The organism is Saccharopolyspora elongata (genome assembly GCF_004348985.1).
Taxonomy (GTDB): domain Bacteria; phylum Actinomycetota; class Actinomycetes; order Mycobacteriales; family Pseudonocardiaceae; genus Saccharopolyspora; species Saccharopolyspora elongata.
Window position 1 is genome coordinate 57,411 of record NZ_SMKW01000012.1, and the last position, 56,689, is coordinate 114,099.

Consider the following 56,689-nt stretch of genomic DNA (forward strand, 5'->3'; position numbering starts at 1 on the left):
GTCGCCGGCATCCTCGCCGCGCTGCTGCAGCGGGCGCAAACCGGCCGGGGACAACGTGTTTCGGTGGCGATGCAGCACGCCGTGCTCAACCTGTGCCGAGTCAAGCTGCGCGACCAGCAGCGGCTCGCGCACGGCCCGCTGCGGGAGTACCCGAACGCCGCCTTCGGCGACGAGGTGCCGCGCTCGGGCAACGCCTCCGGCGGCGGTCAGCCCGGCTGGGCGGTGCGCTGCAAGCCCGGCGGCCCGAACGACTACATCTACGTCATCGTGCAGCCGCAGGGCTGGGCGCCGGTCGCGCGGCTGCTCGGGCGACCCGAGCTGGTCGAGGACCCGGACTGGGCCACGCCGGAGGCACGGCTGTCCAAACTGGACAAGATGTTCAGCATGATCGAGGAGTGGACGCTCGGCCTGGACAAGTGGTCCGTGCTGGCGGCCCTGAACGAGCACAACATCCCGTGCGGGCCGATCCTGTCCACCCAGGAGATCATCGAGGACGCGTCGCTGGCCGCCAACGACATGATCGTCACGGTCGACCACCCGGAGCGCGGCGCGTTCAAGACCGTCGGCTGCCCGATCAAGCTGTCCGACTCCCCGGTGCGGGTCGACCGCTCCCCGCTGCTCGGCGAGCACACCGCCGAGATCTTCCGGGACCGGCTGGGCATCGGCGAAACCGAACTGGCCGAGCTGAAGTCGAACGGGGTGATCTGAGCATGGCTTACGACGGTGCCCGCGTGCGGGAGGTGCTCGACGCGGTCCGGGCGGAAGGCCGGGCTGCGCTCACCGCGCCGGAGGCGAAGGTGCTCTGCGACGCCTACGGCATCCCGACCGCCGGGGAGGGCCTCGCGACCAGCGCCGACGAGGCGGTGTCGCTGGCGCGGGAGTTCGGCGGCCCGGTGGCGTTGAAGATCGTCTCGCCGGACATCCTGCACAAGACCGACGCGGGTTGCGTGCTCGTGGACGTCAGCGGCGACGAGGCGATCCGCACCGGCTACGCGCAGATCCTCGCCAATGCGCACGCCTTCACCGAGAACCCGGCGATCGCCGGGGTGCAGGTGCAGCAGATGGTCGGCGGCCACGAGGTGATCGTCGGCGCCACCACCGATCCGACGTTCGGCAAGGTCGTCGCCTTCGGCCTCGGCGGGGTGCTCGTCGAGGTCCTCAAGGACGTCACGTTCCGGCTCGCTCCCCTGTCCGCGGAGCAGGCGCGCTCGATGCTCGACGACATCGCCGCCGCCGACGTGCTGCGCGGCGCGCGCGGCAGCGAGCCGGTGGACGCCGACGCCCTGGCCGACGTGCTGCGCCGGGTCTCGGACCTGGTGTACGACTTCCCGGAGATCGCCGAGCTCGACCTCAACCCGGTGTTCGCCACCGCCGCCGGGGCCACCGCCGCCGACGTGCGGATCGTCCTGGCGACCGAGGAGAGCGCCCCGCCGGTCCGGCATTCGCCGGAGGAGATCGTGCATGCGATGCAACGGCTGATGAATCCCCGCAGCGTGGCCGTGATCGGCGCCTCCAACGAGGACGGCAAGATCGGCAACTCGGTGATGAAGAACCTGATCAACGGCGGCTACGCGGGCGAGATCCACCCGGTCAACCCGAAGGCCGACGAGATCCTGGGCCGCAAGGCCCACCGCAGCATCACCGACGTGCCCGGCGAGGTCGACGTCGCGGTGTTCACCGTGCCCGCCAAGTTCGTGGCCGCGGCGCTGGAGGAATGCGGCCGGAAGCAGGTCGCCGCCGCCGTGCTGATCCCGTCGGGGTTCGCCGAGACCGGCAACCACGAGCTGCAGGCGGAGGTCGTGGCGGTCGCGCGCAAGCACGGGATCCGGTTGCTGGGGCCGAACATCTACGGCTACTACTACACGCCGCAGAACCTCTGCGCGACGTTCTGCACGCCCTACGACGTGCGCGGCGGCGTGGCCCTTACGTCGCAGAGCGGCGGCATCGGCATGGCCATCCTGGGCTTCAGCCGCACCACCAAGATGGGCGTGTCGGCGATCGTCGGGCTCGGCAACAAGTCCGATGTGGACGAGGACGACCTGCTGACGTTCTTCGAGCAGGACGACAACACGCACTGCGTGGCGATGCACCTGGAGGACCTCAAGGACGGCCGGGCCTTCGTCGAGGCCGCCCAGCGGGTCACCAAGAGGAAGCCGGTCGTGGTCCTCAAGGCCGGGCGCACGGATCTCGGTGCCAGGGCCGCCAGCTCGCACACCGGCGCGCTGGCGGGCAACGACAAGGTCTACGACGACATCCTGCGGCAGTCCGGCGTGGTCCGGGCGCCCGGGCTCAACGAGATGCTGGAGTACGCGCGCGGCATCCCGGTGCTGCCCACGCCGAAGGGCGAGAACGTCGTCATCATCACCGGCGCGGGCGGCTCCGGCGTGCTGCTGTCGGACGCCTGCGTGGCGGCCGGGCTGCGGCTGATGGACATCCCCCCGGACCTCGACGAGGAGTTCCGGCGCTACATCCCGCCGTTCGGGGCGGCGGGCAACCCGATCGACATCACCGGCGGCGAGCCGCCCAGCACCTACGAGGCCACCATCCGGCTGGGGCTGCGGGACCCGCGCATCCACGCGCTGGTCCTCGGCTACTGGCACACCATCGTCACCCCGCCGATGGTGTTCGCGGAACTCGCCGCTCGGGTCGCCGAGGAGGCCCGCGCCGACGGCGTCGACAAGCCGATCGTGGTGTCGCTGGCCGGTGACACGGAAGTCGAGAAGGCCGCCGAATACCTCTTCGACCACGGCATCGTCGCCTACCCCTACACGACCGAGAAGCCCGTTGCGGTGCTGGGCGCCAAGTACCAGTGGGCCCGCGCCGCCGGCCTCCTCGGCTGAGTCCGGTGCAGGTCGGCGATTTCGCGCGAAATCGCCATCCGGCACGCGTGGCGAGCGGCGATTTCGCGCGAAATCGCCACTCCCCCGCGGGCATCGCACCGGCTTGAAGTAGTCCAACCAGGGCAAGGAGGTCCGATGTGGACGCTGAGAGAGCGCCCGGGAGAGATCCAGAACCTGTAATAGGACGAGACGAGGTCTGGCGGGCCGGCGGGCTGGAGCCGATGCCGATCCGCAAGCTGCCCGAGTCGCCGCCGTCGGTCCACCTGCTCGGCCCCACGGTGTTCCTGGTCGCGCTCGGGGTCGGCATGGGCGAGTCGTACATGTGGCCCAGGCTGGTGCTGGTCTTCGGCCCCGAGATCCGCTGGCTGTTCCTCATCGGGGTCACGCTGCAGGCCGTGGTGATGCTGGAGATGGCCCGCTACGCGATGGCCACCGGCGAGAGCATCTTCTCCGGCGCCGCGCGGGTGGCCAAGCCGGTGATGTGGTTCTTCTTCGTCACCGCGATCGCCGTCTACATCTGGCCGGGTCACCTGTCGGCGGGCGCGGCGGCGCTGGAGGAGATCACCGGCGTGCCGTGGGTCGTGTCGGCGTGCGTCGGCCTGCTGCTGGTCGGCGTGGTGTTCACGCTGGCCAAGGTGATCTACAACCTGCTGGAGAACGTGCTGTCGGTGCTGATCGGGCTGCTGGTGGTCGGCACCGCGGTGGTGGCCGCGATGGTCGGCGACCTCTCGGACCTGACCGCCACCATCACCGGGATGTTCCACTTCGGGTACTTCCCGGCGGAGGCGATGTCGCCGTCGTGGTTCCCGGTCGTGGTGGGCTCGATCGCCTTCGCCGGGCCGTCCGGCATGCAGCAGATGTGGTACACGCTGCACCTGCGCGACAAGGGCGCCGGGATGGGCGCGCACATCCCCCGCATCCGCGGCCTGCGGCACGCGGGCGAGGAGGAGGCGATGCCCTCCCGCGGGTTCATGTTCGACACCACCGATCCCGACGAGATGCGCAAGTGGAAGGGCTGGCGGCGCTGGGTCACCTTCGACGCGCTGCTGCTGTTCTGGGGCATCACCATGCTGGTGACGATCTCGTTCACCGTGCTGGCGCAGTCGGCGGCGCGGGAGAACCCCGGCGTGCGCGGGCTGATCGAGTCCGGGGAGCGGGAGGCCGCGCTGGGCGCGATGGCCGACGCGTTCTCGGCGGCGGGCGGCCCGGTGCTGGGCTCGGTGTTCCTCGGGTTCATCGCGCTGATCGGGCTGAACGCGACGCTGGGCCTGTTCGACTCGTTCTCCCGCGGCCAGGCCGACATGACCTACCACTTCGTGCCGGGTGCGCGGCGCTTCCGGATGTCGCACCTGTACGCGGCGTTCCTGTGGGGCGTCATCGCCTTCGGCATCCTGATCCTGCTGTTCGGGCCGGCGGACGGGCCCGGCGCGATCCTGGACGTCCTCGCGTTCCTGTCCACCTTCGCGATGGGCGCCTACTGCGTGGTGCTGCTGCTGGTGAACAACCGGATGCTGCCGCGCCCGATCCGGCCGCGGTGGTGGAGCAACGTGATCATCGGCTTCGGCGCGGTGTTCTACCTCGGAATGCTGTTCTACAGCCTCGTCGAGTACGGAGTGGTCGTGAGCTGACATGCCAATCAGCAGCCGGACGTCCGCGCCGGGCCTGGTGATCGGGGCGGTAGCGGGGTTGTTCGCCGGGACGCTCGTGCTGGCCGGCGGGGCGCCGCCGGGGTGGGCCGCGGTCACCGGCCTGATGCTGGCGTTGCCGCTGGCCGCGCTCGGGGCAGGCTGCAGCGCCCTGCGGGAGCACGGCGTGTTGCGCGGCGGCGCTTTCGCCCCGGTGGCGCTGTACTGGGTGATCGCCTTCCCGGTCGCCCGGCTCGTCCAGGACGTGGGCACCCGCCTGGTCCTGGACGAGCGGTTCGACTGGCCGCCGCAGCCGCTGGCCTTCCTGGCGTACCAGGCGTTGATCAGCGTCGGGTTCGCGATCGGGTTCGTGTGGGTGCACGAGCGGCTGCTGCCTCGCGGTGCCCCGAGATGACGGCGCTCGCGGCTCAGCGCTCCCGGGCGGCCGTTTCGGACCGAGCGCCGCCGGATCGCTGACGATCCGTGCGGCTGGATTCGATCGCGGCGGACGTGGCCAGCCCCAGCATGCGCCCGTCCGCCGCGTAACCGCGCGGCAGGTCGGCGAAATGCCGCAGCACGGAACGAAGTATCCGCATTCAGATGCACCTCCTTTCGTGCATACAGTATCCCGTCATTTGTCCGAATAGTGAAGCTCATGTGATCAGTAGCACCTGGATGGGTGATGCCCGGTGGGCCGCGTGACCAGCAGAAGACCTGTCATCAGCCTCCGCGACGGCGCGCGCCGGGCACGCCCGGACACGCTCGTCACCGAGGAACCGCTGGAGATCCGCCTCGGCGGACGACCCCTGACGATCACCATGCGCACGCCCGGCGACGACTTCGACCTGGCGGCCGGATTCCTGGTCTCCGAGGGCGCGGTGCGCCGGACCGGCGACCTGCTGGGCATCCGCTACTGCGCGGGCGCGACCAGCGACGGCGCGAACACCTACAACGTGCTCGACGTGGCGCTCGCGCCCGGCACGGCCCCGCCGGAGACCTCGTTGCAGCGCAACTTCTACACCACTTCTTCCTGCGGCGTCTGCGGAAAGGCGAGCCTCGACGCGGTCCGCACCGTCGCGACCTGGCCGGTCCGCGACGACCCCGCCCCGCTGGACCCGGCCGTGCTGATCGCACTCCCCGACCGATTGCGCGCCGCGCAACGGGTTTTCGACCGCACCGGCGGCCTGCACGCCGCCGGCCTGTTCGGCTTGGACGGCGAACTGCTGTGCCTGCGCGAGGATGTCGGGCGGCACAACGCGGTCGACAAGGTCGTCGGCTGGGCGCTGCGGGAAGACCGGTTGCCGCTGTCCGCGACGGTGCTCGTGGTCAGCGGCCGGGCGTCCTTCGAGCTGGTGCAGAAGGCCGTGATGGCCGGAATCCCCGTGCTGGCCGCAGTTTCCGCACCCTCGTCGCTGGCCGTGGACCTCGCCGCGGAGTCCGGCCTGACGCTGGTCGGATTCCTGCGCGGCACCAGCATGAACGTCTACGCCGGGGCGCACCGCTTGAGGCCGGTGCCGGCATGAGAGCCCTGTGTCAACCTCAGCCCTCCTCAACCGCACCCCAGGGGACCGTGACGCAAACCAGCCACGAGAAACCACGCAACGGGAGACTGGGCTGAACGTAACCACCACTGTGAATCGCGGAGAGGCGGACCAGTCATGAGAGGGCGGTGGGCGATGATCGGCCTGCACACGCCGAACCACGAGGTCCGCGACCACCACGGCCGCAGGTACCGGGTGGGCGAAGTGCCGCGTGAGCTCATCGGGCGTTCCCGCACGACGGTGCTGTGGCTGTGCTGGCTGCCGATGCTCCTCGTCGGCGCCATGCAGTACGCCTACGGCGCGGCGGTTCCCGCGCTGGCCGCCGGCGGCCACGACAACGGCAGCCTGTTCTGGGCGCTGGCCGGATGGGCGGTTTTCCAGGCGGGCGCCGGATTTCCGGTGGCGCACCTGCGGCAGCGCGACCGCGCCGGTCCGCGCTCGGCGATAATCGCCGGCGCCTTCCTCTGCGCGCTCGGCGTGCTCAGCCTGGCGCACGCGCACGCCTTCCCCGGCCTGCTCGCCGGGTACTCCGTGCTCGGCGGCACGGGCGCCGGCCTGGTCTACGCCGCGTGCACTTCGACGGCGGCCAAGTGGTTCCCCGAGCGCGCCGCCTCCCGGGTCGGGTTCGTCACCGGAGCATTCGCGTACGGCTCGGTGCCGTTCGTCCTCGCCCTGCTCACCGGACCGTGGAACGTGACCGCGGCGCTGGACGTCTTCGCGCTCGTGCTGTTCGCCGCGGTGCTCGGCTGCGGCTTGCTGCTGGCCGACCCGCCGCGGCACTGGTGGCCCGCGCACCTCGATCCCCGCGCATGGGCCCTGGCCCGCACCAGACCGCCGGCAGCGCGGCAGTACTCGGCGGCCGAGGCGCTGCGCACACCGGTGCTCCCGGCGATGGCGGCGTGCTTGTTCTGCGCTGCAACGGTTTCGCTGTTCAACGCGGCGTTCCTGGTGCTGTTCACCGCCGCTCTGGCACCCGCTCCGGCCGCCGCAGCGTTCGTCGCGACCAACGGCGCCGGGCGGGCACTAGCGATCCCGATCGCCGACCGGATCGGCTGCCGGCGCGCGCTGCGCTGGGTGGTGATGATCCAGGCCATCGGACAGATCCTGCTGCTGGCAGCGGTTTCGCAGGAATCCGTCGTGCTGGTGATCGCCGGTGCGACGGCGGCGGGGATCGGTGGCGGCGCGTTCTACCCGCTGTTCGCCGCGCTGGCCCGCGAGTACTTCGGCGAGCAGCGCAGCGCCGAGGTGCACGGGCTGGTCTACAGCGCGAAGGCGCTCAGCGGCGTGGTAGGCATCGGTCTGGCCGCCATCGTCGTCGCGCAGTGGGGACCCCCGGCCGCACTGCTGGCCGCAGCGGCGCTTTCGCTGGTCGCTTCAGCCTTGTGCGCAGCGCTGCGCCGCCCCGGCCTGCCGAAGACGCTGCCGTCACCCGACCTGGGCGCCGATCGCGTTCGCGGCGGCCTGTAGCCGCTCCGCCAGCTCGGCAGGCTCCCGGTCGCTCGACACGTAGACCACGGCCACGGCCGCGCAGGAACCGCGCGACGGGATCGGCACGGCCACCGAGGAAAGGCCCGGGATCACCTCGTCCCGGCTCGTCGCGTACCCCCGCCGACGGGCCTCGGCCACGCGCGCCGCGACGTCCTCCCCCAGCCCCTCCGCCCCCAGCAGCACGAGCAGCGCGACCCCCGGCGCGCCGTGCTCCAGCGGATGCCGGGTGCCGGGATGCTCGGCCACGGTCCCGGCCGCGCGCCGGGGCTCGACGCTGGCGAGCGTGACGCACTCGCCGTGGTCGTGCACCACCACGAAGCTGGTCATCGCCAAATCCGCTGCCACGGCGGCGAGTTCGGGCACCGCGACGCTCTGCAGATCGCGGGCGACGCCGTGCGCCAGCACCGCCAGTCCCGCGCCCGGCGCGCAACGCCCGGCGGAATCCCGCGCCACCAAGCGGTGATCCTCCAGGGTGCGCACGATCCGGTAGACGATCGAGCGGTGCACGCCGAGGTCAGCGGCGATTTCGTCGATGCTGCGCGGCCGTTCCGCCGCGGCGAGCAGCTCCAGCACCTGGATGCCGCGCGACAGCGTCTGGGACCGCGCCCCGTCGTTCTTCGCCCGTTCGACCATGTCGGCGAACATAGCCGCCCACCCCTTGTGCCGCCGCTCACACGCCACTAGCGTTCCAAAAGAGAACAGGGAATTCGATTATAGAACACCGAAGCTTTCGGAACGCGGTCGAACACGAGGTGGTGGTCGAGATGCCAATACCGGAAACGGCGCGTTCACCCGGCGATGTCCACCACCGCCGGTTCCGTTCCTGCCTCGGGAGGTTCGCCACCGGCGTCACGGTGGTCGCCTTCGACGGCGCGACCGGACGGCACGGCTTCACCGCCAACTCCTTCACCTCCGTGTCGATGGACCCGCCGTTGGTGCTGGTGAGCGTTGCGCGCGCCGCCAAGGCGCACGGCGAACTGGCCGGACGGCCGTTCACCATCAACGTGCTCGGCGCGGAGCAGCAGGCGCTGGCCATGCACTTCGCCGGGCGGCCGCAACTGGAACCTGCTTGGCTGGACACGGGCGCGGCCCCGCGGCTGGCGGGCGCGCTGGCGCACTTCGAGTGCCGCCCGTGGCAGACCTGCGAAGCGGGCGACCACACGTTGCACATCGGCGAGGTCGTCGACTTCGACTACCGCGGCGGCGACCTGCTCGGCTTCGCGGGCGGCCGCTTCGTCACCATCGCCGAACCCTCGCTCGGCCTGGAACACCTGCTCTGAACAGATTTCTCGTTGCGGCGCGAGCGGCGGTCCCCCTGCGGAAGTAGCAGACGCCGCCCGCACCGTGAGAACCGCGACTCACGCATGACCTGGAGGAACCGTGGGCGCTCGTTCGGGACGGCAGTACCTCGACGACCTCGCGCGGCGGCGCATCCACGTCCAGATCGACGGCGACACCACCATCGGCGGCACCCCGGACCACCCCGCGTTCGCCGGCGTCGCCCGCAGCTACGCCGAACTGTTCGACATGCAGGTCAGCCCCGAGTACCGGGACGTGCTCACCTACCCGTCGCCGACCTCCGGCGACCGGGTGGGCACCTCGTTCCTGGTGCCCGAGAACGCCGCGGACCTCGCCCGGCGGCGCGAGGCGTTCCGCACCTGGGCGAACCGCTCCTTCGGCATGCTCGGCCGCACCGGGGACTACCTGAACAGCTCGCTGATGGCGCTCGGCCGGGCGAAATCCTGGTTCGCGCAGGCCGATCCCGCCTTCGGCGAGAACATCGAGCGCTACTACCAGCAGGTCCGCGAGGAAGACCTGCTGCTCACCCACACGCTGATCCCGCCGCAGATCAACCGGAGCGTCAGCGGCGGCCAGCAGGGCGGCGGCGCGCTGATGGCGCACGTGGTGCGCGAGGACGACAACGGCATCGTCGTGCGCGGCGCGCGGATGCTGGCCACCATCGCCCCGATCTCCGACGAGCTGCTGGTGTTCCCGTCCACCGTGCTGCGCGGCACTCCCGAGGACGAGCCCTACTCGTTCGCCTTCGCCATCCCCACCGACACCCCGGGCCTGCGCTTCGTGGCGCGCCAACCGCTGCACGGCAACCGCAGCGCGTTCGACGAGCCGCTGGCGTCCCGGTTCGAGGAGAGCGACTGCGTCGTGGTCTTCGACGACGTGCACGTGCCCTACGAGCGGGTGTTCGTGCTGCGCGATCCCGAGCTGTGCAACGGTTTCTACTCGCGGACCGGTGCGACCACCCACATGACGCACCAGGTGGTGACGCGGACGGTGGCCAAGAGCGAGTTCTTCCTGGGATTGCTCTCGGAACTGGCCGACGCCATCGGCATCGACGGCTTCCAGCACATCCAGCAGGACATCGCCGAGGTGATCGGCGCGGTGGAGATCGGCAAGGCCCTGCTGCAGTCTGCGGAATCCCAGGCGACGACGAACGAGTTCGGCGTGCACACCCCGCTGTGGGCGCCGCTGAACACGGCCCGCAACTGGTACCCGAAGGCGTCGCAGCGCTTCCCGGAGATCGTCCGCAAGTTCGCCGCCAGCGGCCTGATGGCGCTGCCGGGCGAGCAGGACGTCTTCGGCGGCGCGGCGGCGGATGTGCAGAAGTACTTGCAGGGCAAGGCGATCGACGGCCCGGAGCGGGTCCGCCTGTTCAAGCTGGCCTTCGACGCCAGCGCCTCGTCGTTCGCCGGCCGACAGAACCTCTACGAGCACTTCTTCTTCGGCGACCCGGTCCGGATGGCGGGAGCCCTGGTGAACACCTACGACCGGACGGACCTCCGCAAGCGGATCCAGGACTTCCTGCACCGCGAGTGACGCGCGGGTTCACACCACGACGATCTCGGCGCCCGGCAACGCCCGGAACGGCGCCAGGTCGTCGTCGGTCGCGCCGTCGTCCGTCACCAGCGTCCACATCGCCGGAAGCGGGGCCCAGGCGTTGAACGGCGCCGCGCCCAGCTTGCTGCTGTCGGCGAGCACGAAGACCTCGCGGGCGCGGGCCATCATCTGCTCCTTCAGGCGGGTCTGCAGGAGGCTCGCTTCGCAGATGCCCAGCCGCGGATCGAGGCCGTCCGCGCCGAGGAAGACCTTGTCGGCCGTCAGCCGGGAGAGAGTGAGCTCCGCCAGCGGTCCGACGAAGCCCTGGCTGATGTGCCGCATCTCCCCCGCCAACGCGATCACCTGCACCGCGTCGGCGTCGGCCAGCTCGGTGAGCACCGGGATGCCGTTGGTGATCACCGTCAGCCCGGCGCGGTCGCGCAGGTGGTGGGCGAGGCGGCCGGTGGTCGTCCCGGCGTCCAGCAGCACCGTTTCCGGCGCACCGATCCGCGCCGCCGCCCACCGCGCGATGCGGTCCTTCTCCGCGGTGGCCAGCGCGGTGCGCTGACCGAGCGACGGTTCGGTCGCCGTCGCGGGCATCGCGCCGCCGTAGGTGCGGGCCAGCTTGCCCTGCTCGGTCAGCAGCGAGAGGTCGCGGCGGATGGTGGACTGGGTGACCGCCAGGGATGCCGCGAGCTCCTCCACCTGCACGGCGCCCTGCTCGGTCACCAGCCGCTCGATCAACGCGCGCCGCTGGCCCGCGGACATCCGCTGCCCGAAATCAGTGCTCACCGTGCCATCCTCCCAGCAAGGAAATTCTTGGTAGCAATTTGCGTAGCGGTGCGGGTAGCGGAACCTCAGATGCCTTCTCGACTCCGGGATCCCCGACTTATGCATGCCCAATACGCGGCGCTGGGGCTGTCCTCGCGAGATAGCCCGGGGTGCGGGGTGTCCCCGCAGGACACCGTTGAGAACCCGCGGCGGTGCAAACTGAGTCCCACACCGCAAGCGGCTACCGCCGCTTACAAAACAGACCGAGGTCAGGGGCGGCGGGCGAGTGCCGCGCCCTGGCGCAGGGCCTCGACCAGGCTGCCCGCCTCGGCCCGGCCGGTGCCCGCGATGTCGAAGGCGGTGCCGTGGTCCACCGAGGTGCGGATGACCGGCAGGCCCACCGTGATGTTCACCCCGGCCTCCAGCCCGAGGATCTTCACCGGCCCGTGCCCCTGATCGTGGTACATGGCCACCACCAGGTCGAAATCCCCCCGGCCCGCGCGGAAGAACACCGTGTCGGCGGGCAGCGGCCCCTGCGCGTCGATGCCGTCCGCGCGGCAGGACTCCAGCGCCGGGACGATCTTCTCCTCCTCCTCGCCGCGGCCGAACAGCCCGTTCTCCCCGGCGTGCGGGTTGATCCCGCACACCGCGATCTTCGGCTCCGCGATGCCGGAATCGACCATCGTGCGGTGCCCGCGCCGGACGGTGCGCTCCACCAGGCCCGGATCGATGCGCTCGATGGCGTCGACCAGCCCGATGTGGGTGGTCACGTGGATGACCCGCACCTTGCCGGTGGACAGCATCATCGACACCTCCGGCACGCCGCACAGCTCGGCGAGCAGTTCGGTGTGCCCGGGATAGCGGTGCCCCGCGGCGTGCAGCGCGGCCTTGTTCAGCGGCGCCGTGCAGATCGCCTGCACCTCTCCGGCCATCGCCAGCTCGGCGGCCTTGGCCACGTACTGGAAGGCGCCCTCACCGGCCACTTCGGACAGTTCGCCGAACGGCAGGTCCGCCGGGATGATCCCGAGGTCCAGCACGTCGATCACGCCCGCCTCGCCGGTCGCCTCGGCCGGCGAGCCGACGGTCTTGAACCGCACGTCGACGCCGCAGATCTCGGCGGCCCTCGCCAGGCGCGCGGCGTCGCCGACCACCACGCAGCGGGCCAGCCCGCGCACCTCGGGCTCCACGAGCGCGCGCACGACCACTTCGGGTCCCACGCCGGCCGCATCGCCCATCGTGACGGCAATGGTGGGCAGGTTCATCCGAGTCCCCTTCCGGAACGCACCGCCGCGATGGCCCGGTGCAGCGTCTCCGGCGTGCCGAAGCCGCCGGCCTTGGTGATGACGTAGCCGGGCTGCGGCTCGGTGCGCGCGAGCACCACGCCCGGTTCCAGTTCGTTGAGCAGCCGCAGGCCTGTGACGCCGCGCCTGCTGAGCACCGCGCGAGCGGTCTCGCCGCCGGTGAGCACGAGCAGCTCGGCGTGTTCCGACGCCGGTGCGCAGACCTCGGCCAGGGCGGTGTTGACGCGGCGGGCCGACCCGGCGTCGACCGGGCCGTCCACGGTGACGACGACGTCGCCGGTGGCCAGCGCGTCGCGCAGCTGCTCGGACATCCGCGCCAGTGCGGCGGCGTTCGCGTCGAGCAGGTTCCGGACCGGTAATCGGCGGGTGTGCGGGACTCGCTCGGCCAGGAAGTCCGCCTGTTCGCGGGAGACGTCGTTGGCGCTGCCGACCACCGCCAGCGCGCGGCCGCCGACCGGCGCCGGGGGCTCGACCTCGCGGCCCGGCCGCAGCTGCTCGGCCAGCGCATCCGCCAGCCCTGCCGAGCCCACCCAGTACGGCCGGCGACCGCCGGCCGCCCCGGCCATCACCACGGCCCGGAGGTCGTTCTCGGCCACGGCATCGCAGATCACGACGTCGGCCTCGGCGAGCAGTTCGGCGAGCTTCGCCCGCAGCGCCGCCGCGTTGCCGCGGATCGACGCGAGCGCCACGTGCCGCACCGCCAGCGGCTTGAGCGCCGAGGCGATGTCGACGGGCGGATCGGCGACCTCCGCGGCCCAGGAATTGGTGTGGTGCAACGCGATTCCGCCGATGTGGACGACACCGCCCAGCACCGTGCGCCCAGTCGCCGGGGACGCCGGGCACAGCAGCACCCCGGCGCCATCGGCGTGCTCGACGAGCGCGCCGATCTCGGCGGCGAGGTTCCCGCGCAGCGTCGAGTCGATCTTCTTGAACACCACCCGCCCGGCGGCGTGCCCGCGCAGCGCCGCCGCGACGCGCTCGGCCGCCTGCACCGGTTCGAGATGGCGGCTGTCGGTGTCGGCGACGAACACCTCGGCGTCACCGGTGTCGTCGAGGGCCAGCAGTGTGCGCATTTCACGCAACGCGAAGGGAACACCGGAATCACCGGCACCGCTGAGGTCATCGGCCACGACCAAGACTCGCGATCCCATGATCACCTGCTCTTCCGCTCGCCGGAACACATCCGGCCGCCCGTCGCACGGCCGGCGCTGCGAGCTACACGATAGTGATCGCTGCGCGAACCACGCAATAGTGCGCAGGGCGATGAGCACAACGCGCAGGACGTATCGAGCTGACGATCATCTGTCAGTGGCTGCCGATAGACTCTTGCGCGATGTCCACTGTGGCGCCCTCGTACCGGTTCGCACTTGAACCTGCCCCCGAGCAGGACGCCAGTTGCAGCCTCGAGCGGCAAGCGTGGTGAGACGATGCTGACCGGACGCAAGTACAGGCTCGCACTCACACCTGCGCAAGCAGACTTCGCCGAGCACATCGGCGGAATCTGCCGGGCTGTGTGGAACATCGCACTTGAGCAACGTCGCGCCTACCGACAGCGAGGCCGAAGCTCCCGGCCGATGCGCTCGGCACGGTGCTGCCCGTGCTCGCGCGACTACGCGCCGCGCCCGGGACGACGACGATGCGCGGTTCGTCGTGCTTGCTGGAGGGCGAGATCCCGGCGGCGCGGGTGTACGAGCTGCAGCAGCAGCTGCCGGGGCTGACGCGCGAGAGGGCGTGCCCGATTCCACTTTCGACCGCTACGAACCGGTCCGCGACGCGATCCCGACCCGGCCAGGACGGACCGAAATCCGTTGGACCGCAAGGAATATCTGCTGCGGCTGCGCGTGGCGGGACGCTGACGACCGGCCGTGTGCTCCGCCACACGGCCGGTCGCCTCCACTGTGGTCGCGCGCGGGTGCGGTATAGTTCTCGTTTCGGCGGCGGGCTTTTTCCGCGCGGCAGTTGCCCGGGTCGCCAGCATCGAGGTCCGACGGGACCTCCGGCCGCGATCTCCTACAGGAAGAGCCTCCGCAAAGCCTCCACCTCTGCGCCCGTCGTCGCACGCGCTTCGCGCGTCCGGGGTGCTTCCCCTCACTCTTCCCGCTCGGGTCGCTGCGCCGGATGCGCGCGCCCGGGCCGGGTCCGAACCTTTCCACTGGAGTCGACCTCATGGCACGAGCCAGCACGCCCCCGGCCAACCGGCTGGGCGCGGTCTTCTACACATCGGTGGTGCTCTGCGCCCTGTTCGTCTGTTGGGCCACCCTGTTCACCGACAGCCTCGACGCGGTCACCGGCGCCGCGCTGAACTGGATCACCGGCTCGTTCGGCTGGGTCTACCTGGTCGCCAGCCTGGCGATGCTGGGCTTCCTGGTGGTGCTGGCCACCACGCGCTACGGCCGCATCCGGCTGGGCGCCGACACCGACCGGCCGGAGTTCAGCACGCTGAGCTGGCTGGCCATGATCCTGGCCGCGGTGATGGGCATCGGCCTGGTCGCCTACGGGGTGTCCGAGCCGATCAGCCATTTCGTGACGCCGCCGCACGGGCTGGCGCAGCCGGGCACCAAGCACGCGGCCGTGGTCGCGATGCAGTACTCGTTCTTCGACTGGGGCCTGCACGCCTGGGCGATCTTCGCGGTGTTCGGCATCGCGCTCGGCTACTCCACCCACCGCAAGGGCCGCAAGGGCCTGGTCAGCCCGATGCTGCGGCCCCTGCTCGGCGACCGCGTCGAGGGCCCGCTCGGCAAGGCCATCGACGTGCTGGCGATCTTCGCGACGCTGTTCGGCACGACCACGTCGCTGGGGCTCGGTGCGCTGCAGATCAACGGCGGGCTGTCCAGGCTGTTCGGCATCCCGGGCGGCACCGGCACGCAGATCCTGATCATCGCGGTCGTCACGCTGCTGTTCACCATCTCCGCGATCACCGGGCTGCACAAGGGAATCCGGTTCCTCAGCGAGACCAGCATGGGCCTGGCGGTGCTGCTGTTCGGCTTCGTGCTGCTGCTCGGGCCGACCGGTTTCGTGCTCAACCTGCTGGTGGAGTCGCTCGGCCAGTACGCAGGCGACTTCATCCCGATGAGCCTGCGCACCGGGATCTTCGGCGAGCTGGAGTGGATGCAGAGCTGGACCTACTTCATGCTCGCCTGGTGGATCTCCTGGGGCGCGTTCGTCGGCGTGTTCCTGGCCCGCATCTCCAAGGGCCGCACCATCCGCGAATTCGTGATCGCCGTGCTCGGCGTGCCCAGCGCGGTGTTCTTCCTCTGGTTCACCGCCTTCGGCGGTACGGCGATCTTCGAGGACGCCTTCCGCGGCGGGCAGGTGGCGCAGGCCGCCGCGGCGGACTCCAACAACGCGATCTTCGCGATGCTGGAGACGCTGCCGTGGCCGACGATCACGTCGCTGATCGCGATGGCGCTGGTGCTGCTGTTCTTCGTCTCCGGCGCGGACGCCAACACCTTCGTGCTGAGCATGCTGTCCTCCGACGGGCACCCCCGGCCGCGGACGTCGGTGCTGGCGTTGTGGGGCGGGCTCACCGGCGTGACCGCGATCGTGCTGCTGGTCGCCGGCGGGCTCGACGCGCTGCAGAACACGGTGATCGTCACGGCCGCGCCGTTCGTGCTGGTGATGCTCGCGCTGGCGGTCTCGCTGTGGCGGGAGCTGCGCCAGGACCCGCTGATCGCAGCGGCGCCGGAGAAGAAGAGGGAACCGGTGGCGGTCGGGACAGTGCCGAAAGACCCGGAAGTGTGACGTTCGTCGGCCGCCGGGGGCCCTGGAACGCCCCTGGCGGCACACCGGCAACAGCCGCCCCGGCCGTTGCCCGATAGGGCGCCCCCGGGCCGTCGGCCGGTCTTCCACCTGCGGTTATGGTGGTCGGCAACAGCCTGCGAGCTATCAGAGTTGGGACACCGCCATGGCTGATCCACACGGCATCGACCACTTCGACGCGACGTTCGCGCGCGACCTCGCCTGGGCCCAGCGGCTCCGCGAGCAGCTCGCCGACATGCCGACGATCGAAGAACCGGAGCAGGTCGACTGACCCTCAGCCCCCGGTCTCGGGGGCGCGGCCGGCCGGCAGGTGCTCGGCCAGCAGCTCCAGGAGCCTACCGACGTCGACCGGCTTGCTCAGGCACTCGTTGGCGCCCGCCGTGATGCTCGCCTCCCGGTCGCCCTTCATCGCCTTCGCCGTGATCGCGACGATCGTCAGGTCCCGGTGGCGCGGCATCTCCCGGATGATCCGGATGGTGGCGTTGCCGTCCATCTCCGGCATCATCACGTCCATCAGCACGATCACGATGTCGCCGTGCTGCTGCAGGGCGTTCAGCCCGGCCAGCGCGTTGTCCGCGTGCACCACCTGCAGGCCGTGCTGCTCCAGCAGCAGCGTCATCGCCTGCACGCTCCGGTAGTCGTCGTCGACGACCAGCACCTTCTCCCCGTTGAACTGCAGTGACGCGTGTTCCTCCGGCTCGTCGGTGTGCAGCATGTGCTGGTGGCCCTCCTGCCGGATCAGCTCGGTGGACCGCATCGGCGGGTCGATGCCCTCGGCCGACACGTCCAGGCTGGTCTCCGCCGCGCTCGGCACGTGGGGGCGCGGCAGTCGTCCCGGCTCGGCCACCGGTTCGACGAGCTCCGCGGCCCTGCCCGGCGGCGGCTCGACCGGCAGGTACAGCGTGAAGGTGCTGCCCTCGCCGGGCTCGCTCTGCACTTGGAGTTCGCCGCCGAGCAGCGTGGTCAGCTCGCGGCTGATGGACAGGCCCAGGCCGGTGCCGCCGTACTTGCGCACGGTCGTGCCGTCCACCTGCTGGAACGCCTCGAAGATCAGGTTCAGTTTGTCGGCCGGGATGCCGATCCCGGTGTCGCGCACCGAGAACGCCAGCCGCTGCCGGGCGTGGCGCAGCGCCTGGGTGTGCACCTCGGAGGGCTGCGCCGGGCGGATCCGCAGCTCGACGCCGCCCCGGTCGGTGAACTTGACCGCGTTGGACAGCAGGTTCCGCACGATCTGCTCCAGCCGGTTGCGGTCGGTGCGCAGGGTCTGCTGCACCGACGGCGCCACGGAAACCCGGAAGTCCAGGCCCTTGTCCGCCGCCAGCGGCCGGTACAGCGACTCCACGTGCGCGGCCAGATCGGCCAGCTCGACGTCCTCGGGCAGCAGGTGCATCTGCCCCGCTTCCACTTTGGACAGGTCCAGCACGTCGTTGATCAGCTGCAGCAGATCGGTGCCCGCCTGGTGCACGGTCTTGGCCAGGTCCACCTGCTGCGAGGTGAGGTTGCCCTCCATGTTGTCGGCCAGCAGCTTGGCCAGGATCAGCACGCTGTTCAGCGGGGTGCGCAGCTCGTGCGACATGTTGGCCAGGAACTCCGACTTGTAGGCCGAGGCCTGCGACAGCTGCCGGGCCCGCTCCTCCAGCTCTTGGCGGGCCTGCTCGATCTCGATGTTCTTCAGCTCGATGTCCCGGTTGCGGCTGGCCAGCAGCGCCGCCTTCTCCTCCAGCTCGGTGTTGGAGCGCTGCAGCTCGGTCTGCTGCTGCTGCAACTGCTCGGACCGCGCCTGCAGCTCCTTGGCCAGGTGCTGGGACTCGGCCAGCAGCGCCTCGGTGCGCGAGTTCACCACGATCGTGTTGACGTCGACGCCGATGGTCTCCTTCAGCCGTTCCAGCAGGTCCAGGTGCACCGGGGTGAACGCATTGACCGACCCCAGCTCGATCACCGCCAGCACCTCGCCCTCGAACAGCACCGGCACGATCGCCACGTTGGTGGGCGCGCTGCCGCCGAGCCCGGAGCTGATCCGGATGTAGCCCGGCGGCGCGTCGCTGACCAGGATCGACTTGCGGTCGGCCGCGACCTGCCCGACCAGTGACTCGCCCAGCTCGAACCGCAGCGGCGGGCGGCCGTTGCGGTCGCTGGGGCGGCCGTAGGCGGCGGTGCGCTCCAGGATGCTGCGGCCGTCCTCCCCCGCCCGCCGCAGGAAGAACGCGCCGTACTGGGCCGACACCAGCGGCGCCAGCTCGGTCATGATCAGCTGGGCGAGCGCGTCCAGGTCGTGCTGGCCCTGCATCAGCGCCGAGATCCGGGCCAGGTTCGTCTTCAGCCAGTCCTGCTCCTGGTTGTCCTTGGTGGTCTCCTTGAGGTTGCTGATCATCGCGTTGATGTTGTCCTTGAGCTCCGCGACCTCGCCGGAGGCGTCCACGGTGATCTGCCGGGTCAGGTCGCCCTCGGTGACCGCGGTGGCCACCTGCGCGATGGCGCGCACCTGGGTGGTGAGGTTGAGGGCCAGCCGGTTGACGCTCTCGGTCAGCCGCCGCCAGGTGCCGGAGACGTCGGCGACCTCGGCCTGGCCGCCGAGCTTGCCCTCGGTGCCCACCTCGCGGGCCACCCGGGTGACCTCGGCGGCGAACGCCGACAGCTGGTCGACCATCGTGTTGATGGTGGTCTTGAGCTCCAGGATCTCGCCGCGGGCGTCCACGTCGATCTTCTTCGACAGGTCGCCGCGCGCCACCGCGGTGGTCACCTGGGCGATGTTGCGCACCTGGTTGGTCAGGTTGCGGGCCATGATGTTGACGTTGTCGGTGAGGTCCTTCCAGGTGCCCGCCACGTTGGGCACCCTGGCCTGGCCGCCGAGGATGCCCTCGGTGCCGACCTCGCGGGCGACGAGCGTGACCTGCTCGGCGAACGCGCGCAGCGTCTCGACCATCCCGTTGATCGTCTCGGCCAGCGCGGCGACCTCGCCTTTGGCCTCCACCATGATCTTCTTCGACAGGTCGCCGCGCGCCACCGCGGTGGTCACCTGCGCGATGTTGCGCACCTGGATGGTCAGGTTGTCGGCCATGATGTTGACGTTGTCGGTGAGGTCCTTCCAGGTGCCCGCCACGCCGTGCACCCGCGCCTGACCGCCGAGCTTGCCCTCGGTGCCGACCTCGCGGGCCACCCGGGTGACCTCATCGGCGAACGCCGACAGCTGGTCGACCATCGTGTTGAGGGTGTTCTTCAGCTGCAGGATCTCGCCGCGGGCGTCCACGTCGATCTTCTGCGTCAGGTCACCCTGGGCGACCGCGGTGGCGACCTGCGCGATGTTGCGGACCTGCACGGTGAGGTTGTTGGCCATGAAGTTCACCGAGTCGACCAGCCCGCGCCAGGTGCCGGCCGCGCCGGGCACCTCGGCCTGACCGCCCAGCCTGCCCTCGCTGGCCACTTCCCGGGCCACCCGGGTGACCTCCTCGCCGAACGCCGACAGCTGGTCGACCATCGTGTTGATGGTCTCCTTGAGCTCGCGCGTCTCGCCGGAGACCTCGACGGTGATCTTGCGGGTCAGGTCGCCGGCGGCGACCGCCTTCGCGACGTGCGAGATGTCGCGGAGCTGGCCGGTGAGGTCGGCGGCCATCCCGTTGACCGTGTCGGCCAGGTCCCGCCAGGTGCCCACCAGGCCCGGCACCTGCGCCTGGCCGCCGAGCTTGCCCTCGGTGCCGATCTCCCGCGCGACCCTGGTGATCTCCTGGGCGAACAGCGACAGCTGGTCCAGCATGTCGTTGACGGCCCCGCTGAGGCCGGCGAGCTCGCCGGGCAGGGCGGCGTCCGCGGCGCGGCGCGGCATCCGCTGCGACAGGTCGCCGCGGGTCAGCGCCCCCAGCACCCGGTTCAGCTCGGCCATCGGCGCCAGCAGGGTGCTGATCATCCCGTTCACCGAGTTCGCGGCGACCGTCCAGCCGCCGTACGCGGAGCCGTCGAAGTCGATCTGCGGGATCGGCCAGTCGCCCCGCTCCGCGGCGGCGCCGACCCGCTGCAGCTCACCGGCCAGGAACTGGTTGCGCTCGGCGAGCTCGTTGAACACCGTGGCGATCTCGGTCGCCAGGCCGCCGCCGGAGAACACCAGGCGGCGACGGAAGTTGCCGTCCCGCAGCTCGCGCAGCCCGATCAGCAGGCGCGTCAGCAGCACTTCATCGCTCACCGGCCCGGCGAGGCCGAGCTCCGCGGACGGGACGTCCGACGGCTGTGACGACATGACTGCCTCCGCCCCCCGCTCAGCGCTTGCCGCGCGAATCGCGGTCCAGCCGCAGCTCGGTGGCCAGGACCGCGGCCTCGCTGCGGTGCCGCATGGCCAGCTTCGCCAGCATCTGGGACACGTAGTTCTTGATGGTCTTCTCGGCGAGGAACATGCGGCTGGCGATCTCCCGGTTGGTGAGCCCCTCGCCGATCAGTTCCAGCACCTGCCGCTCGCGGGCGGTCAGGTCGCGCAGCGGGTCGGTCTGCTCCTGCTCGCGGCGCAGCCAGGCCAGCATCGCCTCGGTCTTCTTGGGGCTCAGCAGCGACTCCCCGGCCCCGGCGGTGCGGATGGCGGTGACCAGCTCCTCGCTGACCACGCCCTTGAGCACGAACCCGGCGGCGCCGGCCATGATCGCGTCCATCAGGGCGTCGTGGTCGTCGAAGGAGGTCAGCATCAGGCAGCGCAGCTCGGGCAGCTGCGACTGCAGTTCGCGGCACAGCTCGACGCCGTTGCCGTCGGGCAGCCGCACGTCCAGGACGGCGACCTGCGGCTGCGCCCTCGGTACCCAGGCCAGCGCCTCGGCGACCGTCGCGGCCTCGCCGACCAGTTCCAGGTCGTCCTCCGCGGCCACCAGCGCGGCGATTCCCCGCCGGATCACGTCGTGGTCGTCGACCACGAAGACGCGTGTGGTCATCTGGTATCCCCGCCCCCTTCGCGCCGAACTCCTAGGGAGGGCACTGACCAGGATAAATAGCTCGTCTGCGGGGCGCTGGCCGGCGCCGGAAACCGGCACCCGGCCGCGACCGGGCGCCGGGCGAGGGAACTCACTTCATCGCGTAGACGCTCTCCACGAAGTGCGCCAGCTGCTCGTCGGTCAGGTGCCGGGCGAGGTCGGCCTCGCTGATCATGCCGACCAGCCGGTGGTCGGCGATCACCGGCAACCGCCGGATCTGGTGCTCCTCCATCATCGAGAGCACCTTGCCGACGTCGGAGGCGGCGTCGACCCAGTACGGCTTGCCCTGGGCCAGCTCGCCGGCCTTCATCCCGGCGGGGTCGCGTCCTTCGGCGCAGCAGCGCAGGACGATGTCGCGGTCGGTGATGATGCCGTGCAGCCGGTCGTCCCGGCCGCAGATCGGCAGCGACCCGACCTTCAGGTCGCGCATCATCTGCGCGGCCTTGTACAGGCTGTCGTCCTCACCGATGCATTGAGCCCCCGCATGCATGATGTCGCGCGCAGTGGTCATGGCTGATCCTTTCGACTGCGGTGCTGGGCTGCCCTCGCACTACCCGCCCCGGTCCCCGGCGAAACCGCCGCCCGCTCGGTCCCGCTGCCATAGGTCGGGCGGAATGCCCGGAGCACGCGGGGCGTCTGCGGTGCCCCGCCCCGACCGGCACCCGCGGTACCTCGGAGGTGGCCGCCAGGCCCGCGCGGCCCGGGCTCCGAACGTCGCGGAGCACGAACCGGCGCCCGGCCGATGCGCCCGGAGCCGGGAGGAGGCGACCGCTGTCGACTGCCCGTTGCATGCGGGGCGCGGCCTCAGAACCGTTCCGGCGCAAGGAATTCCGGCGGGCCCGCCTTGCCGGTCAGCGCGTCGGCCACCATCGCGGCGATGCCGGGCGCGTACTTGAAGCCGCGCCCGGAGTGCCCGGTGGCCAGCACGACCCGTCCACCGCCGATGCGGCCGACCAGCGGCTTGCCGTCGGTGGTGAACAGGTCCGTGAACGCGTCCGTCCGCACCGGCTCCGGGTGCAGGCCCGGCAGCATCTGCCGGACCGCGCCCGCGATGGTGCGGATCTCGGGGAGGCTGTGCCGCCGGTCGACCGCCGCCGGTTCCGGCACCAGGTGTGAGGTGACCGCCCCGGCGACCTTCACCATGACACCGTCCACTGTGGGCGTTCCGTAGACGTGCACGCCGCCGTCGTGGTGGATGAAGATCGGGAAGCGCTCCGGCCGATAGTCGTCGATGGCCTCGGTCCCGAACCAGGAGAGCAGGACCCGCCGGGGCTCCACGGCCGCGGCCAGCGCCCCGGGCAGGAACCGCGATGCCCACGAGCCCGCGCACACCACGACTTCACCGACCCGATGCGTGCCACCCGTGGTGTGCACCAGAACGCTGTCGCCGTCCTCGGCGATGTTGGTGACCTCCGTGTAGCGCAGCACCTCCGCCCCGGCCCCTTCCGCTACCCGGGTGGCGCTCAGAACGGCCTGCTCGCAGCGCAGGAAACCGGCCTGCTCGTCGAGCACCGCGACCTCGCCGTCGCGCAGCCGATGCTGCGGATACCGTTGGGCGACTTCGTCCCTCGACAGCACCTCGACCGCGACCCCGGTCTCGCGGGCGCTCTCGACCAGCCCGGAGATGTAATCCGCCGCGGGGTCGCCGATCGCCAGACCACCGCACTGCGTGAGGATGCCGTCGCCCGACTCCGCTTCGAGTTCCCGCCACAGCCGCAGCGAATCGCGCAGCAGCGGCACGTACTGCGCGCCTTCGGCGTAGGCGAGCCGGAACAGGCGCGTCTCGCCACCCACCGCGCCGCGGTCGTGGCCGGGCGAGAACTGCTCGAAGGCCAGCACGTCGACGCCGCGGCGCGCCAGCTGCCAGGCGAGCATGCTGCCGATCGTGCCGGTCCCGATGATGCCGACCTGGGCGTCCAGGTTGCTTGCGGTCATTCTCTCGGCCCCTGTCCGTGAATTTGCACCGGATGGTCGAACCCCCGCGATTCCAATGGAGATCAGAGGTCCGGGTTCAATGAGCGTTTTTCATTCTGGTCGGCCCGCAGCCGCGGGTCGCAAGGCTGCACGTCGATGGGGTGTCGCATGCGCCGCAGGCGCATAGCCCACCTACGACACCGGCACCGCCGCGGGTTCACGGTGCCCACCCCTGCCGGGGTTCCCTCGGCGAGGACGGCCCCTCCGCCGTGTATTGGACATACATCAGGAGGGGCACCCACAGACCAGGGAGCCTCTGAGGTTCCGCCACCCGCACCGCCAGGCAAATCGAGGTTGGAAAAACCTCAATGGAGATCGCAGGGTCAAAGCACCTTCGACAGGAACGACCTGGTGCGTTCGTGGCTCGGGGCGGCGATGATCTCGCGCGGGTCGCCGTGTTCGACGATGGTGCCCTCGTCCATGAAGACCAGCGTGCTGCCGACCTCGCGGGCGAAGCCGATCTCGTGGGTGACCAGCAGCATCGTCATCCCGTCGGCGGCCAGGTCGCGCATGGTCGCCAGCACCTCCCCGACCAGCTCGGGGTCCAGCGCCGAGGTCGGCTCGTCGAACAGCATCACCTTGGGGCGCATGGCCAGCGCCCGGGCGATCGCCACCCGCTGCTGCTGCCCGCCGGAGAGCTGGCCCGGGTAGGCGTCCTCCCGGGCCGCCAACCCGACCCGTTCCAGCAGCTCACGGGCGCGCTCGCGCACTTCCTCGCGCGGTTCCCGCTTGACCCGGCACGGCGCCTCCAGCAGGTTCTCCAGCACCGTCATGTGCGGGAAGAGGTTGAAGCGCTGGAAGACCATGCCGATGTCGGCGCGCTGCCGGGCGATATCGCGCTCCGGCAGCTCGATCAGCCGGTTGCCCGACCGCCGGTAGCCGATCCGGGCGCCGTCGACCTGCACCTCGCCACCGTCCACCCGCTCCAGGTGGTTGATGCAGCGCAGCAGCGTCGACTTGCCGCAACCGCTGGGGCCGATGATGCAGCACACCTCGCCGGAGTCGACCTCCAGGTCGATGCCGCGCAGCACCTCCACCGAACCGAACGACTTGCGCACGTCCCTGAGCTTCACCAGCGGGGTGCTCACGCGACGGCCCCCTTCCCGTAGTGCCGTTCGACGTAGTGCTGCGCCACGGTGAGCACCGATGTCATCGCGAGGTACCACAGCGCGGCGACGATGAGCAGCGGCATCGTCTGGTAGGTGCGGGAGTAGATGACCTGCGCGCTGTGCATCAGGTCCATCGCGCCGAGCACGCTGACCAGCGAGGTGTTCTTCAGCGTGGCCACCGTCTGGTTCGCCGTCGGCGGGATGATGATCCGCATCGCCTGCGGCAGCACGATCCGGCGCAGGATGTGCAGCTTGCCCATGCCCAGCGCCTGCGCGGCCTCGGTCTGCCCGCGGTCCACGCCGAGCAGGCCGCCGCGCACGATCTCGGCCATGTAGGCGGCCTCGTTGAGCGCCAGCCCGAGCACCGCGGCGACGAACGGGGTGATGAACACGTTGGCGTTGCCGGAGATCAGCACCGGGCCGAACGGGATCTTCAGCTCCAGCACCGGGTACAGGGCCGAGAGGTTGAACCAGAAGATGAGCTGGATCAGCAGCGGAGTGCCGCGGAAGAACCAGATGTAACCGGCCGCGGCGCCGCTGATCAGCTTGCTCTGCGACTGCCGCATCACGGCCAGCACGATGCCCAGCAGCAGCCCGGCGACCATGGTGATCGCGGTCAGCTCCACGGTCAGCAGCGCACCTTCGGCGATGGACCGCGCCGTGAGGTACTCCGCGACGACGTCCCACTCGTACTGCTCGTTGGTCACCAGGCTGGTCAGCAGCGCCGCGCCCAGCAGCACCAGGACCACTGTCCCGACGATTCGCCACGGCCTCGGCCGCTTGACGATCACCAGCCGGCCGGTCTCGCCGACCGCTGCGTCCACTGTGGTCATGAGCGGGGTTCTCCTCGCTGGTCAGGAAGCCGGGGTTTCCACGACGGGGTCGACGATCGCGTTGGCGTCCATCCCCCAGCGGTGGAAGATGCGCCGGTAGCCGCCGTTCTCCATCAGCGTGCGCAGCGCGGCCTGCACCGCCGGGGTGAGGTCGGAGTCCTTGGGCAGCCCGATGGTGATCGCGCTGACGTTCAGCTCGCCGATCAGCTCGAACGAGTCCGGCGCCTGCGTCTGGGCGTAGGCCAGCACCGGCGTGTCAGCGAACACCGCGTCGACCCGGCCGCTGTCCAACTGCAGCAGCGCATCGTTCTGGCTGGGCAGGATGACCGGCTCGATCGGGTCGGTGCCCTTGCAAGTCCGCTCGCTGAGCTCGGGCAGCCGCTGGGACTCCTGGATCGAGCCCTGCTGCACGGCGACCTTGAAGCCGCACAGCCGCTCGGTGGACAGGCCCAGCGGATTGCGGGTCTTGACCGCCAGTCCACTGCCCCAGGAGCCGTAGCGGACCATGTCGAGCGTCTCCAGGCGCTTGGCCGTGGGCGACATGCTGGAGATCGTGAAGTCGTAGCGCTTCGCCTGCAGCCCCGGGATGATCCCGTCCAGCGGCACGTTGTGCAGCGTCACGGGGAGGCCGAACAGGCGTCCCATCGCCCGCGCCAGGTCGGGGTTCAGCCCGACGATCGTCGTGTTGTCCTCGGCGTAGAACTTGGTCGGCGCGCTGGAGACGTTCATGACCACGTTGAGCGTCCCGGCCTCGCGGATCCGCGCCGGCAGCAACGCGGCGACAGCCGGATCGGCGGCGAGACCGTCGAACGTCTCGTACTTGGGCCCGTCCGCGGTGCCCGTGACGTTCTCGTGGGGGTTCGTGCAGCCGACGGCGGTCAGCGACACCACCAGCGCGCCGACGACGAGCAGCCGCAGTCGGCGGGCGGCGGGCAGTGAGGGCATGCGCACTCCAGATGGCTGCATCGGCGAAGATCCCGGCCGGCGGGTGCGGCTCGGCCCGGCGGGAGTGGAACGTATATTGAATCCAACTCCGGTTTGGCCGCAAGACCTCCAGCGCGAGTCATCGCGCCTGCGGGCGACAGGAAGACTTGCGCTCGAACCTAGATTTCCTTTGTGGACGGTTGCGTCAGTACTCGTGCATGTACCGGTCGAACGCGGCGTTGGCCGCCGCCCACTCGTGGGTGATCAGCTCGGTCGGCACGTCCGGCCGCGGCTCGGCGTCCACGGTGACGACGAACCCCGGCTCGGAGACCCGGCGGCGCAGCTGCACCAGGCACCCGCCCGCCGAGCGGCCGAACCGCTCCCCGTTGTCCTTGGACTCGACCTGGCCCGGCTGCAGGGCGGACAGGTCGTCGTTCGAGTTTTCCGCCATGCGCACGTTTGTAGCCCAATCCGGCAATCCTGGCACGCCGTTGCCTGCCCGTTCGAACAGGCGTGCCCGCGCCGCGCGCGGGAACCCGAGATCGGCACCACGGCCCGCTACCACAACTAAACTGCGTCGCGAAACGCGCGAGGTCAGGGGGGCAGATGAGCGCGAGTTCCAGCACCGCCGCCGCGGAGACCACCGACCGCATCCCCCGCGCCCTCCCGCCGTTCGCCCGCTCCGCGGTGCCGGTCGTCGCCGCGGCGACCCTCGCGCTCCTGCTCGCCCTGACGACCCGCTACGACTACGTCACCGACGAGCTCTACTTCCTGGCTGCCGGGAAGTTCTACCCCGACTGGGGGTACATGGACCAGCAGCCGCTGGTCCCGCTCCTCGCCGCGTTCCTGGACCGGACGTTCCCCGGCTCCCTGTTCGCCTTCCGGCTGCTCCCGGCCGTCGCCACGGCGCTCGGCGCGATCGTCGCGGCGTTCATGGCACGGGAGCTGGGCGGGAGCAGGCGAGCCCAGGTTCTCGCCGCGGCGGCGTATCCGCTCTCTCCGTGGATCCTGCTCAACGGCCACTGGCTCACGCGTCCACAATGGATCTGCTCCAGTGGACGACCATCCTCTGGTCGCTGACCCGCTGGGCGAGGCTCCTGCACGGCGGCGTCGACCGCGATCGGCTGCTGCTCGGCGTCGGCCTGATCACCGCCCTGGCGGTGCAGACGAAGTTCCAGGTGCTCGTGCTGATCGTGGCACTGCTGGTGAGCATCGCGATCACCGGCCCGAGATCCCTCTTCGCCCGGCCGGCGCTGTGGCTCGCCGCCGCGATCCCGCTGGTCACGGCGATCCCGACGCTGTGGTGGCAGGCCCGCCACGGCTGGCCCGCCCTGGCTATGGGCACCGCGGTGAACAGCGAGAACGACCGGCTGCTCATGGTGCCGACTGCGCTGTTCTACGCGGGCCTGCTGGTGGGCGCCGCGTGCTGCTGCTACGGCGCCCTCCGGCTCCTGCGGGCCCCGGAGCTGCTGCCGTTCCGGTTCCTCGGCTGGGCCGCGATCGCGGTGTTCCTGTTCTTCCTTGCCGCCGGCGGCCGGCCGAACTACGTCGCGGGCCTGTTCGGGCTGCTGTTCGCCGCGGCGGCCACCGGCTTGCAGCGCCGCACGGGAAAGCTGCTGTGGCCCGCCTACCTGCTCTCGGCGGTCCTGCCGCTGTCGCTGCTGCCGGTCTACCCGCTGGGCTTCCTGGCCCGCCATCCCGAGCTACCGAGCTACGTCCGCCTCTACGAGACTGGCTGGCCCGAACTCACCGAAGCGGTGGCCCGCGCTTACCGAGCGCTCCCGGCCGAGCAGCAGCGCCGCACGGCGATCGTCGCCGAGAACTACTACCTGGCGGGGGCGCTCGACGTCTTCGGCCGGAAAGCGGGCCTGCCCCGCGCCTACAGCCCGCACCGCGGCTACTGGTTCTTCGGCGCACCGCCGGAAACCACCGACTCCGTGCTCTACGTCGGGAGCAGGAATCCGCTTTCCGTCCACTTCGGACGATCGCGGGAACTCGGCGAGGTCGAGACGGGCCTGGTGAACGTGGCGCAGGGCAACACGATCACGCTCTACCAGGACCCGTTGCAGCCGTGGCCCGCGCTGTGGCCGCGAATCCGCACGATCTGACGCTCACCTCGGGCCCCAGGGACCGCCGGGCCGCGGGCCGTTCGGCCCCGGCGGCTGCGGCGGACGCCCCGGCGGCCGGTGCCCGCCGGGCGGCTGCGGGCCACGGGCGGCCGGTGGGCGCGGCTGGTAGGCCGGCAGCCGGCCCGCCGCGAGCTGCGCGGGCGGGGCGAAGAAGCCCGACCGCTCCTGGCGGGCCCACGGCGGCGGAGGCGCCTGCGGCAGCCGCCGGAAGAAAGCGTCCCGCGCAGCCCGCATCAATCCCAAGATCGCCTCCCGCCTGGCGAAGAACTTCTCCGGCGGGATCGTCTCCTTCTCGGCGTGCGCGTGCAAGAGTGCGAGTTCGGTGGCCGCCAGCTGGTAGTCGCCCATCGCCCGCGCCCCGGTCGCGCCCGCCTGCGCGCGCGCCCAGTGCCGCGCCTGCCGGCGACCGGCGAGGCTGCCGAGCATCTGCACGTCGCGCGGCTGCACCAGGCCGCTCGGGATGTAGGCGGGCAGGTACTTGCGGATCAGGTGCACCAGTCGCTTGCGGTCCAGCACCACGATCACGACGAGCGCGATCAGCACCAGGAACTGCACCAGGTACGCCACCACCATGCCCGGGAAGCCGGCGATCGTCAGGCTGCCGTTCCACAGCGCGTGCAGGAAGACCGCCCCGCACCAACCGCCGACCACGGCGAAGAACCGGCCCACGCCCCGGTGCGTCGCGGCGTAGGCGACGCCTAGTCCGGTCATCGCGGTGTACATCGGGTGCCCCAGCGGCGCGATCACGCCGCGGATCAGCACCGTCACCCAGATCTCGCCGGTCTCGGCGCCCAAGCCCTGCATGTAGTAGAGGACGTTCTCGACCAGCGCGAAGCCCAGCCCGCACATCCCGGCGTAGACGATCCCGTCGGTCGGCCCGTCGATCTCGTGCCGCCGCACCCACAGCAGGTACAGCAGCAGCGCACCCTTGAAGCTCTCCTCGACCACCGGCGCGACGATCGACACCGTGACCACCGAGGCGGCCTCCGCACCCAGCGCCGGAGCCATCAGGATCTCGCTGCCGGTGTTCACGACCAGCGCGCCGATGATGGCCACTCCGGCGCCCCAGCCGAACGCCAGCCACAGGTTGAGCTGCGGCTCCGGCTCCAGCCGGTCGATGAGCAGGATCAGGCCGATGAGCACGACGGCGGTCGGCAGCGCCAGCGCGGTGCCGATCACCACGTTCACCGGCCCGCCCTGCAGCAGGTAGAAGGCCAGCGCCAGCAGCAGGCAGAACCCGGACACGACCAGGCCGATGATCAGCGGTATCGGCGCGCGGTTGGTGCTGCGGCCTTCCAGGACGGACCGAGGACTGAGTGCGGGCATGCCCGCGAGCGTAGGAGATGCCCCGAGCCCCCGTCCCGGGTACCGCGATCTCGCCGGAGATCACCGGTCTCCGATCGTCCCGGACGGGGCGCCCTCGACTCGTTCCGACCGCTCCGCCCGGCACATCCTCCCAGCGATCGGCGTCGCGCTAGAGCGCCGGACGGTGGCTTTCCGTGTACGCCCACGGCCGGACCCGCTCCAGTTCCTTGCCCAGCCGGAACACCGTGGCGTCGTCGTAGGTGTGGCCGACGATCTGCACACCGGTGGGCACGCCGTTGTCGCCGTGGCCACTGGGCACCGCGAGCACGGGGCACCGGTTGTTGATGTTGAACGGGGTCGTCAGCGTCGCGTCGGAGAACCGGGCGAAGCGGTGACCGTCCACTTCGAACTCGCCGATCAGGTCGTCCCCGGCCGGCAGCGCCGGAATCGCCGCGGTCGGGCACAGCAGGGCGTCGAAACCGGACATCGCCTCGGCCAGCTCGCGCTGCATGCGGGTCTCGATCCGCAGCCCCTCGAGGAAGCCGCCCCGGTCCGCGGCCTTCGCCGCCCAGCCCAGGAACGCCGCGGTGTAGGGCGCGACGAGGTCGCGCCGGTCGCCGACGACGTCCTGGACCAGCGCCCCGAAGATGGTGCCGAAGTGCTTGCCGGTGGCCCGGCCGATCTCCGCGCGGGTCCAGGGCAGTTCGATCTCCTCCACGACCACACCGGCCTGCGCCAGCGCGTCGGCGGCCGCGCGGGTGTTGCGCTCGACGTCCGGCTTGACGTCGTAGTCACCGAGGCGCACGCACAGCGCCACCCGCATCCCGGCGGCCGGTTCGTACTCGGTGGGCAGCGCGATGCGGGGCCGCAACGACGTGTGGTCGCGCGGGTCGGGGCCGATCAGCGTGTTGGCGAACAGGATCGTGTCGTCGACGGTGCGGGCCAGCGGGCCGTCGCCGCGGTAGAAGTCCATCGACAGCGGCGGAGTGCCGGGAATCCGGCCGTAGGGGGCCTTGAACCCGACGATTCCGGTGAAGGCGGCGGGAATCCGGGTGGAGCCGCCGATGTCGGACGCCGTGGCCAGCAGCGCCGTGCCGGCGGCTAGCGCGGCGGCGGACCCGCCGGAGGAGCCGCCGGGCGTGTAGTCCGGGTTCCACGGGTTGCGGGTGATACCCCACATCGGCGTGTGGGTGAACGGGGAGATGCTGAACTCCGGCGTGGTGGTGCGGGCGTGGATGATGCCGCCCGCATCCAGGACGCGGTCGATGACCGGGGCGTTCTCGGCGGCCACTCCGCCCTCGCTGATCAAGGATCCCTCGGTCAGCGACCGTCCCGCGATGGCGTGCTTCTCCTTGGCGGCGACCGGGATTCCCTCCAGCGGCCGGGGCGCGGGCCCCTTGCCCAGGTACCGGGCCTCGGCCTGCGCGGCGGCCGCCAGGGCCTCGTCGAAGAGCCGCTCGGTGAAGGCGTTCACCTTGGGCTCGACCTGCTCGGTGCGCTCGATCAGCGCCTCCAGCAGCTCCACCGGTGATAACGCGCGCTTGGCGAACAGCGCGCGCGCTTCGGTCGCACTGAGATAGATCAGCTCCGACATGCCACTCCTTTATTCAGCTGTTGCACCGTTGTCGCGCAGGTGTCGTGAGTGGCCGTGGCCGCCGGGGCGACCATTGCCACGCACGACACCTGCGGGGAGGGCGCGCGGCCCGACCTCAGCTGTTCTGCGGAAACCCGAGGTTGACGCCGCCGTGGGACGGGTCCGGCCACCGCGTGGTGACCACCTTCGTGCGGGTGTAGAACTGGATGCCGTCCGGGCCGTAGGCGTGCGCGTCGCCGAACAGCGAGTCCTTCCAGCCGCCGAACGAGTAGTACGACACCGGCACCGGGATCGGCACGTTCACGCCGATCATGCCGACCTCGACCTCCTCGCAGAACTGCCGCGCGGCGCCGCCGTTCTCGGTGAACACCGCCGTGCCGTTGCCGTACGGGTTGTTGTTGAGCACCTCGATCGCCGAGTCGTAGCCGGGCACCCGCAGCACCGACAGGACGGGGCCGAAGATCTCGTCGGTGTAGATCGACATGTCGGTGCCCACGCGGTCGAACAGCGTCGGCCCCAGCCAGAACCCGTCGTCCCCGCCGTCGACCCGCACGCCGCGCCCGTCCACCACCAGGTCCGCGCCCGCTTCGATGCCGGCGTCCACATAGGACGTCACACGGTCCCGGTGGGCGGCGGTGACCAGCGGGCCCATGTCGCAGCCGCGGCGCCCGTCGCCGACGCTGAGCTTGGCCATCCGTTCCGCGATCTTGGCGACGAGCTCGTCGCCGACCGGGTCGACGGCGACGACCGCGGAGATCGCCATGCACCGCTCCCCCGCCGAGCCGAACCCGGCCGACACCGCGGCGTCCGCGGCCAGGTCGAGGTCGGCGTCGGGCAGCACCACCATGTGGTTCTTCGCCCCGCCGAGGGCCTGCACCCGCTTGCCGTTGCCGGTGCCGGTCTCGTAGACGTAGCGCGCCACCGGCGTGGAGCCGACGAACGACACCGCCTTCACCACCGGGTGCGCCAGCAGCGCGTCGACCGCGACCTTGTCGCCGTGCACCACGTTGAACACGCCGTCGGGCAGCCCGGCCTCCTGCCACAGCCCTGCGATGAAGTTCGCCGCCGACGGGTCCTTCTCGCTGGGCTTGAGCACCACGGCGTTGCCGCAGGCGATGGCGCCCGGCACGAACCACAGCGGCACCATGGCCGGGAAGTTGAACGGCGAGATCACCCCGACGACGCCCACCGGCTGCCGCACCGAGTGCACGTCCACGCTCGTCGAGGCGTTCTCCGAGAAGCCGCCCTTGAGCAGGTTGGGGATGCCGCAGGCGTACTCGACGTTCTCCAGGCCGCGCTGCACCTCGCCGGCGGCATCGGAGACGACCTTGCCGTGCTCGGCGGTGATGATCTCGGCCAGCTCGCCCTTGCGCTGGTTGAGCAGCTCGCGGAAGGCGAACAGCACGTTGGACCGCTTCGCCAGCGACGCGCGCCGCCAGCTCTTGAGCGCCTCGGCGGCCGCCGTGACCGCGGCGTCCACATCGGACTCCGCTGCGAACGCGACCCGCTTGGTCACCTGCCCGGTGGCGGGGTCGAAGACCTCCCCGCTGCGCTGCGGGGCCGCGTCGGCGGGCTTGCCCGCGATCCAGTGCCTGATCAGTTCTGTCATGCGTGGAGCTCCTGCTCGGCCAGCGAGATTGTTTCGGTGAGGATCTGCAGCGCCTGCGCCGCTTCCTCCTCGGTCAGCGTCATCGGCGGCGCCAGGCGCAGGACGTTCCCGTGCAGCCCGCCCTTGCCTACCAACATTCCGCGCCGCTTCGCCAGTTCCATCACCCGCGTGGCCGACGCGGCGGCGGGCGTGCGGGTGCCGGGTTCGACGAGCTCGACGCCGATCATCAGGCCCTTGCCTCGCACGTCGCCGATCAGCGGGCACCGCTGGGCGTGCGCCCGCAGGCCGTCGAGGAGCCGGGTGCCGAGTTTCGCGGCGTTGCCCTGCAGGTCGTGGTCGAGCAGGTAGGCCAGGGCGGCCCCGGCGCCGGCGGTGGAGATCGGGTTGCCGCCGAAGGTGGAGATCGAGTTGGCGGTCAGGCAGTCCATCAGCTCCGCCTCGGCGACCACCCCGCCGATGGCCAGCCCGTTGCCCAGGCCCTTGGCGAAGGTCATCGCCGCGGGCACCACGCCGTGCGCCTGGATGCCCCAGAAGTGCTCGCCAGTGCGGCCCCAGCCGGTCTGCACCTCGTCGGAGATCAGCAGGATCCCGTACTCCTCCAGGACCTCGGCGAAGGCGCCGAACAGCCCGTCCGGTGGAGTGGCGAAGCCGCCGACGCCCTGGATCGGCTCGGCGATCATGCAGGCCACGTCGCCTGCGGTGGTGGTCTCGATGACCTCGCGCAGGTCGTCGACGCAGGCGGCGATGTAGTCGGCGTCGGAGAGGTCCCGGAACGGGCTGCGGTAGCGGTAGCCGCCGTGCACGTAGCTGACCTTCACCGGCGACAGCGAGCTGGCCGACCAGCCGCGGTTGCCGGTCACGCCGAGGGTGCCGAAGGCCCGCCCGTGGTAGGAGTTGCGCAGCGCGAGGACCTGGTTGCTGCGCCGGTACTCGGTTGCCAGCATGAGCGCGGTCTCGTTCGCCTCGGTGCCGGAGCCGGTGAAGAACACCTTGGGGTTGGTCATCCCGGACAGCTCGCCGATCCGCTCGGCCAGCTCCACCTGCTGCCGGATCAGGTAGAGCGTCGAGGTATGCAGGATGCCGGTGTCGACCTGGCGGCGGATCGCGTCGCTGATCTCGGCGACGTCGTAGCCGATGGCGTTGGTCAGGATCCCGGCGAAGAAGTCCAGGTAGGTGTTGCCGTCGGCGTCGGTGACGTGCCGTCCCTCGCCCGCGACGATCTCGATGGGCTCGTCGTAGTAGAGCGCCAGCCAGCCGGGCATGGCGGCGCGGTGCCTGGCCAGCAAGGATTCCGTCATCAGCGTCCTCTTCCCTCCAGGGATGGCCGGTTCCTCCGCGGCGGTCGTGCGTGCCGCTGCGGCCAGTCTGGTCGGCCGCGGCGGCCGCTTCCACGGACAACCTGTACTAATATGGCGCCGCAGGCATTACGGTTTGTACACCATGGATGCCGCGATGAAACCGACCTCGCCGGATGTGCTGGCGCTGCCGACCGTGTCCGAGGTGCTGGAGCTGCCGGTCCTGCGGCGCGGCAAGCCTCGGGTGGTGGCCGGCGCCTCCGGCCTGGACGGGCGGGTGCGCTGGGTGCACGTCGCGGAGATCGCCGACATCGCCCCGCTGCTCAGCGGCGGCGAGCTGGTACTGACCACCGGCATCGCGCTCCCCGAGGAGCCCGCGCAGCTGGTGCGCTACGTCGACGAGCTCGCCGCGGTCGGGGCGTGCGGGCTGGTGGTGGAGCTGGTGCGCCGGTGGCGCGACCGGGTGCCGACGGCGCTGGTGGACGCGGCGCACCGGCACGACCTGCCGCTGGTGACGCTGTCGGAGGAAACGAAGTTCGTGGCCGTCACCGAGGCGGTGATCGCCCGGATCCGCGACGCCCAGCTGGCCGAGCTGCGCGCGACGCACGCCATCCACGAGACGTTCACCGCGCTGACCATCTCGGGCGCCGAACCCGCGTCGGTGCTGCGGGAAGCGGCGCGGATCGCCGGCCGCCCGGTGGTGCTCGAGACGCTCGCCCACCAGGTGCTGGCCTACGACTCGGCCGGTCAGGACCCGGTGGCGCTGCTGGCGGAGTGGGCGGAGCGGTCCCGCTCGGTGGTGCAGTCCGGCCGCACCTCCTACGACCCGGACCAGCGGTGGCTGACCACCGTGGTCGGGGCTCGCGGTGACGACTGGGGGCGGCTGGTGATGCTGGGGCCGGAGCCGCCGCACCGGCACGTCGTGGTCGCCGAGCGGGCGGCGTCGGCGCTGGCGGTGAACCGGCTGGCGACCCGCGACCGGGAGAGCCTGGAGCGCCAGACGCACCGCACGCTGATCACCGAACTGCTCGCGGGCAACGCCGATACCGCCGATCTGGCGGCCCGGTCCGCGGGCGTCGGCGTGCCGCTGGACGGTCCGCTGGTGGGCATCGCGGTCCGCCCGCACACCACGACGACGGTCGCCCCGGCGCTGGAAACCCAGCAGGCGCTGCGGGATCTCGCCGAGGCGACGGCACTCGCCGCGCGCAAGGCGAAGCTGCCGGTGCTGGTGGGCGTCGTCGACGACGTCACCGTCCAAGCCCTGGTATCGCTGCGAACGCCCGAAGCCGACGCCGTGCTGACCCGCTTGGCGGCGGAGGTCCGCCGGTCCGCGGGCACGCATTCGCTGCAGGTGGTGGTGGCGGTCGGGAGCGTCGTCGGCTCGATCGCCGGGGCGCGCCGGACGCTGACCGAGGCCGCGCAGGTCGCGGAGGCGGCGCTGCACATCGACGACGGCGGCCGCGAGTTCCACCGCCTGGACGACGTGCGGCTGCGCGGGCTTTTGCACCTGCTGCGCGGCGACGAACGGCTGATCGCGTTCGCGGAACGGGAGCTCGGGCCGATCATGTCCAGCGAACGGCTGCTGGACGCATTGCGATCGCTGTGCCGCCACGGCGGGAACAAGTCCGCGGCAGCGGCGGCGGCGCACCTCTCCCGAACCGCCTACTACGCGCAGCTGGCGCGCATCGAGCAGCTGCTGGGCGTATCGCTGAGCGCGCCGGAATCCCTGGTGTCACTGCACGTCGCACTCCTGGCGCGGGATCTGCACAGCGGATCGTGAACCCCTCAGGGCCGGGGGCTCAGGGTTCGACGGGTCAGGTCCTGGGTCTGCTTCGTCAGGTCCGCGACGTCGATCTCGGCCCCGGTGGCGATCAGTTCGTCGAGGAGGCCGTCCACGCCGTGGTAGACGATCCGGAACGCCGTGGGCGCGTCCGGCGCGAAGGTGCCGTCGGGCACGCCGTCGGCGACGAAGTCGCCGATGCGGTCGATCACCCGGCGGTTGATGTCCTTGCACAGCTCCAGGGCCTTGGCGTTGGCCGAACCGTAGACCGTGCGGTGCAGTTCGGCGTTGCGCACCGCGTGGTCCAGCAGTGCCGCCCACAGCTCGTCCAATGTGGACCACCTCGACCCGTCGCCGGCGAGCACCCGGTCGGCGATCTCCAGGATGCCTTCGACGTAGCGCTCCCAGACGGCGGCGAGCAGGTGTTCCTTCGACTCGAAGTAGAGGTAGATGGTGCCCTGGGCGATCCCGCCCGCCCGGGCGACCTCCGCCATCGTCGCCCGCGCGAAACCCGTGGTCGAGAAGACCTCGGTCCCGGCTTGCAGGATCGCTTCGCGCCGGTCCTCCGGACTCATCGTCACCCGGCGGCGTGCCGGTGTTCGTGCGGACATCTCGGCGACCTTCCTGCTGTGCGGCGGGCGCCAGCATAGCACTCGACTGAACGGCGCTCACTGAGCCGCGCTCATTGACTGACTGAGCGTCATTCAGTTAGCGTTCGCGGCGGCGCGCTCGCGCCCTCCGATCACTCCGCGAGGTTCTCCCGAATGCCGAATTCCCCTGTCCCCGAACGTCATCCACGACTGCTGCTGGCGCTGATCAGCAGCGGCGTCTTCCTGGTCCAGCTCGACGCGACGATCGTCGCCATCGCCCTGCCGGACGTGCAGGCGCACCTCGGCGTCGGCGTCGGCGATCTGCAGTGGATCGTCGCCGGCTACACGCTCATGCTCGCCGGACTGCTGCTCACCGCGGGCACCCTCGGCGACCGCTTCGGCCACCGGCGGCTGTTCCTCGGCGGACTCGTCGCGTTCACCGCCGCCTCCGCGCTCTGCGCGCTCGCGCCGACCTTCGAGGCCTTGCTGGCGGCACGCATCCTGCAGGGCGGCGCGGGCTCCGTGCTCATCCCGGTGTCGTTGGCGCTGATCAGCACGGTGTTCCCGGATCCACGAGCACGCGCGAAGGCCATCGGCACCTGGGCCGGCATCGGCGGGCTGGCGCTCGCCGCCGGGCCGCTGCTCGGCGGCGTGCTGGTCGGAGCCTTCGGCTGGCCGAGCATCTTCTGGGTGAACATCCCGGTCGGCGTCGCCGCCGCGCTCGCCCTCCGACGCCTGCTCCCGAACCACCGTCCACAAGGGACCCGTTCGCTGGATCCGCTGGGACAGCTGCTCTTCGCCGCGTCGATCGCCGCGCTCACCTACGCACTGATCGAAGGCGGACGCGACTGGACGGCCACGCCAGTCGTGGCCGCGCTAGTGGTCGCCACGGCCGGGCTGGTCGTCTTCGTGCGCTGGGAGCTGCGGCACCCCGACCCGATGGTGCCGATCCGGCTGTTCCGCAGCCCGGTGGTGCTGGTCGCCGGGGCCGTCAACCTGTTCGGCCTGCTCGGCCTCTACGGCGGCATCTTCCTGCTGACGCTCTACCTGCAGCAGGTGAACCGGCTCAGCGCGGCGGCGGCCGGACTGCGGTTCCTGGCGCTGAACCTGGCGATCATGATCTTCTCCTACCTGGCCAGCGTGCTGGCCGCGAAGCTCGGGCCGCGACCGCCGATCGTCGCCGGTTCGACGCTGACCGCCATCGGCCTGCTGGCCCTCACCGGGCTCGGCGTCGGCACCGGCTACGAGCAGTACTGGTGGGCGCTCGCGCTGCTCGGCGCCGGGGTCTCGCTGGTCGGCGCGCCCGCCACCGTTGCGTTGCTGAGCGCGGTTCCGCCCGAGCAAGCCGGTGCCGCGTCGGGAATTTCCAATACCTTCCGGCAGCTGGGCAGCGTTTTCGGCGTCGCGGTCTGCGGCACGCTGCTCGTCTCGCACCTGCGGGCGGAACTGCCAACGCGGCTGCCGGCGCTCCCGGCGGCCGCGATCGACCCGCTGTCCAGCGGAGATCTGTCGATCATCGACCGGCTCCCGATCGACCTCCGGCAACCGGCCTTCGACGTCAGCGCACGGCTGCTCGTCGAAGGGCTGCACCTGGGCGCCCTGGTCGCCGCCGCCTGCGCGCTGCTCGCCGGAGTGACCGCCCTGCTGTTCCTGCCCCGAAGCGGCGCGATCCGGCCGCTTTCCCAGTCCCAGCCACAAGTTCGTGCCCGCCGGGGAAGGACGCCGCGGCGCCGGGTGTAGCCTTGGGCCGCTGGCCGCGCACTGACGGCACCTCCCCCCAGTGGCTGTCGGTGCGCGGCCGGCCCAGAGCCCGATTCACCGCCTCTGCAGCGAAAAACGGCCTTCGCCGTTCCCCGCACCGCGATCGCACCCCGCGAAACGAAGTACCCGCGGTGCCAGCGGCTCCCTAACCCATCATGGCGGTCCATCGAAGGCCCGATGTCCACTGAAATTGCGGAAGGCCGGGGCCGGACGCCTGCACCTGACGGGAGCCCCGCCGTCGGGCTCACCCGATTTGACCACCGTGCGTGCACGGTGACCCCGGTTCGCCCGCCGTTCGGGTGATGGGTCGATCATTGCCGCAGGAGGACGTTGAGCCGAACGGGTCAATGCCCGCCACCGGACGTCACGCGTCCCCCGCGCGCCAGTCCCGTCCGCGGAGGTGGGGAAGATGTTTCGACCGAACCACTGGCAACCTGCCGAGCAGCAGCGGCACGCGACCCGCACCGTGGTGGTGCGCTTCGCCTTCGGGATCGTCAGCGAAGGCCAGCCGCCAAGCACACCTCGCCGTCGCCCCCGAGGCCGGCGCCCCGGAGCGCTGGCTCACGCACTGCGGCGTGGAGATCCCCGCGAACGTCGCCGAGGTGTCCGCGCAACCGGCCGGCATGCCGTGCATGGGCTGCCTCAGCGCCCCCGGCGGCCCGGCGAGACCACGACTCGGCTCCGGATAGCAGAACCGCACCCGCCCGGAGGCCGGGCGGGTGCGGTCGAATGCGACGATCAGCGCGAGAAGGTCACGGAACGCACCGCGACGTCGCGCGGGGCCTGCTGCCCCGGCTGCAGGACGTAGTAGTACACGTCGCTGGAGCAGTTCGAGTCCAGGAAGACGATCGCCGTTGCGTCGGTGTTGTTGCGCACCCCGTAGGCCGGGGCTTCCGGGTTCGGCAGTTCGAGCCGGTGGCAGAGCCGCCCGGCCGGGTCGAGGAGCGCGCGCTGGTGGTACGCGTTGGTCCCCTCGACCCAGTAGCTGAATTCGCCGTCCGCCGCGAGCGCAGAACCGGGCAGCGACAGCAGCAGACCGGCCGCACCGAGTGCGGCGGCAACAGTTGCGCGTAGACGCATCGAAACCGTCCCTTTCTGGGAAATTCGGACGCTGACACCGCAATACTCGTGATCCCGCCCGCGCGCGCCACCGCGATCACCCGCCGGTGGGGTGGTCACCGCCCAATTCACCGATCGGCTCTACCTCGCCACGGCCAGCGACAGCGCGAAGTCCTCGGCGTCGTCCAGCCACCAGTGGCGCAGCTCGAATCCGGCCACCCCCAGCTCGTCGCGGACCCGGCCGTGCCGGAACTTCGCCGAGATCTCGGTGCGGATCTCCTCTCCCTCGGCGAAGTCCACGCCCAGGCCGAGCTCCGGCAGCCGGACGTGCATCGGCCGGCCGGCCCGCAGCCGCATCTCGATCCACTCCTGCTCGGCGTTCCACAGGGCCACGTGCCGGAACCGCTCGGGCGCGAAGTCGGCGCCGAGCTCCCGGTTGAGCACCCGAAGCACGTTGCGGTTGAACTCCGCGGTCACGCCCTGCGCGTCGCCGTAGGCGCGCACCAGCCGCCCGGGATCCTTCACCAGGTCGGTGCCCAGCAGCAGCCACTCGCCCGGCCGCAGCGCCGCGCGCACCGCGGCGAAGAAACCCGCGCGCTCGGCCGGCAGCAGGTTCCCGATCGTGCCGCCGAGGAACGCGACCAGTCGGCCCGCCCCCGCGTCCAGCGCGGACAGACCGCTGGTGAAGTCGTCGACGACGCCGCGCACCCGGAGTTCCGGGTAGTCCAGCGCGATGGACTCCACGGCGGCGCGCAGCGCCGATCCGGACACGTCCAGCGGCACGAACCGCTCCAGGGTCTCGGTCTTGCGCAGCGCTTCCAGCAGCAGCCTGGTCTTCTCCGACGACCCGGACCCGAGCTCGACCAGGGTGGCCGCGCCGGTGATCTCGGCGATCTCCAGCGCGCGCCGCTGCAGGATCTGCTGCTCGGCGCGGGTCTGGTAGTACTCCGGCAGGGTCGTGATCCGCTCGAAGAGCTCGCTGCCCGCAGCGTCGTAGAACCACTTGGGAGACAACCACTTCGGGCTGTCCGTCAGCCCCTCGCGGGCGTCGGTGCGCAGCGCCCGGGCCGCGTCTTCCTCGGTGAATCGGACGAGAAGTTCCGGCTCGCTCATCGCTCCCCCATCGACAACTCCGACAACGACGTCACCCGCGCATCCGTGGTGTCCGCGACGAGCAGGCACCGGTCCGGGACCTCCACCCACCCGGCTTCCGGGCCGAACGGCTCCGACGCCACCGCCACCGACGCCTCCGCCCGGCGCACCCACAGCGCGTGCGTCCAGGTGGTGGCGATCAGCCGGGCGCCGTCGGAGAGCAGCAGGTTCAGCCGCGAATCCGGTGCGGCGGCGACGACCTCGCACACCAGCTCCCGCACCGCCCGGTCCGGCTCCTCTCCGTTGGCCAGCCGCTGCCGCAGCAGCGCCCACAGCAGCGCCGAGTCGGTGGCCGCCTCCAGCGTCAGCAGGTCCACGACCTCTAGCCGGGCGGCGAGCTTCGCCAGCGAATCCGGCCAGCCGGTGACCCGGCCGTTGTGGCTGAACAGCCAGGTGTCATCGGTGAACGGCGCGCACGCGCCCGGCGTCACCGGCATGCCGGCGGTCGCCGAGCGGACCGCCGCGACCACCGCGCCACTGCGCACGTCCGCGGCCGTCTGCCGGAACGATTCGTCCGTCCACATCGGAACGGCGGCCCGGTAGCGGGCCACCCCGCCATCCGGCCGGTACCAGCCGACGCCGAAGCCGTCGGCGTTGATCGTGCCGCCGCCGCGCATGTCGTTGGGCGCCCACGTCTGCTCCAGCAGCGAATGGACCGGTTCGAGCAGCAATTCCGCCAGCGTCATGGCTGGCCCCAGGTATCCCACGTGCCGGCACATCGGTCAGTCGCGCTCCCCTCTTCGGGGCGTCCGGGCGCACCGGAAGCCGGCGAAGATCTGCCGCCGGATCGGGTAGTCCCAGTTCCGGAAGGTGCCGCGGCACGCGGCGGCGTCGGTGCCGAACGAGCCGCCGCGCAGCACCTTGTAGTCGGGCCCGAAGAACACCTCGGAGTACTCGCGGTACGGGAACGCCGAGAACCCCGGGTACGGCGAGAAATCGGTCGCCGTCCACTCCCAGACGTCGCCGATGAGCTGCCGCGCGCCGCACGGCGCCGCCCCGTCCGGATACGCTCCGGCGGGCGCCGGTTGCAGGTGCCGCTGCCCCAGGTTGGCTTGCTCGGGACGCGGGTCGGCATCGCCCCACGGGTACCGCCGGGACCGGCCGCTCGCGGGGTCGAACCGCGCGGCCTTCTCCCATTCGGCCTCGGTGGGCAACCGCTTGCCCGCCCACGCCGCGTACGCCTCGGCCTCGTGGAAGCTGACGTGCACCACCGGCTCCTCCGGCGGCACCGGCTCGACGTGACCGAACCGGCGGCGCAGCCACCGGTCGCCCTCCAGCCACCAGAACCGCGGCGCCCGCAGGCCGGCCCGCTGCCGGTGCGCCCAGCCCGCGTCGCTCCACCAGCGCGGGTCGTCGTAGCCGCCGGCGTCGATGAACGCCAGGTAGGCGCCGTTGGTGACCGGCGTGCTGTCCAGGTAGAAGTCGTCGACGTGGACCTGGTGCGCCGGTCGCTCGTTGTCCAGCGCCCAGGGTTCCGCGGAGGTGCCCATGGTGAACGGCCCGCCGGGCACGAACACCTCGGGCGACAGAACGTCCACATCGGACGGTGGTGGCTCGGCCGCGAGGACCGGTGGCCCGTCCCGCAGCTGGTGGGTGGCCAGCATCGTCTCGTCGTGCTGCTGCTCGTGCTGCACGATCATGCCGAAGGCGAACGCCTGCTGGACCAGCCGCCGCCCCTCCAGCGGGACGCGGTCGACCAGGTCGAAGACCTTCGAGCGCACCGTTGCGACGTACTCACGTGCCTCGGCCGGCCCCAGCAGCGGCAGTTGCGGGCGGTCGACCCTGGCGTGCTGGAACGCGTCGTAGAGGTCGTCGATCTCCGGGCGGATCGCCGGCGCGCCGCCGACGTCGCGCACCAGCCACAACTCCTCCTGGCTGCCGACGTGCGCCAGGTCCCAGACCAGCGGCGACATCAGCGGCGAATGCTGCTTCACGAGGTCCTCGTCGTCGACCGAATCGGTCAGCTCGGCGCTGCGCTGCCGGGTGCGCGCGAGTTCCGCGGCCACGTGCGCGCGCAGGTCGCCGATCCCCAGATCCACCAGGTCTTGCGTGCTTTCCACCGGTCACCTCCGGTTTCGTCAGCGGTCGGCGGGCGCGGCGAGCCGCCGCGCCACGAAGTCGGCCAGCCGCCCGGCCAGTCCGGCCGGGCTGTCCGGCTCCTCCTCCAGGTGCCGGCACGCCAGCTCGAACACGTCGCGGGCGCTGCGCGCCAACGCCGGGTCCAGCAGCCCGTGCCGCGCGGCGTGCACCCACCGGCCCACCGCCGGGGACGTCATCGCCAGCACCTTGTCCACAGTGGATTCGTCGCGGAACAGCGCGATCAGCGCGCCCGCGGGCAGCATCCAGTCCTGGCCGGGCTGCGCGTCGAGGTAGCGGACCTCGAAGTAGCCGCGCGGCCGGACCGGCGGGAACACCGTGGACAGGTGGTAGTCGAGGTCGTCGCGGGTGGGCGGGTGCGGCAGCGCGCCGTGGATCCACTCCGCGAAGCTGATGCCGCTGGGCGCCGTCCAGTCCCCGTCGTCGCGGCGCAGGCACACGATCGCGGTGTCGAGCACCCGCTTGGCCCAGCTGGCCGCCGGGTCGACGGTGATCGGGCCGGGCCGGGTGCGCGGCGGATCGGTGCGCAGCAGCGCGCGGGTGCGGGTGGACACCCAGCCGGTGCGTTCGCCGAAGAGCATCGGCGAATTCGCGAACGTCGCCATCATCACCGGCCCCAGCGCGTGCAGCGCCGCCCAGCGGGCGGCCACCCGGTCCGGTTCGCCGGCGTCGAGGCAGACCTGCACGCCGGCGGTGCTGCACATCATCAACCGGCCGTCCAGGCCGATGCGGTCGAAGGCGGTTTCCATCGCGGCGTAGCGCGGCACCTGCAGGATCCGGCTCGGGTACCGCCACGGGTCGGTGCCCTGCTCGCCGAGCACCAGGCCGGCGGCGCGCAGCCGGCGCTCGACGTACTCGGCGTCGGTGGCGACGACGCTGAACAGCGATCGCATGGACGTGGTGGGAAGACTGGAGATCTCGACCTGGCCGCCGGGCTCGACGGTGAGCACCGAGCCGTTGGGCAATTCGCGGTGCGGGCTGTCCGGGACCAGGGAGCGCGGGGCGTGCGGGCCGAGCGCGGCGATCAGCGTCGCGGCGTCGAGCGTCCGGCCCGGGTCGTCGGAGTGGTGCACGGTCCATTCGAGTTCGATGCCCAGCAGTCGCGGTGGACCGTGCTTGAAGCACACCGACGCGACGTAGGCCTCGGCCTCGGCCCTGGTGCGGACCCGGGAGGCCGGGAAGTCGGCGGCGGCGGGGTCGGTCGTAGTGGGCAAATTGATCACCCCCTGTAATTGGCCGGTTACCGACGCTACCGCTCCCCCCTGACGCCCGCGACCCTTGTTCTTGATCCGGAGAACTGGTACTAGCGAAACGGGAAACCCGTTCCCCAACCCGCTTTCCCGGATCTCGACCGCCACGCGGGTAACGGTTGCGCCGGTCCCGGCGACCATATGGTCGGAGGTCGCCCATCGGTTGGGACATGCGCAGCAAAACGTACGTACGGATTGCAATGTGGCGGCCGCACCTGGGACGATCAGAACATGCCTCGGGTCAGCCAAGACCACCTCGACGCCCGGCGCCGTCAGATCCTCGACGGCTCCCGGTCGTGCTTCGCGCGCTTCGGCTACGAAGGCGCCACCGTGCGGCGGCTGGAAGAAGCGACCGGCCTTTCCCGGGGCGCGATCTTCCACCACTTCAAGGACAAGGAGTCACTGTTCCTCGCGCTGGCCGAGGACGACGCGACCCGGATGGCCGACGTGGTGGCCGAGCAGGGCCTGGTGCAGGTGATGCGCGACCTGCTCGCCGAGCCCGCCGGCGGCACCGGCAGCGCGCCCGGCGCGGACTGGCTGGGCACCCGGCTGGAGGTGTCGCGCCGGCTGCGCACGGACGAGGAGTTCCGGGCGCGCTGGGCGCAGCGCTCCGAGCAGCTGACCGCCGCCACCCGCGCCCGGCTGAAGTGGCAGCGCGACGCCGGCAACCTCCGCGACGACGTCGACGTCGACGTGCTGACCGCCTACCTGGAGCTGGTGCTGGAGGGACTCGTGTCCCACCTCGCGATGGGTCTGCCCGCGGAACACCTCCCCGCGGTGCTGGACCTCGTCGAGGAGAGCGTCCGCCGCCACCGCGGTAGCTGACCCGCGCGGCCCGTCCGGGTAATCTCGCTACCGCGAACGGCCGAGCCCGAGCAGGACCATCCGGGTTCGGCGCACACCCCGAAGGAGCGCGCGGCGCATGTGGAGCGAGTGGTGGAACCGCTTCCTCGCCTCGGACCCGGCGCTGCGCCGCCTGCGCACCGCGGCCCGGGTGACGCTGTCGGTCGCACTCTCGCTCGTGGTGGTGCTGCCGCTGCTGGTGTGGTGGGGACAGCCGCTGCCGCTGGCCATGCTGGCCGCGGTGGTGGCGATCAACTCCTCGCTCGGCATCAACGACCCGGACCGGCGGCAGCAGAAGATCACCAACCTGCTGATGCCGCTGCCCGCGGTGCTCGCGCTGCTGCTGTCGATCCTCACCTCGCCGTGGCCGCTGCCGCACAGCCTGCTGTTCCTGGTGGTGATCTTCACCGCCACCTACATCCGCCGGTTCGGGCCGCGCTTCTTCCCGCTGGGGATGGTCGCGTTCATGGGCTACTTCTTCGCGATGTTCCTGCGTCCCCAGCTGCCGCAGCTGCCCGCACTGATCGCGGCGGCGGTGGTCGGGGCGCTGGCCGCGTTCGCGATGCGGTTCCTCGTGCTGCGGGACGATCCCGAAGGCGTGCTCGAACGCGGCCGCCACACGCTGCGCGCCCAGGTGCACGGGCTCCTGCACGCGGTGCGCGACGTCGCCGAGCACCCGGATTCGACGCAGCGGCGACGCGAACTGCACAACCGCTCGGTGCGGCTCAACGAGACCTCGCTGATGCTGGAGAACACCGTCGGCCAGCTAGACGACCTCGACGAGACCGGCCGCGAGCTGCTCCGGCAGCGCATCCTCGACGTCGAACTCGCGGCCGAGAACCTGCTCACCCCACTGATGCGGCTCGTCGACCACCCCAGCGGCGGCGCCACCGTGCCGCACGCGATCACCGCGCTGCTCGCGGTGCTCAACACCGAGCCGCGGGAGGTCCGGGAGGCCACGCGGCTGGTCGCCGAGGGGATCGAGCAGCAGGGCTCGGTGGAGATCGCGATGGCGGTGCGGCGGCTCGGCGCCGGGCTCGCGGAGCTGGCCGACGCGACCGGCGAGCTCGGCGGCGAACGCCGGGAAGAGGTGCCGCCGGAACCGGTCGGCGAGCCGGAGCCGGCCGAGGACGACGAGACCGGGTTGCGGCGGCCAGAGCTGCGGATGGCGATCCAGGTGACCTGCGCGACCGCGCTGGCGATCATGCTGGGCCAGCTGGTCTCGCCGAACCGGTGGTACTGGGCGGTGATCACCGCGTTCGTCGTGTTCATCAGCACCAACAGCCGCGGCGAGCTGCTGGTGCGGGCGTGGCAGCGCACCGCGGGCACCATGCTCGGCGTGGTCGCGGGCATCCTGGTCGCCGCGCAGATCTCCGGCAACACCCCAGCCGAGATCGCCATGATCCTGACCTGCGTGTTCCTGGGCTTCTACTTCGCCGGCTACTCGTACGCGGTGATGACGTTCTTCATCACCGCCTTGCTCGGCGCGCTCTACGGAATGCTCGGCACCTTCGACGAGGCCGTCCTGGAGACGCGGCTGTGGGAGACCGCGGTCGGCGCGGCGGCGGGCGTGCTGGCGGCGGTGTTCGTGCTGCCCACCCGCACGCGCTTCCTGGTGCGCACCAACATCCAGGACTTCCTGCTGACGCTGCGGGACTTCCTGCGCGGCACCGGCACCGAGATCAGCGAGCACGGCACGGTCGCCGGCCTGCAGGAGTCGATGCGCGACCTCGACGACGGGCTGCAGCGGGTGATCACCAGCGCGAAGCCGCTGACCAGCTACCGGCTGCGCTCCCGGCGCAGCCAGGCCCAGCGGCCGGTGGCGATGCTCAGCGGCTGCGCGTACTACGTGCGCAACCTGGCGGTCGCCCTGTCCTCCACTGTGGACATGGTCGACGAGGACACCCGCAACCGGCTGGCCGAGCTGCTGTGGGCGCTGGCCGACGCGGTGGAGTCGCTGACCGACGAGGCCCAGGTCAGCTTCGAGGCGGCGATCGCCTCGGCGCACAGCACGGCCGACGCGCTGCACGACATCGCCGAATCGCTGACCGACGGCCCGACCTCCCTGCACCGCACCATCCGCTGGCTGGACCGCACGACCCAGGTCGTCGAAGACCTGGCCCGCGAACTCCCCGCGGCCACGCCCGAAAAGCAACTCGCCGCCTGAGCCACCGAGCAGTCCAGTCGATCCGGATTGGACCGCGCCGCCGCGCGCCTGCTTCGTTACGGTCGTGAGCGAGTTTTCCGGTTCTTACCGGATCAAACGCTCACGAAGGATGTCGCATTGCACCCGAAGCTCTCCGAAGACCTCGCCCGGTTGCCAGAACTGCTCGACATCGCCCGGCGATGCGCCGTCGAGGCGCTGTCCGGGGTCGCGGAGCGGCCTGCCGCCGTACCGCCCGCACCACCGAACCCTGCTTCGCTGCCCGATTCCGGCGTCGGCGCCGAAGCCGCCCTAGAACGGTTCCAGAGCCACTGGGCGCCGGGCTTCTCCGGCAGCGCGGGGCCCCGCTACCTCGGGTTCGTGACCGGTGGCGCAACCCCGGCTGCCGTGGCAGGCGACTGGCTGACCAGCACGTTCGACCAGAACGCGGCTGCCGGCGGCGACTCGTCGGCGCTGGACCTGGAGCGCGAAGCGACCGGCTGGCTGCGCGAGCTGTTCGGCCTCGGCACTGCGCACGAAGGCGCGTTCGTCAGCGGCGCGACGATGTCGAACTTCGTCGGGCTGGCGATCGGCCGCGAATGGGTCGGTGAGCAGCTCGGCGTGTCCGTGGCGCAAGACGGCGTGGCCGCTCTCGGGAACGTCCCGGTGCTTTCCGGCAGTCCGCATTCCAGCGTCTACAAGGCACTCTCGATGCTCGGCCTGGGCCGCGGTTGCGTTCGCGAGGTGGCCACGCTGCCCGGGCGGGAGGCGGTCGACGTCGATCTGCTGGCCGCCGAACTCGCCGCGCTCGACGGGCGGCCCGCGATCGTGGTGGCCAATGCGGGGACGGTCAACACCGTGGACTTCGACGACCTGCGGGCGATCGCCGGGCTGCGTCGGCACTTCCCGTTCTGGCTGCACGCCGACGCCGCCTTCGGGGGCTTCGCCGCGCTGTCCCCGCCGCACGCCGAACTGGTCGCCGGCATCGACGAGGCCGACTCGGTGTGCGTGGACCTGCACAAGTGGCTCAACGTGCCCTACGACAGCGCGGTCCAGTTCACCCGGCGTCGGGACCTGCAGGTCCGCGTGTTCCAGAACGCGGCCGCGTATCTGGGCCCGGTCACCGAGGAACCGGACTTCGTCCACCTCACGCCGGAGAACTCGCGCCGCCTGCGCGCCCTGCCGGCCTGGTTCACGCTCGCCGCCTACGGGCGGCAGGGGCACCGCGAGATCGTCGAGCGGGACATCGCGCTGGCCCGCGACCTCGGCGACCGGATCGCCGGGATGCCGCACCTGCGGCTGCTCGCACCGGTGCGCCTCAACGTCGTCTGCTTCACCCTCGCCGACGATCCCACCGCCGAGCGAGTCGGCGCACTGGCCCGCTCCGTCGCCGGATCCGGGGAAGCGTTCCTCACCCCGACCGTCTACAAGGGAACGCCCGGTCTGCGCGCGGCTTTCAGCAATTGGCGCACCACCGGGGCGGATGTCGGTCGCGTCGCCGCCGCCCTGCGGGCCGGCTGAACCGGAATCGGCCGGGGGACGCGGACTTTCGCTGCCGGGTGTGGAACCGGGCCACCGATTACGCTCCGCCCTGACCCAGGTTCCACTCCACGAGGAGACGCCCGTGAAGCGTTCGATCGCGCTCGGCCTCGCCGGGGCCGCGGTGCTGGCCGGCACCGTGGCGCCGGGAGCGGCCGCCCAGGCCGCGCCCGGCCTGCAGTTCGGCGCGTGCCCGCAGGACATCAGCCAGCCCCACCCGCAGCTGCAGTGCGCCAACCTCGACGTGCCGCTGGATTACGCCGCGCCGAACGGCGAGAAGCTGCAGCTGCTGATCGCGAAGTCCCCGGCGCGCAAGCCCGAGGCCCGGCGCGGCTCGCTGCTGATCAACCCCGGCGGCCCGGGCGGGCCGGGGGTGGCCTTCGCCGGCACGCTGGGCGGTCGGCTGCCCGCCGAGGTGCTCGACGCCTACGACCTGATCGGGTTCGACACCCGCAACTCCGCGCACAGCACCCCGATCAGCTGCGTGGACCCGGCCACCTACTGGCGGCAGCCGCTGCCCGACCCGGACTCGCCGCAGACCCGCGAGCAGAACTGGCAGCGCGCCCAGGAGTACGCCGACGGGTGCGCGCAGCGGGCCGGCAAGTACCTGCCGCACCTGAACACGCCGACCAACGCCCGGGACATGGACCGCATCCGGGACGCGCTCGGCGAGCAGAAGATCAGCTACCTCGGGTACTCCTACGGCACCTACCTCGGCGCGGTGTACGGCCAGCTGTTCCCGGAGCGCGTGGACCGGATGGTCCTGGACAGCGTGGTCAACCCGGACACCTCCGAGGTCTGGTACCGAAACAACCTCAACCAGGACATCGCCGCGCAGCGGCGGCTGGGCGGCTACTTCGACTGGATCGCCCAGCACGACCAGGTGTTCCACCTCGGCACCGACCGCGGCCAGGTGCAGGCCGCGTGGGACGGCATCCGGGCCGAGCTCCGCAAGGGGGCGCGCGGCGCGCTCGGACCGTCGGAGCTCACCGACATCACCTTCGGCGCCCTCTACGGCGAGAGCAACTGGAAAGGCCTCGCCGAGGCGGTCGCCGACTTCCGCCTCCGCGGCGATGACCGCAAGCTCGTCGCGCAGGTGTCGGCGAAGGACGCGGCGGCGGAGAACGGCAACGCCATCTACAACGCCGTCGAATGCGCGGACGCCCCGTGGCCGACCCGCCGCAGCGAGTGGGAGCGCGACTCCGAAGAGCTGGCCGCCGACTACCCGCTGGCCGCCTGGTACAACAGCTGGACCGTCGCGCCCTGCCGGGTGTGGCACGCTCCTCGGCAGCAGCCGCTCAAGATCACCGGTGCGGGGCTGCCACCGATGCTGGTGATCAACTCGGAGCACGACGTCGCGACCCCGTACGCGGGTGCGGTGGAAATGCACCGGTCGCTGCCGTCGTCGGTGCTGGTCACCGAGAAGGACGCGGGCAAGCACGGCGTGTGGGCGATGGCCGGCAACGCCGAGGTGGACCGGATCGGCACCGACTACCTCCTCCGGGGCGCGCTGCCGAGCGGGAACGTCACGGTCGCGGGCCACGCGAACCCGGACCCGGCGGCCCCGGAGAAACCCCGCACCCTCGACCTGCGCTGAAAAGAGGCCGGCCCCGGGATCACCGGGGCCGGCCTCTTTTTCGTTCACATCAGTTCACGCCGTGCATGTAGCGCTTGATGCTCTTGGAGCCGAGCAGGAGTAGCACCGCGCAGCCGATCGTGGCCGCGCCGACGATGCCGAAGTAGACCGGCTGGTTGTCCACCGAGTACAGCTTCACCACCTGGGCGCCGAGGCCCTGCCCCATCGCCGGGGCCAGGAAGTACAGGCCCATGGTCTGGGAGGCGAAGACCTTCGGCGCCAGCTTGGTGCTCGCCGACAGGCCGACCGGCGAGAGCATCAGCTCACCGAGGGTCATGATCACGAACACCAGCGCGAGCATGATCGGCAGGTGCTTGCCGTCGCCGGCGACGAACTTCGACACCACGACCCACAGGAACGAGACGCCGACGAAGAACAGGCCGCCGACAAACTTCTGCGGGGTCGACGGCTGCCGCTCCCCCAGTTTCGTCCACAGCAACGCCATCAGCGGCGCCAGCACGATGATCGCCAGCGAGTTGATGGACTGGAACCACGACGCCGGGATCACGAACCCGAGGATGTTCAGGTCGGTGTCCGCCTCGGCGATGTTGGCCAGCGAGTTCGGCTGCTGCTCGAAGAGCAGGAAGAACAGCGCGGTCGCCAGGAACAGCGGGATGTAGGCGATCAGCCGGTCCCGCTCGATCTTGGTGATCTGCTTGCTGGAGAGCATCACCGCGAAGTAGATGACCGGCAGCACCGCGGAGATCAGGCTGATCACGTTGACCAGGCCGTCCAGGCCCATCACGCCGCTCACCGACAGGCCGACCAGGACCACGATGAACGCCAGGCCGATGCCGATCGCGCGTCCCAGCACCCGGCCCTTGTGCCCGGCGGGCAGCGGGTTGACCGGTGCCAGCCCGGCCGAGCCCAGGTTCTTGCGCCCGAGCTGGTACTGGATCAGCCCGAACGCCATGCCGACGGCCGCCGCGCCGAACCCGACGTGCCAGCTGACCTTCTCGCCGAGGGTGCCGACGACGAAGGGGGCCAGGAACCCGCCGAGGTTGATGCCCATGTAGTAGATCGAGAACCCGGCGTCGCGGCGCGTGTCGTGTTCGCTGTAGAGCCCGCCGACGAGGCCGGAGATGTTCGGCTTCAGCAGCCCGGTGCCGATCACCAGCAGCACGAGCCCGAGCACCACCGTGGCGATGCCGCCGGGCAGGGCCAGGCTGATGTGGCCGAGCATGATCACGCAGCCGCCGTAGAACACCGCACGTTGCGCGCCGACTACTCGGTCGGCCAGCCAGCCGCCGAGGATGCCGGTCATGTAGACAGAGGCGCCGTAGACGCCGACCACCGACAGCGCCGTCGACTCGGGGATCCCCAGGCCGCCCTCGGCGACCGCGAAGTACAGGTAGTACCCGAGGATCGCCCGCATGCCGTAGTAGGAGAACCGCTCCCACATCTCGGTGAAGAACAGCGTCGACAAGCCGCGGGGGTGACCGAAGAAGCCCCTCTGCGGTGCGTCCGCAACCGTGGGTGTGCTCACGATCACGTCCTCTCGTTTGTGACCTGGCGGCGGTAGCCGCTCGAAGAAACCTGCGGCAGGTTACGTCTCGCCCCAGTGGCCCAGACCACCGGGGCGTAAACCCGCCTCGCCGCGGATGCCACGAGCGCCCCCGACCAGCCACACTGGACGCGTGGCCAGGGATTCCGCCGCCACCTCCGGGCGCCCCGTGACCGATTTCACAACGCTCATCGGGAGAAATCATGCAGCTGCAGGACGCCCACCGCAGGGCCATGGCCGAGTTCGACACCAGGGTGGGGCACATCGGCGACGACCAGTGGGACGCGCCGACGCCGTGTACGCGGTGGAGCGTCCGGGACCTGCTCGGCCACCTGGTGTCCGAGCAGCTGTGGGTGCCGTGGCTGCTCGACGGCGCCACTTTGGACGAGGTCGGCGACCGCTTCGACGGTGACGTCCTGGGCGCCGACCCGGTCGGCGCGTGGCGGGAGGCCGCCGCGGCGGCCCGGCGGGCGTGGGACGAACCGGGCGCGACCGATGGCGAGGTCAACGTGACCGGCGGCGTGATCCCGGCGCAGGACTACGGCTGGCAGATGACGCTGGACCTGGCGGTGCACGCCTGGGACCTGGCCCGCGGCATCGGCGCCGACGACCGGCTGGACCCGGCGCTGGTGACCGCGGTGCACACCGTGTTCGCGCCGCAAATCCCGGCCTGGGCGGACATGGGGATCTTCGCCCCGCCGCGCCCGGTGGCCGCCGACGCCGATGAGCAGGCCAAGCTCCTGGCCCTGCTCGGTCGATCGAGATGATGTTGGCGCGGCCGGACCGGTCCAGACCCCGTATACTGGCGTCGTATTTTTCCGAATTTCTGTCTAGGAGTGACGTCTTCAGTGCCTGCGGCACAATCCCCCGAGGGCAGTACCGAGCCGGGACATAGTCCCGGCTTTCCGAATCTGATGGCCGGTTTCCCCGCCCGGGGTGATCGGTGATGGAAATCCTGCTGGCCGTTCTCGGCCTCGTCTTCGTCGGCATCCTCACGCTGGGCACCGGATTGGCGGTCGCCGCGGAGTTCTCGCTGACCTCCCTGGAACGCAGCACGGTGGACGCGCACGTCCGCCAGGTCGGCGACCGGCGCGCGCGGGCCGTGCAGAAGGCGCACCGGACACTGTCGTTCCAGCTCTCCGGCGCTCAGGTCGCGATCACGCTGACGACCCTGATCACGGGTTACGTCGCCGAGCCCTTGATCGGTGAGCTGATCCGGCCGGCGCTGATCGCGCTGGGGCTGCCCGGCGAGGCCGCCGGGGCGGTGTCGCTGACGCTGGCGATCCTGCTGGCCACCACGCTGTCGATGGTCTTCGGCGAAATGGTGCCCAAGAACCTCGCGATCGCCCGGCCGTTGCCGACCGCACGCGCGGTTTCCGGTTACCACGCCGGGTTCTCGCAGGTCTTCCGCTGGCTGATCGACGCCATGAACAACAGCGCCAACTGGGTCGTGCGCCGCTTCGGCATCGAACCCCAGGAGGAGCTCCGGTCGGCGCGTTCGCCCGACGAGCTCGGCTCGATCGTGCGCTCCAGCGCCGAGCACGGAACGCTGGACTCCGCGACCGCCCAGCTGATGGACCGGTCGCTGCGCTTCGGCGACCGGACCGCCGAGGAGCTGATGACCCCGCGCGTGCGCGTCGAGTCGCTGACGGTCGACGAAAGCGTGCTGGACCTGCTCGACATCGCCCGCCGCACCGGGTTCTCCCGGTTCCCGGTGCACGGCGCCGACCTGGACGAGGTGCACGGTGTCGTCCACGTCAAGCAGGCGTTCGGCGTGCCCGCCTCCCGCCGCGCGACGACTCCGGTGGGGTCGCTGGCCCGGCCGGTGCCGACGGTGCCGGAGACGCTGGACGGAGACGCGCTGCTGAACCGGCTGCGCGGGTCCGGGCTCCAGCTGGCCGTGGTGGTCGACGAGTACGGCGGCACCGCGGGCATCGTGACGCTGGAAGACGTCGTCGAGGAGATCATCGGCGACGTCCGCGACGAGCACGACCGCCGCGAGATCGCCGCCGTGCGCCGCGCCGGCGATGGCACCTGGATCATCTCCGGGCGGCTGCGCCCGGACGAGCTCGCCGAGGCCACCGAGTTCGCTGTGCCCGACGGGGACTACGAGACCGTCGCCGGTTTCGTGCTGGCCCGGCTGGGCCGCATCCCCGAGGTCGGCGATCGCCTCGACCCAGATGGATGGGAGCTGACCGTCACGCGGATGGACCGCCACCGCATTGCCGAGCTGCGGCTCACCCGACAGCCGGCGCCCGCCGAGGCCGTGGAGGAAGTCCGATGAGCGACGGTTTCGCGATCGTCCTCGGTGTCGGTCTGCTGCTGCTCAACGCGTTCTTCGTGGGCGCTGAGTTCTCGCTGCTGTCGTCCCGCCGGGACCGGCTGGAGGCGCTGCTGGCCCAGGGCAAGAGCCGGGCCAGTATCGTGATCAAGGCGAGCCAGGAGGGCTCGCTGATGCTCACCAGCGCCCAGCTGGGCATCACGCTGTGCTCGCTGGGGCTGGGGCGGCTGGGCGAACCCGCCGTCGCCCACCAGCTGGAGGTGCCCTTCGCCGCCCTCGGCGTCCCCGAGCCGGTCATGCACGCCGTGGCGTTCGCGATCGCGCTGGCGATCGTGGTCGTCCTGCACGTGCTCGTCGGCGAGATGGTGCCGAAGAACCTGGCGATCGCCGAGCCCGAGCGCCTCGCGCTGTGGCTGGTGCCGCCGCTGGTCGGGTTCGTCACCCTGGCCCGGCCGCTGATCGCCGTGTTCAACATGCTGGCCAACGCCGTGCTGCGGCTGCTGCGGGTGGAGCCCAAGGAGGAACTCGACACCGCCTACACCTCGGCGGAACTCGCCGAGCTCCTGGTGGAATCCCGCCGCGAAGGCCTGCTGGAGCAGTCCGAGCACCGCAGGCTGGCGCAGACGCTGTCGTCGGTGGAGCACACCGTGGCCGACGTCCTCGTGCCGCTGCCGGACCTGACGACGCTGCCGCAGCACCCGGCACTGGGCGATGTGGAGCGGGTGGTGACCGAGACCGGGTTCTCCCGGTTCCCGGTGCGGGGTGATGACGGTGCGCTGCGCGGCTACCTGCACGTCAAGGACGTGCTGGACCAAGCCGGGCACGATCCCTCCACCCCCATCGCGCCCGGTCGCATCCGGCGGCTGCCGACGGTGCCGGTGGGCGCCCTGCTCGACGAGGCGCTGACGTCGCTGCGCCGGGCCGGGAGCCACCTCGCCGTGGCCGTCGGCACCACGGGCGAACCCGTCGGCGTCGTTGCCATGGAGGACCTCGTCGAGGAGTACGTGGGCACCGTCCGCGACGCCACCCACGTGCACTGACGGCCGCGCGTCTTCCGGGCTGCCGCCGCGGCCCGGAAGACGCGGTTCGGCAACCGTGGCCATTGGCCGATTTGTCACCCATTAGGGTCACGGTGTGCGAGATGATCGGGTCGTGGCTCACCATCAACAGGTCAGCACCGCCCCCCGCGTCATCGGCGGCCGGTACCGGCTGGAGGGCACCATCGGCCGCGGCGCGATGGGTTACGTCTGGTCCGGCACCGACGAGCTGCTGCAGCGTCCGGTGGCGGTCAAAGAGCTCCGGCTGTCGCCCGGCATTCCCGAAGAGGAAGCCGCCGAGCTGCGCGAACGAGCCCTGCGCGAGGCGCGCTCGATGGCGGTGCTCAGCCATCCCAACGCCGTCATGCTCTACGACGTCGCGCGCGATGGCGAGCAGCCGTTCGTCGTGATGGAGCTGGTGCGGGCGCAGAGCCTGTCGAGCGTGCTCAACAAGCACGGGGCGCTGAACCCGCACCAACTCGCCGTGCTGGTCGACAGCGTCGCCGCGGCCCTGCAGGCGGCGCACCAGGTGGGCATCGTGCACCGCGACGTCAAGCCCGGCAATGTGCTGCTGGGGCGGCACGGCCAGGTCAAGCTCGCCGACTTCGGCATCTCCCGCAACGCCGCGGAATCGACGCTCACCCGCACCGGCGTCCTGGTCGGCACGCCCGCCTACCTGGCGCCGGAGATCGCGATGGGCCGCTCCCTGGGGCCGTCCGCCGACCTGTGGAGCCTCGGCGCGACGCTGTTCGCGGCGGCCGAAGGCCGGCTGCCGTACGACACCTCCGGCGACCCGCTGATCACCGTCAGCTCCATCGTGCACGGGCCGGTGCCGCAGCACCGCCAGAGCGGCCCGATCGGCGAGGTCATCAGCGGCCTGATGATCAAGGATCCCGAGCGGCGGATGCCGCTGCTCGAGGTGCGCCGCCGCCTCCAGGACCTGGCGCGCGACGCCGGGGAGGCCCCGTTCGACGCCCTGCTCGACGCCACCGAGCCCGCACCGCGCACACCCACCCACCCGGGCACCTCGTCGCAAACCCCGCCCACCGCGCCGGTGAACGCGCCGAAAAGCCGGAACGGGCGCCGGGCGGCGGTCGTGGCGGGCGGGCTCGCGGTGCTGCTCGCGGGCGCCGCCGGGGTTGCCGGTTTCTACGCCGGAGTCGCCGAACGCCCGAGCGGAGCCCCGGGCGTGGCGCCGCTGGAACCGACGTCCGGGCAGGTTCCCAGCACGTCCGCCTACCGCATGATCGAGGCGGAGTCCTTCCAGACGGAGTCCGGTGGCGTCGCCACCGACAAGGAGGGGCAGGTCAGGTTCATCGGGCCGATCGACAACGGCGACGGGGTCCTGTTCCGGGGCATCGACTTCGGCCCCGAGCCTGCGACCCAGGTTTCCGCGCGGCTGCGGACGTGGGCCGACGACGGGGTGAGGGCGAAGATCGAGGTCCGGCTCGGCGGCCCGAAGGGCAAGATCGTCGGCAAGATCAACGTGTCGTCCGCCGTGGACGGCCAGGAGTGGAAGGAGGTGCCGTTCGACCTGCTGGAGCCTGTGAGCGGCAGGCGGGACGTGTACCTGTCCTTCGCCTCGGACGGAGGCGGGAACTTCCTGGACCTCGACTGGTTCAAGTTCTTCCGCCGCTGACCGCCCCCGCACCCGCCTCGACTACCCTGACCGGCGATGATTGTGCTGTCTGAGCAGGACTGGCGCGCCCGGCAGGCCGCCCACCGGGAGCGGGTCGCGCGCTGGACGCAGCCGCACCGCCGGCGCCAGCACGAGCACCGGAAGCACCCCGTGCTCGACTTCCTCTTCACCTACTACTCGTTCCGCCCGGCCCGGCTGGAGCGCTGGCAGCCCGGCGTCGGCGTCGCGCTGGCGGGCGGCGAGGAGTTCCTGGCCCGCCGGGGCTTCGCCGAGACGCCGGAGGGCGTCGCGCTCGATCCCGCCGCGCTGACCGAGAAACGCCGCGCCAGCACCGAATTCGTGCTCGGGCTGCTGACCGCCACGGCATCGCGGAAGGCCCGGCTCGACTGCTTCGGCCTGCACGAGTGGGCCATGGTCTACCGGACGCGACCGGAAGAGATCCGGCACACCGGGTGGCCGCTGCGCCTCGGGCACGACGGCACCGACGAGGTCGTCGAATCGATGCC

At 71.2% G+C, this 56,689-nt stretch carries 48 protein-coding genes (2 of these 48 only partly in view); 24 read left to right on the plus strand and 24 right to left on the minus strand.

Features of this window, described 5'->3' with window-relative positions; genetic code table 11:
• The 4 genes from frc to E1288_RS11795 all read left to right on the plus strand — a co-directional run.
• On the plus strand, positions 1-708 hold the 3' portion of the coding sequence (gene frc, locus E1288_RS11780; protein WP_132484240.1) for a formyl-CoA transferase. It extends 519 nt beyond the left edge of the window; the window shows 708 of its 1,227 coding nt (coding positions 520-1,227); its start codon lies off the left edge, out of view; its stop codon occupies positions 706-708.
• A 2-nt stretch (positions 709-710) separates the two neighbouring features.
• Positions 711-2,840, plus strand: coding sequence for an acetate--CoA ligase family protein (locus E1288_RS11785; RefSeq protein ID WP_132484242.1), 2,130 nt, complete (start codon positions 711-713; stop codon positions 2,838-2,840).
• A 221-nt stretch (positions 2,841-3,061) separates the two neighbouring features.
• Complete coding sequence (locus tag E1288_RS11790) at positions 3,062-4,468, plus strand: Nramp family divalent metal transporter (protein WP_132484244.1); 1,407 nt, start codon at positions 3,062-3,064, stop codon at positions 4,466-4,468.
• 1 nt (position 4,469) lies between these two features.
• Positions 4,470-4,880, plus strand: a complete 411-nt coding sequence (locus E1288_RS11795) for a hypothetical protein (RefSeq protein ID WP_132484246.1) — start codon at positions 4,470-4,472, stop codon at positions 4,878-4,880.
• A gap of 13 nt (positions 4,881-4,893) precedes the next feature.
• On the opposite strand, the gene E1288_RS46870 is transcribed toward E1288_RS11795, so the two are convergent.
• The gene (locus E1288_RS46870; RefSeq protein WP_165968078.1) at positions 4,894-5,061 is read right to left on the minus strand and encodes a hypothetical protein; all 168 of its coding nucleotides are present in this window, start codon (positions 5,059-5,061) and stop codon (positions 4,894-4,896) included.
• A gap of 93 nt (positions 5,062-5,154) precedes the next feature.
• On the opposite strand from E1288_RS46870, the gene fdhD reads away from it, so the two are divergent.
• Both fdhD and E1288_RS11805 read left to right on the plus strand, forming a co-directional pair.
• Positions 5,155-5,988, plus strand: coding sequence for a formate dehydrogenase accessory sulfurtransferase FdhD (gene fdhD, locus E1288_RS11800; protein WP_132484248.1), 834 nt, complete (start codon positions 5,155-5,157; stop codon positions 5,986-5,988).
• Positions 5,989-6,123: 135 nt separating this feature from the next.
• Complete coding sequence (locus E1288_RS11805) at positions 6,124-7,473, plus strand: MFS transporter (RefSeq protein ID WP_132484250.1); 1,350 nt, start codon at positions 6,124-6,126, stop codon at positions 7,471-7,473.
• Here the strand turns inward: E1288_RS11805 and E1288_RS11810 are convergent.
• Positions 7,432-8,127: an IclR family transcriptional regulator gene (locus E1288_RS11810; RefSeq protein ID WP_132484252.1), complete on the minus strand. Its 696-nt coding sequence runs from the start codon at positions 8,125-8,127 to the stop codon at positions 7,432-7,434. The genes E1288_RS11805 and E1288_RS11810 overlap by 42 nt on opposite strands.
• Positions 8,128-8,258: 131 nt before the next feature.
• On the opposite strand from E1288_RS11810, the gene E1288_RS11815 reads away from it, so the two are divergent.
• Both E1288_RS11815 and hpaB read left to right on the plus strand, forming a co-directional pair.
• The gene (locus E1288_RS11815; protein WP_132484254.1) at positions 8,259-8,774 is read left to right on the plus strand and encodes a flavin reductase family protein; all 516 of its coding nucleotides are present in this window, start codon (positions 8,259-8,261) and stop codon (positions 8,772-8,774) included.
• A gap of 100 nt (positions 8,775-8,874) precedes the next feature.
• Entirely contained in the window at positions 8,875-10,326 is a 1,452-nt protein-coding gene (gene hpaB, locus E1288_RS11820) for a 4-hydroxyphenylacetate 3-monooxygenase, oxygenase component (RefSeq protein WP_132484256.1), read from the plus strand.
• A 9-nt stretch (positions 10,327-10,335) separates the two neighbouring features.
• Here the strand turns inward: hpaB and E1288_RS11825 are convergent, their stop codons facing one another.
• The 3 genes from E1288_RS11825 to E1288_RS11835 form a co-directional block, all read right to left on the minus strand.
• Positions 10,336-11,118, minus strand: a complete 783-nt coding sequence (locus E1288_RS11825; RefSeq protein ID WP_207954303.1) for a DeoR/GlpR family DNA-binding transcription regulator — start codon at positions 11,116-11,118, stop codon at positions 10,336-10,338.
• Positions 11,119-11,366: 248 nt separating this feature from the next.
• The gene (gene pdxA / locus E1288_RS11830; RefSeq protein WP_132484260.1) at positions 11,367-12,359 is read right to left on the minus strand and encodes a 4-hydroxythreonine-4-phosphate dehydrogenase PdxA; all 993 of its coding nucleotides are present in this window, start codon (positions 12,357-12,359) and stop codon (positions 11,367-11,369) included.
• Positions 12,356-13,549 (minus strand): four-carbon acid sugar kinase family protein, encoded by a 1,194-nt coding sequence (locus tag E1288_RS11835; RefSeq protein WP_132484262.1) that lies wholly within the window; start codon positions 13,547-13,549, stop codon positions 12,356-12,358. The genes pdxA and E1288_RS11835 overlap by 4 nt, the downstream gene beginning before the upstream one ends.
• A gap of 276 nt (positions 13,550-13,825) precedes the next feature.
• Here E1288_RS11835 and E1288_RS48725 point away from each other — a divergent pair, with 276 nt between their 5' ends.
• The 3 genes from E1288_RS48725 to E1288_RS49825 all read left to right on the plus strand — a co-directional run bounded on the left by E1288_RS48725 (position 13,826) and on the right by E1288_RS49825 (position 16,428).
• Positions 13,826-14,116, plus strand: a complete 291-nt coding sequence (locus E1288_RS48725) for a helix-turn-helix domain-containing protein (RefSeq protein WP_235883497.1) — start codon at positions 13,826-13,828, stop codon at positions 14,114-14,116.
• A gap of 448 nt (positions 14,117-14,564) precedes the next feature.
• Positions 14,565-16,139 carry a BCCT family transporter gene (locus tag E1288_RS11845; protein WP_132484264.1) on the plus strand — a complete coding sequence of 525 codons (1,575 nt, stop codon included), beginning with the start codon at positions 14,565-14,567 and terminating at the stop codon, positions 16,137-16,139.
• A gap of 163 nt (positions 16,140-16,302) precedes the next feature.
• The gene (locus tag E1288_RS49825) at positions 16,303-16,428 is read left to right on the plus strand and encodes a hypothetical protein (protein ID WP_268951827.1); all 126 of its coding nucleotides are present in this window, start codon (positions 16,303-16,305) and stop codon (positions 16,426-16,428) included.
• A 3-nt stretch (positions 16,429-16,431) separates the two neighbouring features.
• Here E1288_RS49825 and E1288_RS11850 read toward each other — a convergent pair whose 3' ends face one another.
• From E1288_RS11850 to E1288_RS11885, 8 genes are all read right to left on the minus strand, one after another.
• Positions 16,432-20,385: a HAMP domain-containing protein gene (locus E1288_RS11850; RefSeq protein ID WP_132484266.1), complete on the minus strand. Its 3,954-nt coding sequence runs from the start codon at positions 20,383-20,385 to the stop codon at positions 16,432-16,434.
• A 19-nt stretch (positions 20,386-20,404) separates the two neighbouring features.
• Positions 20,405-21,061 (minus strand): response regulator, encoded by a 657-nt coding sequence (locus E1288_RS11855; RefSeq protein WP_132484268.1) that lies wholly within the window; start codon positions 21,059-21,061, stop codon positions 20,405-20,407.
• A gap of 130 nt (positions 21,062-21,191) precedes the next feature.
• On the minus strand, positions 21,192-21,611 hold the full coding sequence (locus E1288_RS11860; RefSeq protein WP_132484270.1) for a CBS domain-containing protein: 420 nt from the start codon (positions 21,609-21,611) through the stop codon (positions 21,192-21,194).
• Between the two features lie 293 nt (positions 21,612-21,904).
• Positions 21,905-23,035: an N-methyl-L-tryptophan oxidase gene (gene solA / locus E1288_RS11865; protein ID WP_132484272.1), complete on the minus strand. Its 1,131-nt coding sequence runs from the start codon at positions 23,033-23,035 to the stop codon at positions 21,905-21,907.
• Between the two features lie 362 nt (positions 23,036-23,397).
• Entirely contained in the window at positions 23,398-24,162 is a 765-nt protein-coding gene (locus E1288_RS11870) for an amino acid ABC transporter ATP-binding protein (protein WP_132484274.1), read from the minus strand.
• Positions 24,159-25,016 (minus strand): amino acid ABC transporter permease, encoded by an 858-nt coding sequence (locus E1288_RS11875; RefSeq protein ID WP_132484276.1) that lies wholly within the window; start codon positions 25,014-25,016, stop codon positions 24,159-24,161. Before E1288_RS11875 ends, E1288_RS11870 begins: the two co-directional genes overlap by 4 nt.
• Before the next feature lie 21 nt (positions 25,017-25,037).
• Positions 25,038-25,961, minus strand: a complete 924-nt coding sequence (locus E1288_RS11880) for an ABC transporter substrate-binding protein (protein WP_165968079.1) — start codon at positions 25,959-25,961, stop codon at positions 25,038-25,040.
• Positions 25,962-26,145: 184 nt separating this feature from the next.
• A complete protein-coding gene (locus E1288_RS11885; protein ID WP_132484280.1) occupies positions 26,146-26,391 on the minus strand; it encodes a hypothetical protein in 246 nt (81 codons plus the stop codon).
• Between the two features lie 155 nt (positions 26,392-26,546).
• On the opposite strand from E1288_RS11885, the gene E1288_RS48730 reads away from it, so the two are divergent.
• Both E1288_RS48730 and E1288_RS11890 read left to right on the plus strand, forming a co-directional pair.
• Positions 26,547-27,020 (plus strand): glycosyltransferase family protein, encoded by a 474-nt coding sequence (locus E1288_RS48730; protein ID WP_235883498.1) that lies wholly within the window; start codon positions 26,547-26,549, stop codon positions 27,018-27,020.
• Entirely contained in the window at positions 26,981-28,048 is a 1,068-nt protein-coding gene (locus tag E1288_RS11890; RefSeq protein ID WP_235883499.1) for a glycosyltransferase family 39 protein, read from the plus strand. Before E1288_RS48730 ends, E1288_RS11890 begins: the two co-directional genes overlap by 40 nt.
• Positions 28,049-28,051: 3 nt before the next feature.
• On the opposite strand, the gene E1288_RS11895 is transcribed toward E1288_RS11890, so the two are convergent.
• The 4 genes from E1288_RS11895 to E1288_RS11910 all read right to left on the minus strand — a co-directional run bounded on the left by E1288_RS11895 (position 28,052) and on the right by E1288_RS11910 (position 33,875).
• Entirely contained in the window at positions 28,052-29,395 is a 1,344-nt protein-coding gene (locus E1288_RS11895; RefSeq protein WP_132484282.1) for a PrsW family intramembrane metalloprotease, read from the minus strand.
• Positions 29,396-29,543: 148 nt separating this feature from the next.
• Positions 29,544-30,968: an amidase gene (locus tag E1288_RS11900; RefSeq protein ID WP_132484284.1), complete on the minus strand. Its 1,425-nt coding sequence runs from the start codon at positions 30,966-30,968 to the stop codon at positions 29,544-29,546.
• A 115-nt stretch (positions 30,969-31,083) separates the two neighbouring features.
• Positions 31,084-32,577, minus strand: coding sequence for a CoA-acylating methylmalonate-semialdehyde dehydrogenase (locus E1288_RS11905; RefSeq protein ID WP_132484286.1), 1,494 nt, complete (start codon positions 32,575-32,577; stop codon positions 31,084-31,086).
• Entirely contained in the window at positions 32,574-33,875 is a 1,302-nt protein-coding gene (locus E1288_RS11910; RefSeq protein WP_132484288.1) for an aspartate aminotransferase family protein, read from the minus strand. Before E1288_RS11910 ends, E1288_RS11905 begins: the two co-directional genes overlap by 4 nt.
• A gap of 154 nt (positions 33,876-34,029) precedes the next feature.
• Between E1288_RS11910 and E1288_RS11915 the strand changes: the two genes are divergently transcribed.
• Entirely contained in the window at positions 34,030-35,652 is a 1,623-nt protein-coding gene (locus E1288_RS11915) for a PucR family transcriptional regulator (protein WP_132484290.1), read from the plus strand.
• 5 nt (positions 35,653-35,657) lie between these two features.
• On the opposite strand, the gene E1288_RS11920 is transcribed toward E1288_RS11915, so the two are convergent.
• Positions 35,658-36,263 carry a TetR/AcrR family transcriptional regulator gene (locus tag E1288_RS11920; RefSeq protein WP_132484292.1) on the minus strand — a complete coding sequence of 202 codons (606 nt, stop codon included), beginning with the start codon at positions 36,261-36,263 and terminating at the stop codon, positions 35,658-35,660.
• A 153-nt stretch (positions 36,264-36,416) separates the two neighbouring features.
• Between E1288_RS11920 and E1288_RS11925 the strand changes: the two genes are divergently transcribed.
• Positions 36,417-37,982, plus strand: coding sequence for an MFS transporter (locus E1288_RS11925; protein ID WP_132484294.1), 1,566 nt, complete (start codon positions 36,417-36,419; stop codon positions 37,980-37,982).
• Positions 37,983-38,741: 759 nt separating this feature from the next.
• Here the strand turns inward: E1288_RS11925 and E1288_RS11935 are convergent.
• From E1288_RS11935 to egtA, 5 genes are all read right to left on the minus strand, one after another.
• Positions 38,742-39,083, minus strand: coding sequence for a hypothetical protein (locus E1288_RS11935; RefSeq protein ID WP_132484296.1), 342 nt, complete (start codon positions 39,081-39,083; stop codon positions 38,742-38,744).
• Between the two features lie 120 nt (positions 39,084-39,203).
• Complete coding sequence (egtD, locus tag E1288_RS11940; protein WP_132484298.1) at positions 39,204-40,175, minus strand: L-histidine N(alpha)-methyltransferase; 972 nt, start codon at positions 40,173-40,175, stop codon at positions 39,204-39,206.
• Complete coding sequence (egtC, locus tag E1288_RS11945; RefSeq protein WP_132484300.1) at positions 40,172-40,933, minus strand: ergothioneine biosynthesis protein EgtC; 762 nt, start codon at positions 40,931-40,933, stop codon at positions 40,172-40,174. The genes egtD and egtC overlap by 4 nt, the downstream gene beginning before the upstream one ends.
• Before the next feature lie 3 nt (positions 40,934-40,936).
• Positions 40,937-42,274 carry an ergothioneine biosynthesis protein EgtB gene (gene egtB / locus E1288_RS11950; protein WP_132484302.1) on the minus strand — a complete coding sequence of 446 codons (1,338 nt, stop codon included), beginning with the start codon at positions 42,272-42,274 and terminating at the stop codon, positions 40,937-40,939.
• An 18-nt stretch (positions 42,275-42,292) separates the two neighbouring features.
• Complete coding sequence (gene egtA / locus E1288_RS11955; protein ID WP_132484304.1) at positions 42,293-43,525, minus strand: ergothioneine biosynthesis glutamate--cysteine ligase EgtA; 1,233 nt, start codon at positions 43,523-43,525, stop codon at positions 42,293-42,295.
• A gap of 267 nt (positions 43,526-43,792) precedes the next feature.
• On the opposite strand from egtA, the gene E1288_RS11960 reads away from it, so the two are divergent.
• From E1288_RS11960 to E1288_RS11975, 4 genes are all read left to right on the plus strand, one after another.
• The gene (locus tag E1288_RS11960; protein ID WP_132484306.1) at positions 43,793-44,386 is read left to right on the plus strand and encodes a TetR/AcrR family transcriptional regulator; all 594 of its coding nucleotides are present in this window, start codon (positions 43,793-43,795) and stop codon (positions 44,384-44,386) included.
• 97 nt (positions 44,387-44,483) lie between these two features.
• Positions 44,484-46,571, plus strand: a complete 2,088-nt coding sequence (locus E1288_RS11965; RefSeq protein ID WP_132484308.1) for an FUSC family protein — start codon at positions 44,484-44,486, stop codon at positions 46,569-46,571.
• Positions 46,572-46,688: 117 nt separating this feature from the next.
• The gene (locus tag E1288_RS11970) at positions 46,689-48,068 is read left to right on the plus strand and encodes a pyridoxal phosphate-dependent decarboxylase family protein (protein ID WP_132484309.1); all 1,380 of its coding nucleotides are present in this window, start codon (positions 46,689-46,691) and stop codon (positions 48,066-48,068) included.
• A 103-nt stretch (positions 48,069-48,171) separates the two neighbouring features.
• Positions 48,172-49,683: an alpha/beta hydrolase gene (locus E1288_RS11975; RefSeq protein ID WP_132484311.1), complete on the plus strand. Its 1,512-nt coding sequence runs from the start codon at positions 48,172-48,174 to the stop codon at positions 49,681-49,683.
• A 49-nt stretch (positions 49,684-49,732) separates the two neighbouring features.
• On the opposite strand, the gene E1288_RS11980 is transcribed toward E1288_RS11975, so the two are convergent.
• Entirely contained in the window at positions 49,733-51,208 is a 1,476-nt protein-coding gene (locus E1288_RS11980) for a peptide MFS transporter (RefSeq protein ID WP_328592453.1), read from the minus strand.
• A gap of 221 nt (positions 51,209-51,429) precedes the next feature.
• On the opposite strand from E1288_RS11980, the gene E1288_RS11985 reads away from it, so the two are divergent.
• The 5 genes from E1288_RS11985 to E1288_RS12005 all read left to right on the plus strand — a co-directional run.
• Positions 51,430-51,993, plus strand: coding sequence for a TIGR03086 family metal-binding protein (locus E1288_RS11985; RefSeq protein WP_132484313.1), 564 nt, complete (start codon positions 51,430-51,432; stop codon positions 51,991-51,993).
• 179 nt (positions 51,994-52,172) lie between these two features.
• Positions 52,173-53,510 (plus strand): hemolysin family protein, encoded by a 1,338-nt coding sequence (locus E1288_RS11990; RefSeq protein ID WP_132484315.1) that lies wholly within the window; start codon positions 52,173-52,175, stop codon positions 53,508-53,510.
• Entirely contained in the window at positions 53,507-54,547 is a 1,041-nt protein-coding gene (locus E1288_RS11995) for a hemolysin family protein (protein ID WP_132484317.1), read from the plus strand. Before E1288_RS11990 ends, E1288_RS11995 begins: the two co-directional genes overlap by 4 nt.
• Positions 54,548-54,659: 112 nt before the next feature.
• The gene (locus tag E1288_RS12000; RefSeq protein WP_235883500.1) at positions 54,660-56,183 is read left to right on the plus strand and encodes a protein kinase domain-containing protein; all 1,524 of its coding nucleotides are present in this window, start codon (positions 54,660-54,662) and stop codon (positions 56,181-56,183) included.
• Between the two features lie 36 nt (positions 56,184-56,219).
• Positions 56,220-56,689: the 5' portion of a 3-methyladenine DNA glycosylase gene (locus tag E1288_RS12005; RefSeq protein WP_132484319.1), read on the plus strand. Its footprint extends 406 nt past the window's final position; only the first 470 of its 876 coding nucleotides appear in the window; its start codon is at positions 56,220-56,222; its stop codon lies beyond the right edge, outside the window.

Bases quoted from the DNA above. Each gene is read 5' to 3' on its own strand.
- E1288_RS11990 (WP_132484315.1), top strand. From the start codon at position 52,173: ATGGAAATCCTGCTGGCCGTTCTCGGCCTCGTCTTCGTCGGCATCCTC.
- solA (WP_132484272.1), bottom strand. From the start codon at position 23,035: ATGACCGCAAGCAACCTGGACGCCCAGGTCGGCATCATCGGGACCGGC.
- E1288_RS11915 (WP_132484290.1), top strand. From the start codon at position 34,030: ATGAAACCGACCTCGCCGGATGTGCTGGCGCTGCCGACCGTGTCCGAG.
- E1288_RS11910 (WP_132484288.1), bottom strand. From the start codon at position 33,875: ATGACGGAATCCTTGCTGGCCAGGCACCGCGCCGCCATGCCCGGCTGG.
- E1288_RS11875 (WP_132484276.1), bottom strand. From the start codon at position 25,016: ATGACCACAGTGGACGCAGCGGTCGGCGAGACCGGCCGGCTGGTGATC.
- E1288_RS49825 (WP_268951827.1), top strand. From the start codon at position 16,303: ATGGCTGATCCACACGGCATCGACCACTTCGACGCGACGTTCGCGCGC.
- egtD (WP_132484298.1), bottom strand. From the start codon at position 40,175: ATGAGCGAGCCGGAACTTCTCGTCCGATTCACCGAGGAAGACGCGGCC.
- E1288_RS11885 (WP_132484280.1), bottom strand. From the start codon at position 26,391: ATGGCGGAAAACTCGAACGACGACCTGTCCGCCCTGCAGCCGGGCCAG.
- E1288_RS11985 (WP_132484313.1), top strand. From the start codon at position 51,430: ATGCAGCTGCAGGACGCCCACCGCAGGGCCATGGCCGAGTTCGACACC.
- E1288_RS11905 (WP_132484286.1), bottom strand. From the start codon at position 32,577: ATGACAGAACTGATCAGGCACTGGATCGCGGGCAAGCCCGCCGACGCG.
- E1288_RS48730 (WP_235883498.1), top strand. From the start codon at position 26,547: ATGAGCGCGAGTTCCAGCACCGCCGCCGCGGAGACCACCGACCGCATC.
- E1288_RS11850 (WP_132484266.1), bottom strand. From the start codon at position 20,385: ATGTCGTCACAGCCGTCGGACGTCCCGTCCGCGGAGCTCGGCCTCGCC.
- E1288_RS11795 (WP_132484246.1), top strand. From the start codon at position 4,470: ATGCCAATCAGCAGCCGGACGTCCGCGCCGGGCCTGGTGATCGGGGCG.
- E1288_RS46870 (WP_165968078.1), bottom strand. From the start codon at position 5,061: ATGCGGATACTTCGTTCCGTGCTGCGGCATTTCGCCGACCTGCCGCGC.
- E1288_RS11890 (WP_235883499.1), top strand. From the start codon at position 26,981: ATGGATCTGCTCCAGTGGACGACCATCCTCTGGTCGCTGACCCGCTGG.
- E1288_RS11900 (WP_132484284.1), bottom strand. From the start codon at position 30,968: ATGTCGGAGCTGATCTATCTCAGTGCGACCGAAGCGCGCGCGCTGTTC.
- E1288_RS11965 (WP_132484308.1), top strand. From the start codon at position 44,484: ATGTGGAGCGAGTGGTGGAACCGCTTCCTCGCCTCGGACCCGGCGCTG.
- egtC (WP_132484300.1), bottom strand. From the start codon at position 40,933: ATGTGCCGGCACGTGGGATACCTGGGGCCAGCCATGACGCTGGCGGAA.
- E1288_RS11895 (WP_132484282.1), bottom strand. From the start codon at position 29,395: ATGCCCGCACTCAGTCCTCGGTCCGTCCTGGAAGGCCGCAGCACCAAC.
- E1288_RS11860 (WP_132484270.1), bottom strand. From the start codon at position 21,611: ATGACCACTGCGCGCGACATCATGCATGCGGGGGCTCAATGCATCGGT.
- pdxA (WP_132484260.1), bottom strand. From the start codon at position 12,359: ATGAACCTGCCCACCATTGCCGTCACGATGGGCGATGCGGCCGGCGTG.
- E1288_RS11810 (WP_132484252.1), bottom strand. From the start codon at position 8,127: ATGGTCGAACGGGCGAAGAACGACGGGGCGCGGTCCCAGACGCTGTCG.
- E1288_RS11845 (WP_132484264.1), top strand. From the start codon at position 14,565: ATGGCACGAGCCAGCACGCCCCCGGCCAACCGGCTGGGCGCGGTCTTC.
- E1288_RS11995 (WP_132484317.1), top strand. From the start codon at position 53,507: ATGAGCGACGGTTTCGCGATCGTCCTCGGTGTCGGTCTGCTGCTGCTC.
- E1288_RS11925 (WP_132484294.1), top strand. From the start codon at position 36,417: ATGCCGAATTCCCCTGTCCCCGAACGTCATCCACGACTGCTGCTGGCG.
- E1288_RS11835 (WP_132484262.1), bottom strand. From the start codon at position 13,549: ATGGGATCGCGAGTCTTGGTCGTGGCCGATGACCTCAGCGGTGCCGGT.
- E1288_RS11855 (WP_132484268.1), bottom strand. From the start codon at position 21,061: ATGACCACACGCGTCTTCGTGGTCGACGACCACGACGTGATCCGGCGG.
- E1288_RS48725 (WP_235883497.1), top strand. From the start codon at position 13,826: ATGCTGACCGGACGCAAGTACAGGCTCGCACTCACACCTGCGCAAGCA.
- E1288_RS11815 (WP_132484254.1), top strand. From the start codon at position 8,259: ATGCCAATACCGGAAACGGCGCGTTCACCCGGCGATGTCCACCACCGC.
- E1288_RS11790 (WP_132484244.1), top strand. From the start codon at position 3,062: ATGCCGATCCGCAAGCTGCCCGAGTCGCCGCCGTCGGTCCACCTGCTC.
- E1288_RS11805 (WP_132484250.1), top strand. From the start codon at position 6,124: ATGAGAGGGCGGTGGGCGATGATCGGCCTGCACACGCCGAACCACGAG.
- E1288_RS11785 (WP_132484242.1), top strand. From the start codon at position 711: ATGGCTTACGACGGTGCCCGCGTGCGGGAGGTGCTCGACGCGGTCCGG.
- E1288_RS11880 (WP_165968079.1), bottom strand. From the start codon at position 25,961: ATGCCCTCACTGCCCGCCGCCCGCCGACTGCGGCTGCTCGTCGTCGGC.
- E1288_RS11935 (WP_132484296.1), bottom strand. From the start codon at position 39,083: ATGCGTCTACGCGCAACTGTTGCCGCCGCACTCGGTGCGGCCGGTCTG.
- E1288_RS11960 (WP_132484306.1), top strand. From the start codon at position 43,793: ATGCCTCGGGTCAGCCAAGACCACCTCGACGCCCGGCGCCGTCAGATC.
- E1288_RS11920 (WP_132484292.1), bottom strand. From the start codon at position 36,263: ATGTCCGCACGAACACCGGCACGCCGCCGGGTGACGATGAGTCCGGAG.